The organism is Nioella nitratireducens, from assembly GCF_001879715.1.
Classification (GTDB): Bacteria; Pseudomonadota; Alphaproteobacteria; order Rhodobacterales; family Rhodobacteraceae; genus Nioella; species Nioella nitratireducens.
Genome location: NZ_MNBW01000007.1, coordinates 111,985 through 168,988, shown reverse-complemented (window position 1 = coordinate 168,988; position 57,004 = coordinate 111,985). Strand labels below are relative to the sequence as shown.

Annotated in this window: 51 protein-coding genes and 1 tRNA gene (2 of these 52 running past the window's edge); 27 read left to right on the top strand and 25 right to left on the bottom strand. The window is 64.8% G+C overall.

Annotated features, from left to right (window positions below; genetic code table 11):
• Positions 1-117: the beginning of a hypothetical protein gene (locus BKY27_RS08825; protein WP_071674099.1), read on the bottom strand. 231 nt of this gene lie to the left of the window's left edge; only the first 117 of its 348 coding nucleotides appear in the window; the start codon lies at positions 115-117; its stop codon lies beyond the left edge, outside the window.
• Positions 118-254: 137 nt separating this feature from the next.
• Here BKY27_RS08825 and ppsA point away from each other — a divergent pair, with 137 nt between their 5' ends.
• Together ppsA and BKY27_RS08815 are read left to right on the top strand one after the other, a co-directional pair.
• The gene (ppsA, locus tag BKY27_RS08820) at positions 255-2,654 is read left to right on the top strand and encodes a phosphoenolpyruvate synthase (RefSeq protein ID WP_071674098.1); all 2,400 of its coding nucleotides are present in this window, start codon (positions 255-257) and stop codon (positions 2,652-2,654) included.
• An 86-nt stretch (positions 2,655-2,740) separates the two neighbouring features.
• Positions 2,741-3,670, top strand: a complete 930-nt coding sequence (locus tag BKY27_RS08815; RefSeq protein ID WP_071674097.1) for a hypothetical protein — start codon at positions 2,741-2,743, stop codon at positions 3,668-3,670.
• 9 nt (positions 3,671-3,679) lie between these two features.
• Here the strand turns inward: BKY27_RS08815 and BKY27_RS08810 are convergent, their stop codons facing one another.
• The gene (locus BKY27_RS08810; protein ID WP_071674096.1) at positions 3,680-4,282 is read right to left on the bottom strand and encodes a response regulator transcription factor; all 603 of its coding nucleotides are present in this window, start codon (positions 4,280-4,282) and stop codon (positions 3,680-3,682) included.
• Positions 4,283-4,543: 261 nt separating this feature from the next.
• On the opposite strand from BKY27_RS08810, the gene BKY27_RS08805 reads away from it, so the two are divergent.
• From BKY27_RS08805 to BKY27_RS08795, 3 genes are all read left to right on the top strand, one after another.
• Positions 4,544-5,026 (top strand): hypothetical protein, encoded by a 483-nt coding sequence (locus BKY27_RS08805; protein ID WP_071674095.1) that lies wholly within the window; start codon positions 4,544-4,546, stop codon positions 5,024-5,026.
• Entirely contained in the window at positions 5,023-7,617 is a 2,595-nt protein-coding gene (locus BKY27_RS08800) for a hybrid sensor histidine kinase/response regulator (RefSeq protein WP_071674094.1), read from the top strand. The genes BKY27_RS08805 and BKY27_RS08800 overlap by 4 nt, the downstream gene beginning before the upstream one ends.
• Before the next feature lie 109 nt (positions 7,618-7,726).
• On the top strand, positions 7,727-9,349 hold the full coding sequence (locus BKY27_RS08795; protein WP_071674093.1) for a long-chain-fatty-acid--CoA ligase: 1,623 nt from the start codon (positions 7,727-7,729) through the stop codon (positions 9,347-9,349).
• A 113-nt stretch (positions 9,350-9,462) separates the two neighbouring features.
• Here BKY27_RS08795 and BKY27_RS08790 read toward each other — a convergent pair whose 3' ends face one another.
• The 9 genes from BKY27_RS08790 to BKY27_RS08750 form a co-directional block, all read right to left on the bottom strand.
• Positions 9,463-9,708, bottom strand: a complete 246-nt coding sequence (locus BKY27_RS08790; RefSeq protein ID WP_071674092.1) for an acyl carrier protein — start codon at positions 9,706-9,708, stop codon at positions 9,463-9,465.
• Positions 9,705-10,910: a dihydrolipoamide acetyltransferase family protein gene (locus tag BKY27_RS08785; RefSeq protein ID WP_071674091.1), complete on the bottom strand. Its 1,206-nt coding sequence runs from the start codon at positions 10,908-10,910 to the stop codon at positions 9,705-9,707. Before BKY27_RS08785 ends, BKY27_RS08790 begins: the two co-directional genes overlap by 4 nt.
• Positions 10,910-12,907, bottom strand: coding sequence for a pyruvate dehydrogenase (acetyl-transferring) E1 component subunit alpha (pdhA, locus tag BKY27_RS08780; protein ID WP_071674090.1), 1,998 nt, complete (start codon positions 12,905-12,907; stop codon positions 10,910-10,912). Before pdhA ends, BKY27_RS08785 begins: the two co-directional genes overlap by 1 nt.
• Positions 12,904-14,589: an acetate--CoA ligase gene (acsA, locus tag BKY27_RS08775; RefSeq protein WP_233491803.1), complete on the bottom strand. Its 1,686-nt coding sequence runs from the start codon at positions 14,587-14,589 to the stop codon at positions 12,904-12,906. The genes pdhA and acsA overlap by 4 nt, the downstream gene beginning before the upstream one ends.
• Positions 14,590-14,837: 248 nt before the next feature.
• Positions 14,838-14,912 (bottom strand) — tRNA-Glu (locus BKY27_RS08770).
• A gap of 117 nt (positions 14,913-15,029) precedes the next feature.
• Positions 15,030-16,775: a single-stranded-DNA-specific exonuclease RecJ gene (gene recJ, locus BKY27_RS08765; protein WP_071674088.1), complete on the bottom strand. Its 1,746-nt coding sequence runs from the start codon at positions 16,773-16,775 to the stop codon at positions 15,030-15,032.
• 3 nt (positions 16,776-16,778) lie between these two features.
• Entirely contained in the window at positions 16,779-17,744 is a 966-nt protein-coding gene (gene glpX / locus BKY27_RS08760; RefSeq protein ID WP_071674087.1) for a class II fructose-bisphosphatase, read from the bottom strand.
• Positions 17,745-17,897: 153 nt separating this feature from the next.
• Entirely contained in the window at positions 17,898-19,184 is a 1,287-nt protein-coding gene (locus BKY27_RS08755; protein WP_071674086.1) for a homoserine dehydrogenase, read from the bottom strand.
• Between the two features lie 82 nt (positions 19,185-19,266).
• Positions 19,267-19,521, bottom strand: coding sequence for a hypothetical protein (locus BKY27_RS08750; protein ID WP_071674085.1), 255 nt, complete (start codon positions 19,519-19,521; stop codon positions 19,267-19,269).
• 113 nt (positions 19,522-19,634) lie between these two features.
• Here BKY27_RS08750 and BKY27_RS08745 point away from each other — a divergent pair, with 113 nt between their 5' ends.
• The 3 genes from BKY27_RS08745 (at position 19,635) to BKY27_RS08735 (ending at position 22,277) form a co-directional block, all read left to right on the top strand.
• Positions 19,635-20,216 carry a TetR/AcrR family transcriptional regulator gene (locus BKY27_RS08745; protein WP_071674084.1) on the top strand — a complete coding sequence of 194 codons (582 nt, stop codon included), beginning with the start codon at positions 19,635-19,637 and terminating at the stop codon, positions 20,214-20,216.
• A gap of 124 nt (positions 20,217-20,340) precedes the next feature.
• On the top strand, positions 20,341-21,501 hold the full coding sequence (locus BKY27_RS08740) for a M24 family metallopeptidase (RefSeq protein WP_071674184.1): 1,161 nt from the start codon (positions 20,341-20,343) through the stop codon (positions 21,499-21,501).
• A complete protein-coding gene (locus BKY27_RS08735) occupies positions 21,498-22,277 on the top strand; it encodes a carbon-nitrogen hydrolase family protein (RefSeq protein ID WP_071674083.1) in 780 nt (259 codons plus the stop codon). Before BKY27_RS08740 ends, BKY27_RS08735 begins: the two co-directional genes overlap by 4 nt.
• A 73-nt stretch (positions 22,278-22,350) precedes the next feature.
• Here BKY27_RS08735 and glyA read toward each other — a convergent pair whose 3' ends face one another.
• The gene (glyA, locus tag BKY27_RS08730; RefSeq protein ID WP_071674082.1) at positions 22,351-23,646 is read right to left on the bottom strand and encodes a serine hydroxymethyltransferase; all 1,296 of its coding nucleotides are present in this window, start codon (positions 23,644-23,646) and stop codon (positions 22,351-22,353) included.
• Positions 23,647-23,849: 203 nt separating this feature from the next.
• Here glyA and BKY27_RS08725 point away from each other — a divergent pair, with 203 nt between their 5' ends.
• The 10 genes from BKY27_RS08725 to BKY27_RS08680 all read left to right on the top strand — a co-directional run bounded on the left by BKY27_RS08725 (position 23,850) and on the right by BKY27_RS08680 (position 36,631).
• Positions 23,850-24,617 (top strand): NAD kinase, encoded by a 768-nt coding sequence (locus BKY27_RS08725; RefSeq protein WP_071674081.1) that lies wholly within the window; start codon positions 23,850-23,852, stop codon positions 24,615-24,617.
• A gap of 133 nt (positions 24,618-24,750) precedes the next feature.
• On the top strand, positions 24,751-27,030 hold the full coding sequence (locus BKY27_RS08720; RefSeq protein ID WP_071674080.1) for an NADP-dependent malic enzyme: 2,280 nt from the start codon (positions 24,751-24,753) through the stop codon (positions 27,028-27,030).
• A 148-nt stretch (positions 27,031-27,178) separates the two neighbouring features.
• Positions 27,179-29,068 (top strand): propionyl-CoA synthetase, encoded by a 1,890-nt coding sequence (locus tag BKY27_RS08715; protein ID WP_071674079.1) that lies wholly within the window; start codon positions 27,179-27,181, stop codon positions 29,066-29,068.
• A gap of 223 nt (positions 29,069-29,291) precedes the next feature.
• Positions 29,292-30,764 (top strand): response regulator, encoded by a 1,473-nt coding sequence (locus BKY27_RS08710; RefSeq protein ID WP_071674078.1) that lies wholly within the window; start codon positions 29,292-29,294, stop codon positions 30,762-30,764.
• 75 nt (positions 30,765-30,839) lie between these two features.
• On the top strand, positions 30,840-31,232 hold the full coding sequence (locus tag BKY27_RS08705; RefSeq protein ID WP_071674077.1) for a cytidine deaminase: 393 nt from the start codon (positions 30,840-30,842) through the stop codon (positions 31,230-31,232).
• Between the two features lie 3 nt (positions 31,233-31,235).
• A complete protein-coding gene (locus tag BKY27_RS08700) occupies positions 31,236-32,543 on the top strand; it encodes a thymidine phosphorylase (RefSeq protein ID WP_071674076.1) in 1,308 nt (435 codons plus the stop codon).
• Positions 32,543-33,751, top strand: a complete 1,209-nt coding sequence (locus BKY27_RS08695) for a phosphopentomutase (RefSeq protein ID WP_071674075.1) — start codon at positions 32,543-32,545, stop codon at positions 33,749-33,751. The genes BKY27_RS08700 and BKY27_RS08695 overlap by 1 nt, the downstream gene beginning before the upstream one ends.
• Positions 33,748-34,725: an adenosine deaminase gene (locus BKY27_RS08690; protein WP_071674074.1), complete on the top strand. Its 978-nt coding sequence runs from the start codon at positions 33,748-33,750 to the stop codon at positions 34,723-34,725. The genes BKY27_RS08695 and BKY27_RS08690 overlap by 4 nt, the downstream gene beginning before the upstream one ends.
• Entirely contained in the window at positions 34,722-35,354 is a 633-nt protein-coding gene (gene upp / locus BKY27_RS08685; RefSeq protein ID WP_071674073.1) for a uracil phosphoribosyltransferase, read from the top strand. Before BKY27_RS08690 ends, upp begins: the two co-directional genes overlap by 4 nt.
• 65 nt (positions 35,355-35,419) lie before the next feature.
• Positions 35,420-36,631, top strand: coding sequence for an SPOR domain-containing protein (locus BKY27_RS08680; protein ID WP_071674072.1), 1,212 nt, complete (start codon positions 35,420-35,422; stop codon positions 36,629-36,631).
• Positions 36,632-36,644: 13 nt separating this feature from the next.
• On the opposite strand, the gene BKY27_RS08675 is transcribed toward BKY27_RS08680, so the two are convergent.
• Positions 36,645-37,664 carry a hypothetical protein gene (locus BKY27_RS08675; RefSeq protein ID WP_071674071.1) on the bottom strand — a complete coding sequence of 340 codons (1,020 nt, stop codon included), beginning with the start codon at positions 37,662-37,664 and terminating at the stop codon, positions 36,645-36,647.
• Positions 37,665-37,873: 209 nt separating this feature from the next.
• Positions 37,874-39,505: an AMP-binding protein gene (locus tag BKY27_RS08670; protein WP_071674070.1), complete on the bottom strand. Its 1,632-nt coding sequence runs from the start codon at positions 39,503-39,505 to the stop codon at positions 37,874-37,876.
• Between the two features lie 221 nt (positions 39,506-39,726).
• Here BKY27_RS08670 and BKY27_RS08665 point away from each other — a divergent pair, with 221 nt between their 5' ends.
• On the top strand, positions 39,727-40,317 hold the full coding sequence (locus BKY27_RS08665; RefSeq protein WP_071674069.1) for a Hint domain-containing protein: 591 nt from the start codon (positions 39,727-39,729) through the stop codon (positions 40,315-40,317).
• Between the two features lie 193 nt (positions 40,318-40,510).
• Positions 40,511-41,257, top strand: a complete 747-nt coding sequence (locus tag BKY27_RS08660) for a Hint domain-containing protein (protein WP_146636214.1) — start codon at positions 40,511-40,513, stop codon at positions 41,255-41,257.
• On the opposite strand, the gene BKY27_RS08655 is transcribed toward BKY27_RS08660, so the two are convergent.
• The 8 genes from BKY27_RS08655 to BKY27_RS08620 form a co-directional block, all read right to left on the bottom strand.
• Complete coding sequence (locus BKY27_RS08655) at positions 41,218-43,425, bottom strand: 3-hydroxyacyl-CoA dehydrogenase NAD-binding domain-containing protein (RefSeq protein ID WP_071674067.1); 2,208 nt, start codon at positions 43,423-43,425, stop codon at positions 41,218-41,220. The two genes, BKY27_RS08660 and BKY27_RS08655, sit on opposite strands and share 40 nt — an antisense overlap.
• The gene (locus tag BKY27_RS08650; protein ID WP_071674066.1) at positions 43,422-43,895 is read right to left on the bottom strand and encodes a cupin domain-containing protein; all 474 of its coding nucleotides are present in this window, start codon (positions 43,893-43,895) and stop codon (positions 43,422-43,424) included. The genes BKY27_RS08655 and BKY27_RS08650 overlap by 4 nt, the downstream gene beginning before the upstream one ends.
• A complete protein-coding gene (locus tag BKY27_RS08645; protein WP_071674065.1) occupies positions 43,895-45,106 on the bottom strand; it encodes an acetyl-CoA C-acetyltransferase in 1,212 nt (403 codons plus the stop codon). Before BKY27_RS08645 ends, BKY27_RS08650 begins: the two co-directional genes overlap by 1 nt.
• Positions 45,107-45,122: 16 nt before the next feature.
• Positions 45,123-45,758 carry a glutathione S-transferase family protein gene (locus BKY27_RS08640; protein ID WP_071674064.1) on the bottom strand — a complete coding sequence of 212 codons (636 nt, stop codon included), beginning with the start codon at positions 45,756-45,758 and terminating at the stop codon, positions 45,123-45,125.
• A gap of 309 nt (positions 45,759-46,067) precedes the next feature.
• Positions 46,068-46,280 (bottom strand): hypothetical protein, encoded by a 213-nt coding sequence (locus BKY27_RS08635; protein ID WP_071674063.1) that lies wholly within the window; start codon positions 46,278-46,280, stop codon positions 46,068-46,070.
• 9 nt (positions 46,281-46,289) lie between these two features.
• A complete protein-coding gene (locus BKY27_RS08630; protein ID WP_071674062.1) occupies positions 46,290-48,062 on the bottom strand; it encodes an acyl-CoA dehydrogenase C-terminal domain-containing protein in 1,773 nt (590 codons plus the stop codon).
• Positions 48,063-48,094: 32 nt separating this feature from the next.
• Positions 48,095-48,493 (bottom strand): MerR family transcriptional regulator, encoded by a 399-nt coding sequence (locus BKY27_RS08625; RefSeq protein ID WP_199559090.1) that lies wholly within the window; start codon positions 48,491-48,493, stop codon positions 48,095-48,097.
• A 186-nt stretch (positions 48,494-48,679) separates the two neighbouring features.
• Positions 48,680-49,066 (bottom strand): MerR family transcriptional regulator, encoded by a 387-nt coding sequence (locus tag BKY27_RS08620; RefSeq protein WP_071674061.1) that lies wholly within the window; start codon positions 49,064-49,066, stop codon positions 48,680-48,682.
• 126 nt (positions 49,067-49,192) lie between these two features.
• Between BKY27_RS08620 and BKY27_RS08615 the strand changes: the two genes are divergently transcribed.
• Genes BKY27_RS08615 through BKY27_RS08605 form a run of 3 tightly spaced genes read left to right on the top strand, consistent with a single transcriptional unit; the run spans position 49,193 to position 51,475 of the window.
• Positions 49,193-49,639 (top strand): PaaI family thioesterase, encoded by a 447-nt coding sequence (locus BKY27_RS08615; protein WP_071674060.1) that lies wholly within the window; start codon positions 49,193-49,195, stop codon positions 49,637-49,639.
• Positions 49,636-50,157 (top strand): PaaI family thioesterase, encoded by a 522-nt coding sequence (locus BKY27_RS08610; protein WP_071674059.1) that lies wholly within the window; start codon positions 49,636-49,638, stop codon positions 50,155-50,157. The genes BKY27_RS08615 and BKY27_RS08610 overlap by 4 nt, the downstream gene beginning before the upstream one ends.
• The gene (locus BKY27_RS08605) at positions 50,150-51,475 is read left to right on the top strand and encodes an MATE family efflux transporter (protein ID WP_071674058.1); all 1,326 of its coding nucleotides are present in this window, start codon (positions 50,150-50,152) and stop codon (positions 51,473-51,475) included. The genes BKY27_RS08610 and BKY27_RS08605 overlap by 8 nt, the downstream gene beginning before the upstream one ends.
• Before the next feature lie 30 nt (positions 51,476-51,505).
• On the opposite strand, the gene BKY27_RS08600 is transcribed toward BKY27_RS08605, so the two are convergent.
• Entirely contained in the window at positions 51,506-52,558 is a 1,053-nt protein-coding gene (locus BKY27_RS08600) for a quinone-dependent dihydroorotate dehydrogenase (RefSeq protein ID WP_071674057.1), read from the bottom strand.
• 3 nt (positions 52,559-52,561) lie between these two features.
• Entirely contained in the window at positions 52,562-52,900 is a 339-nt protein-coding gene (locus tag BKY27_RS08595; RefSeq protein WP_071674056.1) for a DUF952 domain-containing protein, read from the bottom strand.
• A 121-nt stretch (positions 52,901-53,021) separates the two neighbouring features.
• On the opposite strand from BKY27_RS08595, the gene BKY27_RS08590 reads away from it, so the two are divergent.
• The 4 genes from BKY27_RS08590 (at position 53,022) to yddG (ending at position 56,674) form a co-directional block, all read left to right on the top strand.
• Positions 53,022-54,620, top strand: coding sequence for a bifunctional metallophosphatase/5'-nucleotidase (locus tag BKY27_RS08590; RefSeq protein ID WP_071674055.1), 1,599 nt, complete (start codon positions 53,022-53,024; stop codon positions 54,618-54,620).
• Between the two features lie 225 nt (positions 54,621-54,845).
• Positions 54,846-55,001 carry a hypothetical protein gene (locus tag BKY27_RS20235; protein WP_199559089.1) on the top strand — a complete coding sequence of 52 codons (156 nt, stop codon included), beginning with the start codon at positions 54,846-54,848 and terminating at the stop codon, positions 54,999-55,001.
• Positions 55,002-55,043: 42 nt separating this feature from the next.
• Positions 55,044-55,703, top strand: a complete 660-nt coding sequence (locus BKY27_RS08585) for an SOS response-associated peptidase (protein ID WP_071674054.1) — start codon at positions 55,044-55,046, stop codon at positions 55,701-55,703.
• Positions 55,704-55,765: 62 nt separating this feature from the next.
• Positions 55,766-56,674: an aromatic amino acid exporter YddG gene (yddG, locus tag BKY27_RS08580; RefSeq protein WP_071674053.1), complete on the top strand. Its 909-nt coding sequence runs from the start codon at positions 55,766-55,768 to the stop codon at positions 56,672-56,674.
• Here the strand turns inward: yddG and galE are convergent.
• A protein-coding gene (gene galE, locus BKY27_RS08575; protein WP_071674052.1) for a UDP-glucose 4-epimerase GalE crosses the window boundary here: on the bottom strand, positions 56,650-57,004 show its 3' end. The gene runs 632 nt beyond the window's last position; only the last 355 of its 987 coding nucleotides appear in the window; the start codon falls outside the window, past its right edge; its stop codon occupies positions 56,650-56,652. The genes yddG and galE overlap by 25 nt on opposite strands.

The window sequence follows — 57,004 nt, the reverse complement described above, 5'->3', positions numbered from 1 at the left end:
GGCATGGGCTGGCGCGTCGGGAAACACCTTGGCGGCGGAGACGCAGATATCTGCCAGCAGGGCCCTGTCGAGCTGTTGGGCCGTGCGGATGCGGGACGCGAGGTCGTTGGAAGACATGGGGCACCTGTGCTTGCTGATGTGCTTACCGGGTGTGACGGGTTCCGCGCACCGCTGCCATGACTTGAGTCAATGACCGACCGGGGCGTCCGGGCTAGCGTGGTTCGGGGACAAGGAGCACCCCGAGGGAGGATTTCATGACAACGACCGATCCGAACGTTATCGGGTTCGAGGCGCTGCGGCGCGCGGATGTGGCGCTGGTAGGGGGCAAGAACAGCTCGCTTGGCGAAATGGTGCAGGAATTGGCAGGGCAGGGGATCGCTGTTCCCGGTGGCTTTGCCACAACCGCAGGGGCCTACCGGGCGTTCCTGACGGCCAATGGCCTGACCGACCGGATCACCGAGACCATCGCCAAATGGCAGGCGCGCAAAATCCCGCTGGCCAAGGCTGGTGCGTCCATCCGCGCCGAGATCATCGCGGGCGATTGGCCAGAGGATATCCGCCAGGACATCCTGACATCTTACGCGGCGCTCAGCACAGCGGCGGGGCAGGCGGATCTGCCCGTGGCTGTCCGCTCGTCCGCCACGGCAGAGGATCTGCCGGATGCCAGTTTCGCGGGCCAGCAGGAAACCTTCCTCAATATTACCGGTGCCGAGGCGCTGCTTGATGCTTGCCGCCGCTGCTTTGCCTCGCTCTTTACCGACCGGGCAATCAGCTATCGCGAGGTCAAGGGCTTTGACCATATGTCGGTGGCCCTGTCGGTCGGTGTGCAACGCATGGTGCGCTCCGACACGGGCGGGTCGGGTGTGATGTTCTCGATCGACACGGAATCGGGGTTCGACAAGGTGGTACTGATCAACGCCGCCTGGGGTCTGGGGGAAAACGTGGTGCAGGGGGCCGTGGACCCGGATGAGTACCAGGTGTTCAAGCCGTTTCTGGACGACGAGAGCCTGAACCCCGTGGTGGGCAAACGGCGTGGTGCCAAGGAAATCAAGATGATCCTTGGCAGCGACGGCCCGGCCCCGGTGCGCAATGTGCCGACCTCGAAGGCTGAGCGCGCGGCCTGGGTGCTGAGCGACGCGGAAATCCTGTCGCTGGCGCGGATGGCGGCAACGATCGAGGGGCATTACGGCTGTGCGATGGACATGGAATGGGCACGCGATGGCGACACCGGTGAGTTGTTCATCGTTCAGGCCCGGCCTGAAACGGTCGAGTCGCGCCTGTCGGGGGCGGCGTTGCGCAGTTACTCGGTGAGTGGCGCGGGCGCGGTGCTGACCACGGGCCTGTCGGTCGGCAATGCCGCCGCCGTTGGGCAGGTCTGCCTGATCGAGAACGTGGCCGATATCGACAGGTTCGTCGACGGGGCGATCCTGGTGACCTCGAACACCGATCCCGACTGGGTGCCGGTCATGAAACGCGCGGCGGCGATCATCACCGACCACGGCGGGCGCACGTCGCACGCGGCCATCGTCAGCCGGGAATTGGGCGTGCCGGCCATCGTCGGCACAGGCAACGCCACCCATGTGCTGCATGACCAGCAAGAGGTAACCGTCAACTGCGCCACGGGCGAGGATGGGCTGGTCCATGCGGGCTTGGCCAAGGTCTCGGTCGAGGATCTGGACCTGTCGAGCCTGCCGGAAACCCGCACGCGGATCATGGTCAACATGGCCAACCCCGCCGCCGCCTTTCGCTGGTGGCGATTGCCGAGCGAGGGCGTGGGGCTGGCACGGATGGAGTTTGTCGTCAGCAACTCGGTCCGCGTGCATCCGATGGCGTTGCTGGAGTTCGACAAGGTGACGGACGCAGGCGAACGTGCGGAAATCGAGACGCTGACCACAGGTTACGAGGACAAGGCTGAATATTTCGTGGATCAGCTTGCGCTCGGGTTGGCGCGGATCGCGGCGGTGTCTTACCCGCATCCGGTGATCGTGCGGATGAGCGATTTCAAGACCAACGAATATGCCGACCTGTTGGGTGGGCGGGCGTTCGAGCCAAAGGAAGAGAACCCGATGATCGGCTTTCGGGGGGCCTCGCGCTATACCGATCCGGCCTATCAGCCGGGCTTCGAACTGGAATGCCGGGCGATAAAGCGTCTGCGCGAAGAGATGGGGTTCGACAATGTGGCGGTGATGATCCCGTTCTGCCGGACGCCCGCCGAGGCGGACGGCGTTCTGGCAGTCATGGCGGGGGCCGGACTGGAGCGCGGCAAGGCCGGTTTGCAGGTCTATGTCATGTGCGAGATTCCGGCCAACGTGATCCGGGCCGAGGAATTCGCCGAGCGCTTCGACGGCTTTTCGATCGGCTCGAACGACCTGACTCAACTGACGCTCGGCGTGGACCGGGACAGCGACCGCTTGGCCGACCTTTTCGACGAAAGCGACCCGGCGGTCATCTGGATGATCCGCACCGTGATCGCCAAGGCCCGCGCGGCGGGGCGCAAGATCGGGCTGTGCGGTCAGGCCCCGTCGAACAACCCGGAATTTGCGCGGGTTCTGGTCGAGGCGGGGATCGACTCGATCTCGGTCACGCCCGACAGTTTCGCGGCGGTCAAGGCGCAGGTGGCCAAGGCAGAGGCTATGCAGAAAGGCCCGGATTGAGTAGCCTTGGAAAGCATATTCGCCCGCGAGCATCGACCCTGCGGGCGAAGCCATCAGGTGTTTCGAAAGGGGAGGTCAGCATTGCCATGACCCGCACTATTTTTCGCACGTCCATTGCCATTCCTTTGACTTTGCTGGCGACGACCGCGCTGGCTGGCCCGCCACCTGCAAGCGGGTCCGATGCCGGGGCGGGGGGGCTGTCGATCGATTGCACGATCAATGGCCGGGTCGAACATTTCGACCTTGCGCCAGGCGCGCTCGATCAGGGGCTTTTCTCGCTGACGCGCGGTGGCGTGACCTACGTCATCGAAGACCGGACGGTGCAGGTCAGCGGCGGGCCGGATGCCGGAAAATGGGATTGCGTGACGGTGGCCCCGGGTCGCGTCCCCACTGCCGCGAGCCCCGAAACCATGGCACGGATTGTCGAACTGGAGGGCGCGCTGGCCAATGCCGAGGCGGCCCTGCACGCTGCACAGGGCGACCGTGACGCCGCCGATCTGGGGCGTCTGGCCGCCGAACAGGCCCGGACTGCGGCCCTGTCCGAAATTGAGACGCTGCGGGCGCGAATGGCTGAACTGACGGCGGAAAACGAGACCCTGCAATTGAGCGCACAGGAAGGTGCCGCCGCGCAGGAACGCGTTGCGGCGCTCGGTGAGCGATTGAACACGGCCTTGGCGAGCAATGCGGCCCTGAACCTGCAAGTCGAGGATCTGCAGGCGCAGGTCGCCGGGTTGCAGGCCGATCTGGCCGCCGCGCGGGCAGAGCCTGACGAGATGTCGGACTCGGCGGCCACGGAAGACGAGGCACCAGCCGAGAACGACGTGCCCGCCCTGGTCACGGACGGAGCCTTTACGGTTGACGGGTTCGATCCCGAGGTCGCGCAGGCGGCCTTGGACGCCTCGGGTCTGTCGACAATTGCCCATGACTCGCTGTCGGCGGCGGTGGCCGAGGCCGCGGCCGATCCCGCGCGCATTCCCGAGGTGGTGGATCGGCTGAACGCCGCGCTCGGGCGCTGAGGCCCCGGATCAAAGCAGGTTGCGATCCCTTGCGATCATCGCAGCCTGCGTCCGGTTCTTGGCGTCCAGCTTGCGGCACAGCGTCTTGACATGCAGCTTGATCGTGACCTCTTGCAAGCCAAGGTCGCGACCGATTTCCTTGTTTGACTTGCCTTCGTAGAGGCCGTGCAGAACGTCGGTTTCGCGCGGGGTCAGATTGGCGACCGCCTTGGGATCGTCTGCCGTCATGAACTCGACCGGCAGGAAGGTTCCGCCATCGGCCATGTAGCGGATCGCGGTCACCATGTCCTTGGCGGCAAGGGTTTTCGGAACGAAGCCTGCCGCCCCCGCTGCAATCGCGTCGCGTGCCACGGTGCGCGTGGCGTTGCCGGACAAGAGCGCGATCGGCTTGTTATTGTTGACCTCTTTCAACCGGGCGAGCCCGGCAAGACCGTTCATGCCGGGCATCTGGTAGTCCAAAAGGGTCAGATCGAAATTCCCTGTATCGCGAGTCTTGGCAATCGCCTCGTCCAGACTGCGCGCGGTGCACACGTCTTCGACCCCTTCGGATTGAAGGTAAAGGGCGATGGTCTCTCGCACCAGATCGTGGTCATCCGCCACAAGAACGCGCATTGTCTTGCCTGTTTTTTGATACCGTCTGTGCAAATTAGGGCATTGGGCCGGATATGAAAACCTTTCCCGCGGCCTGCGCGGCAATGCCGTCGGGCGCGCGCGACCCGTCCGGGTGGCTGAACCGGATCGCAGCGGCCCTTTTCGCGTTGCGATTCAAGCAGCCCGCCACGGCGATAAATTTGATTGCCCCCCCGAATTGGCCTATCTGGTGACATGGGTTCAAGGAACCGGGGCGGGCGACACCGGGGTGAAGGGAAGCGAATGACGGTATTTCAACAACTGGGCCGGGGGGTCGGGCTCTGTCTTTGGGCTGTCATCGCGCAAGCGGCTCATGCCTCTGAACCGATCCTGTTGACGGTGTCGGTCGATGGCGAAGACACCGGCTTTACCCGCAGTGCGCTTGAGGCGCTCGGCACCGCAGAAATCGAGACGACAACGATCTGGACCGACGGGGTTCAGCATTTCAGCGGTGTCCCGCTGAGGGCGCTGGCCGAGATGTTTGACGTCGGAGACAGCGGATTCCGGGCTTATGCCATCAATGACTACGTCATCGACATTCCGCTGGAGGATGCCCGCGACGGCGGTGCCCTGCTGGCGCTTGACCGCGATGGCGAACCGATGAGCCTGCGGGATATGGGCCCCATCTGGCTGATTTACCCTTATGACAGCGATCGGGATTTTCAGACCGAGGTGATCTATGCCCGCAGCGTTTGGCAATTGATCCGGCTGGAGGTGATGGATTGAGGCGACCCCGAGGGCTCGGGGCGTCGCGGCTGCTGCCGCGCCTTGCGGTGCTGGGGCGCGAGCAGATGTCCTATCTGGCTGCTGTCCTGACGCTCTTTGCCTTCGCGGTGCTGATCTGGGTGCTTAGCGCCGACGCCCGACGCGAGATCGACGCGCTGGCAACGGCGAATTCGGACAGTATCCAATGGACGCTTGCGCAGGCCGAAGTCGAGCATCTGACCCTTTGGAACGCGGTTCAGTCGGCCACGCCCGGCGATGCGGCTTCACTGCAAGAGCTGAGGGTGCGGTTCGACGTGTTCTATTCGCGCGTGGCGACCCTGCAAGGCGCGCCTGCGTTCCGCGAAATGCGTGCCTTGCCCGAGGTGACCGAGGCCCTCGATCATGTGAACCGGTTTCTGGCGGACACGATCCCGCTGGTGGACGGCAGGGATGCCGAACTCGGGGCGGCGCTGGACGAACTGGAGCCTGCGGTGGCTGACTTGCGGCACGATCTGCGCCTTGTATCGCTCGGTGGGGTCAGGGTCTTTACGGCGGACTCCGACCGCCAACGACAGCGCGTGGCAAACGCGCTAGGGGATTTGGCGTATCTCACGGTCGCCCTGGTGGTGGGCCTTTTCGCGATGGTTCTGGCCCTGATGCGGCTTTTGGCCATGCGCCGTCGCCAGACCGAGGAAATTCGCCAGACCCAGTCCCGCCTTAGCGCGGTGGTAACCTCGTCCATCGACGCGGTTCTGGTGTTGGACCGCGACGGGCGGATTGCCGAAATGAACGACTCGGCCGAGACGCTTTTCGGCTACTCCCGTGCCGAGGCTCTAGGACAACAGGTGGCCGACCTGATCGTGCCGCCCAATTTGCGTATGCCGGGCACCGAAGGCTGGAGGCAGATCCCCCTCGACCGCGACGATTTTGTCGACCAGGGCCTTGTGCAATTCCAAGCGGTCGACAAGGCCGGTCGCGTCTTTCCCGTTGAATTCTCGGTGTCCAGCGCCGAAAGCGAGGATGGCCGGATCTACGTGACCTTCTTGCGCGACATCTCGGACCGGGTGGCGGCGCGCGAAGAACTGATCCAGGCGCGTGACACCGCCTTGGCCGGGGAAAAGGCCAAATCCGACATGCTTGCGGTGATGAGCCACGAGGTGCGCACGCCCCTCAATGGTATTCTGGGCAGTCTGCAACTGTTGGCTGACAGCGACCTCGACCCGCGCCAGCGGCGCTTCGTCGAGGTGATGGAGCGCTCGGGGCGGATGCTGCTGGACCAGGTCAACACGGTGCTCGACATCTCGCGCACCGATGCGGGCAGCACGGTTCTGACGCAGCAGGTGTTTTCCATCGACCGCGTGTTGGCCGATGTGGCCGACAGCCTGCGTGTGCAGGCCGATGCGCGGGGAAATACCATCCGGATCAGGGCCGAACCGGCCCTTGGGTTCGCCGTGGGTGATGCGGTGCGGTTGCAGCAGGTTCTGGTCAACCTCGTGGCCAATGCGGTCAAGTTCACCAAGGACGGAACCATCACCCTCGACGCCCGGCGGAAAGACGGCGGGGGTGCAGTGGCCTTCGCCGTTCGGGATACCGGGATCGGCATCCCAAAGCGAGAGCATGAGCGGATTTTCGATGACTTCGTGACGCTCGACAGTTCCTATGGTCGAGAGGTTGAAGGCACCGGGCTGGGTCTGGGGATTGCCAGGCGTATCGCCCGCACCATGGGCGGCGATATCGCTGTTCAGAGCCGTCCGGGCCACGGAGCGACCTTCACCGCGACGATCTGGCTGCCGCAAGCCGACCGGTCCGAGGACGAGGCCTCGGCCAGCGCCGAAGGTTCAGCGGTGCCGCATCAGATTGGCCTTGATGTCCTGTTGGTCGAAGACAACGAGACCAACCGCCTTGTCGCCCGAGAGATGCTGACCGCGCTTGGGTGCCATGTCACCGAGGCCGCCGACGGGCAGGTGGGGGTGGAGATGGCCGCGCAAAGACCGTTCGACCTGATCCTGATGGACATCAGTATGCCCCATCTCGACGGGGTGCAGGCCACCGCGTTGATCCGGTCGCACGCAGGGCCGAATGCCGACACGCCCATCGTGGCGCTGACCGCCCATGCGCAGCCTGATGACATCGAGCGGTTCCACGCGGCGGGGATGGCCGATGTTCTGGTCAAGCCGCTGTCGCTTGCACGGCTTGCGGCCCTGTTGTCGAACGATGAGGCGGCAGAGCCGATTGCGCTGTACGGCGGTGATCCGCTGCACGAGGTGCTGGCCTCGCTGATGGCGGCCCTTGGCCCTGACGGCACCCGTGACACGATGAACAACGGCCTGAGAGAGGTTGAGGACGGGCTTGCCGACCTCGCTTTGCACCATGGGTCGGCAGGGGGTGCGGGCGCGTTGGCGCACAAGTTGGCGGGCACGGCGGCGGTGCTTGGCCTGCGTGGGGTGCACAATGCCTTGCTCGACATCGAGGCGGCGGCGAACCGAGGAGAGGTCGGGGCTTTGTCGCAACAGGTTGCAGTCGCCCGCAATGCCTTGGTCACCGACCGCAGCCGGGCGGAAGCGGCCCTGTGGGGCGTTCTGGAGGCCGCTGGTCACAACCCACTGTCCTGATCGCACCGGCCTGATCGCACCGGCCGGTCTTTGCCACGCTGGAAATCATCTGTTGGCACACACGAATAAAATGTCATGCTCCCAAAAATATCTTTGGGAGGAGATTGCCATGTTCGGACAGATGATGGAGCAGCCGCTTCTGATTTCTAGCCTCATTACCCACGCCGCGCGCTATCACGGGCAGGGCGAGGTCGTGTCGGTCGAAACGACGGGAGGGGTTGAGCGCAGCACCTGGGCCACGGTCGAGCGAAACGCACGCCGGTTGGCCTCGGCTCTCGGCAAACTGGGCATCGCCGAGAATGACCGCTGCGGCACCATCGCCTGGAACAATCGCCGCCACCTGGAAATCTATTTCGGTGTTTCTGGCGGCGGCATGGTCTGTCACACGATCAACCCGCGCCTGTCGCCGGAAAACCTGATCTACGTGATCACCCATGCCGAGGATCGGGTGCTGTTCATCGACCGCACCTTTGTCGGGCCGGTGTCCAAATTACTGCCCAGGCTGACCACCCTGCGCCATGTGGTGGTGATGGGGCCGCGCGACGAAGAGGCTGCGGGGCTGATCGACGGGGTGCTGTTCTATGACGAGTTGCTGGAAACCGGCGACGACAGCTATGAATGGCCGCAGTTCGAGGAGACCCGCGCCTCGTCGCTTTGCTACACCTCCGGCACCACGGGGCACCCCAAGGGCGTGCTGTATTCGCATCGTTCGACGGTCTTGCATTCGATTGGCGGGAACACCGTGGACGGGCTGGCCATCGCGGCGCGCGATACGGTTCTGCCGGTTGTGCCGATGTTCCATGTCAACGCCTGGGGTGTTCCCTACGTGGTGGCCGCCCAGGGCTCGCGGCTGGTGCTGCCGGGGCCGCACCTGGATGGGGCAAGCCTTGTGAACCTGATCCAATCGGAAAAGGTGACGCTGGCCCTCGGGGTGCCAACGATCTGGATGGGCCTTTTGGCGGCGTTGAAAGAACAGGGTGTGACCGATCTCTGCCTTGAACGGACAGTGGTCGGCGGGTCGGCCCTGCCGCCGTCGATGATCGACGCGTTCCGCGATGGCTATGGTGTCGAGTTGATCCACGCATGGGGCATGACCGAGACCAGCCCGTTGGGAACCATGAACCAGCTTCTGGCCAAACACGAGGCGCTGTCGGACGAGGAAAAACGCAAAGTGCGTCTGGGGCAGGGCCGCCCGCCCTATGGCGTTGACCTGCGGATTTTGGGCGACGAGGGCGAGGCGCTGCCGTGGGACGGGCAAACGCAGGGCAAGTTGCAGATCCGGGGCCACTGGATCGTCGATCGCTATTTCGGGGCGGACGATACTGCGCTGACGCGGGATGGGTGGTTCGACACCGGCGATGTCGCCACCATCGACAGCGACGGCTATCTCGTGATCCGCGACCGGTCCAAGGACATCATCAAATCGGGCGGCGAGTGGATTTCCTCGGTGGATCTGGAAGGCATTGCCATCGCCCATCCCGCCATCGCCAACGCCGCAGCTATCGCCGCGCGCCATCCGAAATGGGATGAGCGTCCGGTCATCGTGGCGGTGAAAGCGCCGGGCCAAGAGGTAGAGGAAGCTGAACTATTGGCTTTTTACGATGGGAAAGTGCCCCATTGGCAGGTGCCCGACCGGGTGGTCTTCGTGGAGGAACTGCCCCTTGGCGGCACTGGGAAAGTCCTGAAAACCCACCTGCGCGAAGCGCATGGCGATATCTTGCTGAAGGACTGAGCGCCGCGCCTGGAGCATGTCGTGCAAAAGCGGGAACCGGTTTTGTGTTCCTCGGACATGCGACATCAACAGGTTAGAGCGGGGGGCGTGATTGCGAAAGACCGCACCACGCTCTAACCCAACCGCTTGGCAAGATAGGCCACCGCCTGCGCAGGCGTGGCGATCTGGGGGTAGTCGGCCTCGGGTATGTCCACGCCGAGGATTTCGTGCAAGGCCGTCACGAGGTTGAGAACGTCCATCGAGTCGAGTCCGAGGTCATCCTGAATATGCTCGTCGTCCTCGACGGTCGCGGGGTCGATGTCGGGGGCGACATTGCACAGGGTGTCCAGAAAAGCGGCGCGTAGGTCTGCGTGGGTCATAGGGCCTCCGGGGCTGAGAGCTGGGATTCGAACGCGGCGATGAAGCGGGCTGCCTGACGCCCGTCATTGGCGCGATGATCGGCCGAGAGCGTGATGGTCACCACATGGCGCGGCTGAATGCTGTCGCCAATGACCCATGGCCTCACTTGTGGCGCTCCGATCCCGACAAGCGCCGCCTGCGGCGGGAAGATCACGCCGGTCATGCTTTCGGGGCCGCTCTCGCCGACACTGGACAGGGTGATCGTTCCTTCGGTCATTTCACGGTTCCGCAGCCGCCCGGCGCGCGCGCGCGTCACCAGATCGCGCATCGCGGCCATGGTGGCATCAAGATCCAGCGTTTCGGCGTCAAGGATTGCCGGTGCCACCAGCCCGCCGCCGCGCAGGGCGACGGCCAGCCCGGCATGGACCGGCCCCGAGGCGATGAACCCGTCTTCGTTGACCTGACCGTTGAGGCTGGGCACCTTGACTGCCGCGCGCACCATCGCCCGGACAAAGAGCGCCCCGAGCAGGATGCGTTCTGCTGGCGGGCGGCCCTCGTTTCGGGTGGCCAGCCATGTCATGGCCGGATGCAGGTCCATCGTTTGGGACATGTAGAAATGCGGAATGGTCTGCTTGGAGCGGGTCATCGCGGCCGCAATGGCCCGGCGCATTTCCTCTTGCGGCGACCGCGCGGGCGGCGCCCCGGCCAAACGTTCCACGTCCACCAACCGCACCGCGCCGCCCGGGCCACTGCCGGTGACGGTCGCCAGATCGACCTTTAGCTCGCGGGCGCGCAAACGGGCGGCGGGGGAACTGGGCGGCGTGCCGTCAGGGGCGGGGGGCGACGCGGCCACGGCGGGGACCGGGGCGTTTGTGGCAGACGCTGTGACGGGGGCGCTCGGGGCGGGGGGTGGCGTCACCTCGGCAGGGGGCGCTGGCGGGGAGGGGGCGGTCGCTTTGGCGGGGCTGTCTGCGGGCGGGGCCTCTCCTTCTGCCAGGATCATGGCCAAGGGCGCTCCGACGGGCAATTCGGTACCAAGCTCGGCCAGAAGGTTCTGCACCACTCCGGCCTCGAAACATTCGATCTCGATTGCGCCTTTCTGGGTTTCGACCACTGCCACGATATCCCCGCGCGCGACCGTGTCGCCCGGTTCCACCAGCCATTCGACCAGTTTGCCTGCATCCATGTCAGCCCCGAGGGACGGCATTGAAAAGAGTCCCATCAGCCTTGCCCCATGGCCGATTTCGCCATCGCCACGATGACGGGCACCTGCGGAATGGCGGCGTCTTCCAAGTGTTTGGCATAGGGGATCGGCACCTCGGCAGAGCACACCCGCCCCACCGGCGCATCGAGGGTCCAGAAGGATTGCTCCATGATCCGGGCGGAAATTTCCGCCGCAAGCGATCCGCTGCGCCAGCCTTCGTCCACGATCACGGCGCGACGGGTATGGGCGAGCGAGGCCATGATCGTATGATCGTCCAGCGGCCGCAGGCTGCGCAGGTCGATCACCTCGGCGTCGATCCCGTCGGCGGCCAAGACCTCGGCGGCTTCCAATGTCTTGAACAGCGATCCGCCGTAGGTGATCAGGGTCAGATCACGCCCCTCGCGGCGCACGGCGGCCCGCGCGATATCGACCGGGCCAGCCTTGGCGTCGATCCGCTCGGCCCGGTTGTACAGCATGACGTTTTCAAAGATCAGCACCGGGTCGGGATCTTGCAGCGCGGTCCACAACATGCCGCGGGCGTCCGCCACGGTGGCCGGAGCCAAAACCTTGAGGCCGGGAATATGCGCATACCAGCCCTCAAGGCTGTGGGAATGCTGCGCCGCCAACTGTTTGCCAGCCCCGGTCGCCATGCGGATGACCACCGGCACACCGAACTGCCCGCCAGACATGTGCCGGATCGTGGCGGCGGTGTTCATGATCGCGTCGAGCGCCAGCAGAGAGAAATTCACCGTCATCAACTCGACAATCGGACGCATTCCGGCGGCGGCGGCCCCGATGCCCGCACCGGTAAAGCCCGATTCCGACAGGGGTGTGTCCCGAATGCGCGCCTCGCCGAACTCATCCATCAATCCCTTGGAAACCGCGTAGCAGCCGCCATAGGCCCCTACATCCTCGCCCATCAGGAAAACGCGGTCGTCGCGGATCATCGCGTCGCGGATCGCTTGTTTCATCGCCTCGCGATAGGTCATCTCGACCGTCTTGCCCGATGGAGATATCGCGGCGGGCGGTTCAGGCTGCGGGCCGAGCACGTGCTGGTCGAGCATCTCCAGCGGCTCCAGTCGGCCCGCCTCGGCAAAGGCCACGGCTTGCGCGATCTCCGAGTCCGCCTCGGCTTCGATCCGGGCGACGTCTTCGGGGTGGATCAGCTTATTGTCCAGCAGCCATGTCTGGAACTGCACGATCGGTCCGCGTTTGCGCCAGTCCGCAACCTCGTCCTTTGGGCGGTAAAGCTGGGCATCGAACATGGAATGGGCTCGGAACCGATAGGTGCGGCATTCCAGAAAGACCGGCCGCCCCGTCTCGCGGATGGTGGCGATGGCCTTGCGCGCCGCGGCCTCGACCGCGACCACGTCCATGCCGTCAACCTCAACGGATTCGATGCCATAGCATCCGGCCTTCTTGCTGATGTCGGGTTCCGCCTCGGTTCGGGTTAATGCCGATCCCATCGCGTAGCCGTTGTTCTCGCACACAAAAAGTACCGGAAGATCCCACAGGGCGGCGAGGTTCAGGGTTTCGTGAAATTCTCCCTCCGCCACGGCGCCTTCACCGAAGAAACAGGCGGTCACATTGGCCTCGTCAACCATCCGGTCGCGCAGGGCAAGACCGCCCGCCAATGGCAGGCCGCCGCCGACGATGGCATTGCCGCCGTAGAAATTGCGCCCTGCGTTGAACAGGTGCATCGAGCCGCCACGCCCGCGCGAGCAACCTTCGATCTTGCCATACATCTCGGCCATGATCTCCGACATCGGCAGCCCGCGCAGCAGGGCGTGCCCGTGTTCGCGATAGGTCGCCACGACCCGGTCATCCTCGGTCAACAGCGGGATGATCCCGGCAGCGATGGCTTCTTCCCCGTCATAGAGGTGCAGGAAACCGCGAATCTTTTCCTGAGTGTACATCTCGGCGCATTTGTCCTCGAACTTGCGCACACGGATCATGTCGGACAGCAGCGACAAGACATGGTCGCGGTTCAGGCGGGGCTTGGTTGCGCTACTCATGATTCATCGGTCTCCAGAGTCGAGATGTCGCCTTCGGGCAAGCCAAGTTCGCGTGCCTTCAAAAGTCGTCGCATGATCTTTCCCGAGCGTGTCTTTGGCAGAGTGGTGCGGAAGATGACCTCGCGCGGGGCGACGGCGGGGCCCAGTTTCTTGCGGGCGTGGCCGCGCAATTCCTTTTCCAGCGTCGCATCGGGCTGATAGCCGGGGTTGAGCGTGACATAGGCTTTCACGACTTCCCCGGCGGTTTCGTCGGGAATGCCGATGACACCCGCTTCGGCCACCGCCGGATGTTCGATCAGGGCACTTTCCACCTCGAACGGGCCGATCAGGTGGCCCGACGTCTTGATCAGGTCATCGGCCCGCCCCACGAACCAGAAATAGCCATCGGCGTCGCGCATGGCGAGGTCGCCGGACAGGTACCACCCATCGGCAAAGCACTTGTCGTAGCGCGCCTGTTCATGAAGGTAGGCCCGCATCATCGAGGGCCATCCGGGCCGCAGCGCCAGTTCCCCCACCTTGCCGGTGCCAAGCGGCTCAAGGCCCGCATCGGTGTGCTCGACGATCCCGGCCTCGATCCCCGGCATGGGTTTGCCCATGGACCCCGGACGCACCGCCATGCCCGGCCTGTTGGCGATCATGACGCCGCCTGTCTCGGTTTGCCACCAATTGTCATGGAAGGGCTGCCCGAAGACTTTTTCACTCCAGATCACGGCCTCGGGGTTCAGCGGTTCGCCGACGCTGGCCAGAAACCGCAGCGACGAAAAATCATAGGGCGCGGCAGCCTCGGCCCCCGATCGCATCATCATCCGGATGGCAGTGGGCGCGGAATACCAGACCTCGACCTTTTCGTTCTGAACCGTGGCATACCAGCGGTCGAGGTCGAATTCCGCCTCGTCCACGATCATCGTGACCCGGTTCACCAGCGGCGCAATGATGCCGTAGGACGTTCCCGTGACCCAGCCGGGATCAGCCGTGCACCAATAGATGGTGCCGGGCGTCAGATCGAGCGCGTGGCGTCCTGAAAAGGCGTGATAGACGACCGCGTTGTGGACATGCACCGCGCCTTTGGGCTTGCCCGTGGTGCCAGAGGTGAAGTGGATCAGCGCCGGGTCTTCCGGCTCTGTGTGCACGGTTTCAAAGCTGGGCGATGCGGCGGCCATCGCCGGGTCAAGCGCGACACAGCCTTCGGGGGCCTCGTCGCCAAGGATCAGCACCAGTTTGAGGGACGGTATCTGGTCGCGCCACGCCGCTATCTTGCGCCTGTAGAGTTGCGCTGTCGTGACCAGAACGTTGGCGCTGCCGATTTCCATCCGGGTCTGGATCGGCTCCGGTCCGAAGGCGGAAAAGAGGGGGGTGAAAACCATGCCGGCCTTTAGCGTGCCAAGGGCTGTGATGTAGAGATCCGGCACCCGCCCCATCAGGGCGAACACGCTGTCGCCCTTGGTCAGACCATGCGCGGTCAGCACATTGGCCATCCGGGCAGAGGCGTCGGACAGGGCGCCGTAGCTCAACGGGCGCCTGCTGCCATCCTTGCCAAGCCAGAGCATCGCCACCGTGGCGCCGTGGCCCTGCGCGACATGGCGGTCCACGGCCTCGTGCGCGATGTTGACACTGCCGCCCGGCGCATCAATCAGGGCGCGGGCCTCTTTCCATGGGTCGGGGCTGTTTGAATCCACTGTCATCGTCATCCTCCCTCTGCCCAGCATGGGCTGGATGCACAGGCAGGGGAATGACGTGGGTCAATGCAGGGGTGCGAACCCTGGGATGGCGGCAAAGCGGCTGCGATGCCGGTAGACCTGCCAGAGATCTGTGGATCGCGCAGGGGGCTTCAGGCACGCGGCCATGTGCGCGCCGCCAGCCGCATGCGGCACGTTGGAACGGGGCATTCCAGTCGATAAGGTCCGGAACAAGAGAGATTTTTGTAGAGAAGTGGCAGCCCGTAGGGGAATCGAACCCCTCTTTCCAGGTTGAAAACCTGGCGTCCTAACCGATAGACGAACGGGCCACTCAGATGCGCCGATGGGGATGGTTCAACCGCATCCCGTTGGCGTGAGGCGGTGTTTATGAAAAGGCCGGGGGGCGTGCAAGGGGTAAAATCAACCTGCCGACAACTTTTTTCGGCTCAGGCGGGGGCGGCATCTTCGAGGCGCAATTGCACTGTCTGGCGGCCGTTCCAGTGGTTCACTTCGATGCGGCCGACAAGGTTGAACGGGCGGCCATTATGGGCCTCCAGCGCGTCGGCCAGACCCGTGGCGCGGGCGTTGAAGGCGATGGCGTCCAGCACCACCGGGCCACCGTCCGAGACACTCAGTTTCAGGTGCCCGTCGCCCACCGGCTTGGTGAAACGAATGGTCTGCGCCGGAAAGGCGAAGCGGGGGGCAGATGCCCCGGCACCAAAGGGACCAGCGGCGTCGAGGTGTTCGATCAACGCGACCGTGGCGCCGCCGGGCATCAGCAGGCCGTCAATGCGCAGATCGGCAGGGCCCGCATCGCCCGCGCCCTGCTTGCCGAGCAATTCGCTCAGCCGGGCCATGGCTGGGTCCAGTTGCGCGCGCGTCAGGCTGAGCCCTGCCGCCATCCGGTGGCCGCCGCCCTTGGTGATCAATCCTTCGGCTGCGAGCTTCTGGATCGAGGCGCCAAGATCGACGCCGGTGATCGACCGGCCCGACCCCTTGCCCTCGTCGCCGTCGAAGCCGATGACGACGGCGGGGCGATTGGTGGCTTCTTTCAGGCGGCTGGCGACGATGCCGACCACGCCGGGATGCCAGCCGTCTTCGGCGGCCCAGACCAGCGGCGCATCCAGCCCACGGGCCTCGGCCTGCGCCAGCGCCGCTTCGCGCACGCGGGTCTCGATTTCCCGCCGGTCGGTGTTGAGGTCGTCCAGCAGCTTCGCCAGCTTGGTCGCCTCTGCCATGTTGTCCGTCGACAAGAGCCGCGCCCCAAGGTCTGCCTTGCCGATCCGCCCGCCCGCGTTCACACGCGGCCCCAGCAGGAAGCCGAGGTGATAGGCGGCGGGGGCCCGGTCGAGTCGGGACACATCGGCCAGCGCCACAAGGCCGGGGCGCTGACGGCGGGCCATCACGGTCAGACCTTGCCGGACAAAGGCGCGGTTTACGCCGGTCAGTTGCGCCACGTCTGCCACGGTTGCCAGCGCCACGAGGTCGAGCATCGCCATCAGGTCGGGGCCTGTCACGCCCTCGGTGCGCAGCCGCCTGTTGGCTTCGACCAGCATCAGGAAGACCACGCCTGCCGCACACAAGTGGCCAAGCGCGCCGTCTTCGTCCAGCCGGTTGGGGTTCACCACGGCCACACAGTCGGGCAACTCGGCCCCGCCAAGATGATGGTCCAGCACGATCACATCGGCCCCCTTGGCCGCCGCGATCGGCCCGAGGGACAGGGTTCCACAATCGACGCAGATGATCAGGTCGTGGTTGCGTGCCAGCGCCTCCATCGCCGGTTCGTTGGGGCCATAGCCCTCGTCGATCCGGTCGGGAATGTAGAGCGTCGCAGGGCGGCCCATCTGGCGGAGCCAGTCAATCAGCAGTGCAGCCGAACTGCCGCCATCCACGTCATAGTCGGCGAAGATGGCAATCCGCTGGCCTGCGGTCACCGCGTTCAGGAACCGCGCGGCGGCTGCCCCCATGTCTTTCAGGGTCAACGGATCGGGTAGCAGGTCGCGCAGGGCCGGGGCGAGGAAGCTTTGCGCAGCCCCTGGCATAACCCCGCGCCGCGCCAGAACGCGGGCCACGGGGGGCGGCAGGTCGGCCTGTTGTGCCAAGGCTTCGGAAAGACGCTCCTGCTCCGGCGACAGGCCGACCCATTTGCGGCCCGTGACCGAGTGCTCGACCCCTAGAAACGCATCAGCCATGCCTTAGCGGCGCGGGTTGCGGTAGGCCATGCGCCGCACAGATCCGGTCTTGGAGCGCATCAGCAGGGTCTCGGTGGTCAGCCAGCCGACTTCGCGCTTGATGCCGCTCAGGATCGAGCCGTTGGTGACGCCGGTGGCCGAGAAGATCACGTCCTGGGTCACCATCTCGTCGCGGGAATAAATGCGATCCAGATCGGTGATGCCGGTCTTGGCGGCGCGGGCGCGTTCATCATCGGTGCGGAAAACGAGCTGGCCATACATCTGCCCGCCCATGCATTTCAGCGCGGCGGCAGCGAGCACCCCTTCGGGTGCGCCACCCCGGCCCATATACATGTCGATGCCAGTGATATCGGGTTCGGCGCAATGCATGACACCCGCCACGTCGCCATCGGTGATCAGGCGGATCGCGGCGCCGGTGGAGCGGACGTCTTCGATCATCTGCTCGTGCCGGGGGCGTTCGAGGATGCAGACGGTGATGTCAGAGGGCTGGCAGCCCCTCGCGCTGGCCAGCGCCGAGACGCGCGTGGCGGGGTCCATGTCAAGGGTCACGATGCCTTCGGGATAGCCCGGCCCGATGGCCAGCTTTTCCATGTAGGTATCGGGCGCGTGCAGCATCGAACCGCGCGGGCCCATGGCAATCACGGTCAGCGCATTCGGCATGTCCTTGGCGGTCAGGGTGGTGCCTTCCAGCGGGTCGAGCGCGATGTCTACCGCAGGGCCTTCGCCGGTGCCGACCTCTTCGCCGATGAACAGCATCGGCGCTTCGTCCCGCTCGCCTTCGCCGATCACGACCACACCGGCGATGTCCAGCATGTTCAACTGGTCACGCATCGCATTCACGGCGGCCTGGTCCGCTGCCTTTTCGTCGCCGCGTCCGATCAGGGTGGCGGATGCGATGGCCGCCGCTTCGGAAACGCGGGCCAAGCCGAGCGAAAGCATGCGGTCGTTGAAATCGGTGGGATGCGACATGAGCGGATTTCCAATTTATTCTTGTGCCGGTTGAAATCTATCTAGCCCGCGCAGACCCCGGCACACAAGCCGCCCGCACGGGTCGATCGGCCTTTACGCTTGCGGCGTTTCAGCCATGTAACAACGATGATTGCTCTTGTTTCGGGCGATTGCTCAGACGTCTTCGATCCGCAAGGCGACGGGTTGGCCCACGACAACATCGGTCTTGGGCAGTTCGACAAGCGCATCCTGTAGCGACGGTGCGGCGACCTTGTGGGTCACGATCAGCACCGGGGCATCGGTGCCGCCATGGCTGCGCTGGCGCATCCGGTCGATGGAAATCCCGCAGTCGCCAAGAACAGCAGCGACCTTGGCCATCGCGCCGGGTTTGTCGCGCAGCATCAGGCGCAAGTAGTAGGGCGCTGCGGTCGCCACGGCGGCGCGGTTGGCCTTGGTCAGTCCGGTTGCGGGTTGGCCGAAAGTGGACAGGCGAATGCCGCGCGCGATGTCGAGCACATCTGACAGAACAGCGCTGGCGGTGGGGCCTTCGCCGGCGCCGGCGCCGCGCAAGACGATCTGGCCCACGGCGTCCCCCTCAAGAACCACCATGTTGGTGCCGCCTTCAAGTTGGCCGATGGGGCTGTTGGCGGGCACGAGGCAGGGCGTCATGCGCTGTTCCAGCCCGCGTCCGGTCATCCGCGCGACGCCCAGAAGCTTGATCCGAAAGCCAAGCTCAGCCGCTTGGTTGATATCCTCGATCGTGACCTGACCGATGCCTTCCAGCGCCACGCCGTCGAAATCGACCTGCGTGCCGTAGGCGATGGAGGACAGCAGCGCCAGCTTGTGCCCGGCGTCGATGCCGCCCACGTCGAGATTTGGGTCGGCCTCCAGATAGCCAAGCTGGTTGGCCTCTTCGAACACCTCGTCATAGGACAGGCCCGCTGACTGCATCCGCGTCAGGATGTAGTTGCAGGTGCCGTTCATGACGCCCATCACGCGGGTGATGTCGTTGCCCGCCAGCCCCTCGGTCAGGGCCTTGACCACCGGGATTCCGCCTGCAACGGCAGCCTCGAACCGGATCACGCGACCTGCGGCCTCGGCGGCTTCGGCCATGGCCTGACCGTGCAGCGCCAGCATTGCCTTGTTGGCGGTCACCACGTCCTTGCCCGCGGCAATCGCGGCTTCGGTCGCGGCCTTGGCCGGGCCGTCGGAGCCGCCCATCAGTTCGACGAAGACATCGACATCGTTCCGGGTGGCGAGCACGACGGGGTCGTCCTCCCAGCCGTAGCCGGAAATATCGACGCCGCGATCCTTGTCGCGGACGCGTGCCGAGACCGCAGAGATGGTGACCGGACGGCCGGTGCGCATCGCCAACAGGTTGGCTTTCTGCTGCACGATCTTCACGACACCGACACCCACGGTGCCAAGCCCGGCAATGCCCAGGCGAAGCGGCTCAGTCATGAAAGATCCTCCGGCTGTGTCTTGTCTGTCTTGATCGCCCTGTTAGCGGCAATGCCCCAAGGGTGCAACGCGCCACGCGCCATCAATCGACGGGAATCGCCCGCAAAAGCGCAGCGCGGCGGCGCAGGTCGGCGGCGCGCCATTGCAGTGTGCGTCCTTCGGCCTCGGCGGTGCGGGGCGTCAACGCCTCTGCCTGCGCCAGCAGGGGGACGAGTGGCACCAGTTGTGGCCAGTCCGCCTGACGGCTGGTTTCGGTGATCGAGGCATCCAGTTCCGGCGCGCGGATCGAGCAGGCGGTCAACGCCAGCAAGACAGACAGGATCAGTATGACGCGCATCGCGGCCCCCGGTTGGATCACGCCCCCTGATAGCGCGGGCAGGGCGCGCAGGTCCAGCGGGAAGGCGAATTGAACACCTGTTCAAATAGCGGCAGGGGCGCTAACCTGCCCCCATGGCACGCAAGCAAGGCTCTCATGCCGAAACCACTGGCCCCAAGGTCCGCGAGGCGGCGCTGCACCTGTTCGCGCGGCACGGCTTTGCCGCTGTCTCGATGCGCCAGATTGCGAAAGAGGTCGGGGTGCAGGCCGGGGCGCTTTACCTCTACACCCCCGACAAGCAGACACTGCTCTTTGACCTGATGCAGGGACATATGGAGCATCTCTTGGCGTCGTGGCAGGTGCCGGAGGGGACGCCCGCCGCGCAGTTGGAGGGGTTTTGCCGCCACCACATCCGTTACCACCTCGACCGGCCCGAACTGGTCTTTATCGCCTACATGGAACTGCGCAATCTGGAGTCCGAGAATTTCGCGGTGATCGAGGGGTTGCGCAAACGCTACGAAGACCAGTTGGAGGGTATCCTGAGGGCCGGGCAGGCGAGCGGTGCCTTTGCCGTGGCAGATACCAAGATCGCCACGCTGGCCATAATCGCCATGCTGACCGGGGTAAACACGTGGTATCGTGAAGGCGGGCGTCTGGCGCGCAGCGACGTGGAAGGCATCTATTGGGACATGGTCCGGAAATCCGTCTCTGCCTGATACGCGCTTGTCTGGTGTTGGCGCGCCCGAAATGGTTCGGCAGCGACCGTTGAATGACGCGGAAGGGCAAGCCCCCATGGTGAAACCCCACACCATGGGGGCGAATGACAAAAAGGGGATACCGATGCTCGACGAAGCCCGTTCCAGACATGCCGCTTTCCAGAATCGCCTTTCCGCCGCGGGTGTCGACGTTGCGCTGCTGACCGACGAGTCCTCCATCGCCTACCTGGCCGGGTTCTGGGGATATTTGTCTGTCGAGTTCGGGCGCCCCACCGCGCTGATCGTGCGCCCCGACGCCGATCCCATCATCGTCACGCCGCTCATGGAAAGCGAGATGGTGGCAGCGATGACATGGGTCGAGACCGTGGTGACGTGGGAGGATATGGGCAACAACCACTGGGTGAATGTGCTGCCCAGGGCTCTCGGCGATTCCCCACGCGTGGCGGTCGAAAAGGGCACCTTGCCTGCCGTCTTGCGAAACTGGTTTGACGATCAGCGCCCCGAGACGGAGCTGACCGATGTCTCTCCGGTCCTTGGGACCATGCGGATGATCAAATCGCCCGCCGAGATCGAGGTGATGCGGCAAGCGGGCCAGATCGCAGGCGCGATGATGGGGGCGGCGCATGGGGCGTTGTCGGCGGGGGGGCCGGAATACGAAGCCGCGCTCGCGGTGATCGACGCAGGCACGCGCAAGGCGGCGGGGTTTCTGACGGATCGAGGCTGGGAGGCGTTCGTCTCGCCGATGATTCAGGGCTTGCAAGTGATGCAATCGGGCAGCGACACCTCGATGGTTCATCGCCGCGCCAGCGTAAAGCGTCTGGCCCCCGGCGACCCGGTCTATTTCTGTTTCTGCAACATGGCGCAATTCAAGCTCTACAAGCTCGGCTTTGACCGGATGTTTTTCATCGAGCATGCCAGCGATGTCGCCATCGAGGTCCAACAAGCCGCCATCGACGCACAGCAGGCGGCGATTGCGGCAATCCGGCCTGGCGTGACGGCGGAAAGCGTGGCGGAAGCCGCGAACCAAGTCTACCGCGCGCGGGGCTTTGAGACTGGGTATCGCACCGGGCGCTCCATCGGGATGAGCTATCTGGAAGCGCCGGAGTTGAAAGCTGGCGACAGGACCGTGTTGCAACCCGGTATGACCTTTGCCGTGGATGGGGGCATTTCACTGGACCGACAATGCGGCGGGCGGATCGGGGATTCCATTGTGGTGACGGAAACGGGGGCAGAGTATCTGACCGACTACCCGCGTGAGATCCTCTATTCGGGCCAGCGCCCATGAAAGCGGGGGTCTGGCAGAGCGACGGAGCGGACCTGACGCCAAAGGCCCGGTTGGCAGCGCTGGAAGCGGCCATCGCGGGGCAGGGGCTGGACGTCGTCCTGTGCCCCGAGCTTTTTGCCGCTGGCTATCACATAGGGGACGCGCTGGAGGCAGCGGCAGAGCGCGCCGCAGGGCCATTCGCCCAAGCGGTGCAGGCCTTGGCCAAGCGGACGGGAACGGCGGTGCTTTATGGTTACGCCGAGCGGGACGGGGCACAGGTCTTCAATTCTGCGCAATTGATCGGGCCGGATGGGCCCGTGGCCCACCACCGCAAGCTGGTGATCCCGCCGGGGCCGGAAACGGGGCGATTTGCACAAGGTAAGGGCTGCGAGGTCTTCGAGTTCTGCGGCCTGCGCTGCGCGATTCTCATCTGCTACGACGCCGAGTTCCCCGAAGGCCCCCGCGCTGCAGCACTGGCGGGGGCAGACGTGCTGTTCGTGCCGACCGCCCTGTCGGATCAATGGGGCAATGTGTCAACGCAGGTGATGCCCGCGCGGGCGTTCGAAAACGGGCTTTGGCTGCTCTATGCCAACCACGCGGGCGAAGAGGCCGGGTTGCGCTATTTCGGCGGCAGCCGGATCGTCGGGCCGGTGGGACAGAGCGTGGCAGAGGCCGGGACGGCCCCGGACCTGATCATGGCCGATCTCGATGCGGCGTCCGTGCGTGCCGCGCGCAAGCGGTTGCCCTACCTCGCCGATCGGGCGGGGTTGCTGAGGCGGCTTGGGGCAGGAAGGTAACGGGTGGCGCAGAAGCCAAAAGAAAGCCCCCCGGCGCCTATGGCCGGGGGGCTTTTGGGATCAGGCTGTCGGATCAGAGATCGTCGTAGAGCGGGAAGCGAGCGCAGAGCGCTTCGACTTCGGCTTTGACCTTCTCTTCCACCGCGGCGTTGCCTTCTTCACCGTTGGCGGCCAGCCCGTCGACCACTTCGACGATCCAGTCGGCGATCTGGCGGAACTCGTCCTCACCAAAGCCACGCGTGGTGCCGGCGGGGGTGCCAAGACGCACGCCCGAGGTGACCGTCGGCTTTTCCGGGTCGAACGGGATGCCGTTCTTGTTGCAGGTGATGTGGGCCCGTCCGAGCGCCTTCTCGGTGGCGTTGCCCTTCACGCCCTTGGGACGCAGGTCAACCAGCATCACGTGGGTGTCGGTGCCGCCTGTCACGATGTCGAGACCGCCCTTCATCAGCTGATCGGCCAGGGCCACGGCATTGGCGCGCACCTGCTTTTGATAGGTCTTGAAACCGGGGCGGAGCGCCTCGCCGAAGGCGACGGCCTTGGCCGCGATGACGTGCATCAGCGGGCCGCCCTGAATGCCGGGGAAGATCGCCGAGTTCACTTTCTTGGCGATGGCTTCGTCATTGGTCAGGATCATGCCGCCGCGCGGGCCGCGCAGGGTTTTATGGGTGGTCGTGGTGGCCACGTCGGCATAGGGAAAGGGAGAAGGGTGCTCGCCTGCCGCAACCAGACCTGCGAAATGGGCCATGTCCACCATCAGGTAGGCGCCGACGCTGTCTGCGATCTCGCGGAACTTGGCAAAGTCAACCTGCCGCGGAATGGCCGAGCCACCGGCGATGATCAGCTTGGGCTGATGTTCGGTGGCAAGCTGCTGGATCTGGTCGTAGTCGATCAGGCTGTCCTGCTTGCGCACACCATACTGGATGGCGTTGAACCACTTGCCCGACTGGTTCGGCTTGGCGCCGTGGGTCAGGTGGCCGCCCGCGTCGAGGCTCATTCCGAGAATTGTGTCGCCGGGTTGCAGCAAGGCGGTAAACACGCCTTGGTTCGCCTGCGAGCCCGAGTTGGGCTGAACGTTGGCGAAATCACAGCCGAACAGCTCTTTGGCGCGGTCAATGGCCAGGTTTTCGGCGACGTCCACGAACTGGCAGCCACCATAGTAGCGGCGACCGGGATACCCTTCAGCGTATTTGTTGGTCATCACCGAGCCCTGCGCCTGCATCACGGCTTTGGACACGATGTTTTCCGAGGCGATCAACTCGATCTCGTTGCGCTGGCGGCCAAGTTCCTTGCCGATAGCGTCGAAGATTTCCGGATCGCGGTCTGCAAGGGTTTCGGTGAAGAAACCAGCGTCGCGGTGGGGCGCGTTCATGGCCTGTCTCCCTATGTGAAGGCAATGAGATATTCCGGCTGCATCTAGCCAAAGGCGCGCGTGGGTGGAAGCCCGGAAAGCGCCGCATTTCGTCTCATCAGCGTCCCCGATAGGAAACTTCGGCGGGTTTTCGCAAGATTCCGGGATTGAGTTTCCGACCGTCACGCGCGAACACTGATCCTGTCAGAAGCCCCGGAGTTGCCATGCCCGCCGCCAGAAATCTCTGTTTCCTCGCTTCCGACGCCCCGATTGCGCAGGACGCGCAGGCCCGTCTCGCGGCGCAATATGGGCAACACCCCCCCGAAGAGGCGGATGTGATCGTGGCCTTGGGGGGCGACGGCTTCATGCTCTCCACCCTGCACGGGACACAGGCGCTTGAGGCGCCGGTCTACGGGATGAACCGGGGCACGGTCGGGTTCCTGATGAACGAATATGCCGAAGACAAACTGATCGAGCGACTGGAGTCGGCGGAAGAAGCGGTGATCCACCCATTGTACATGACGGCTGTGGATACGGACGGCAAGGTCAGCGAGGCCTTGGCGATCAACGAGGTCAGCCTGCTGCGGGCAGGGCCGCAGGCGGCGCGGCTGCGGATCTGGGTCGATGACCGGATGCGGATGGAGGAACTGGTTTGCGACGGCGCACTCGTCTGCACCCCGGCGGGTTCGACGGCCTACAACTATTCCGCGCACGGACCGATCCTGCCCATCGGCTCGGATGTTCTGGCGTTGACGGCGATGGCGGCGTTCCGGCCCCGGCGCTGGCGCGGGGCGCTGTTGCCCACCAGCGCGGTGGTCCGGTTCGAGGTGCTCGACCCGCGAAAGCGCCCGGTGATGGCGGATGCGGACAGCCGGTCGGTCGAAAATGTCACCTCGGTTGAAATCCGTTCCGAACCGGATGTGCGCCACCGTATCCTGTTCGATCCCGGTCACGGGCTGGAAGAGCGGCTGATCCGCGAGCAATTCGCCTGACGGCACCGGCGGGTTCTGGGGCCTGTGCGGCCGTTCTGGCCATCGGGGCGAACGGGGACAGTCCCGCCCTATGGATTGCTTTTTGCGACCAAGTATAGTTCAACGTTAAACAAGTTTCCTGGAGGCCCATCAGATGAGCGAAGACAAGACCGACGCGTTCCGGCAGGGCGCACTGGATTACCATGAATTCCCAAAGCCGGGGAAACTCGAAATCCGCGCCACCAAGCCGCTCGCGAACGGTCGCGACCTTGCCCGCGCCTATAGCCCCGGCGTGGCCGAGGCCTGCACCGAGATCGCCGCCACGCCGTCCGAGGCCGTGCGCTACACCGCGCGCGGCAACCTTGTGGCGGTCGTCACCAACGGCACGGCGGTGTTGGGGCTTGGCAATATCGGTGCGCTTGCCTCCAAGCCGGTGATGGAAGGCAAGGCCGTGCTCTTCAAGAAATTCGCCAATGTCGATTGCTTCGACATCGAGGTGAACGAACCCGATCCCTACAAGCTGGCCGAAATCGTCTGCGCGCTGGAACCCACCTTCGGTGCCATCAACCTTGAAGACATCAAGGCCCCCGATTGCTTCATCGTCGAAAAGATCTGCCGCGAGCGGATGGGCATCCCGGTTTTCCATGACGATCAGCACGGCACAGCCATTGTCGTCGGCGCGGCCGCCACCAATGCTTTGCATCTGGCGGAAAAGAAATTCGAGGACATCAAGGTCGTGTCCACCGGCGGTGGGGCCGCGGGGATAGCCTGCCTCAACATGCTGCTCAAGCTTGGCGTGAAGCGCGAGAATGTCTGGCTGTGCGATATTCACGGGCTGGTCTATCAGGGCCGGGAAGAGGACATGAACCCGCAAAAGGCCGACTACGCGCAGGCCAGCGCGTTGCGGACGCTTGACGATGTGATCAAGGGGGCCGACCTGTTCCTCGGCCTCTCTGGCCCCGGCGTTCTGACGACCGGGATGGTCGCCAAGATGGCCAAGCGCCCCATCGTGTTCGCATTGGCCAACCCGACGCCGGAAATCCTGCCCGATCAGGTGCGCGAAGCCGCGCCCGACGCGATCATCGCCACTGGGCGCAGCGATTTTCCCAATCAGGTCAACAATGTCCTGTGTTTCCCATTCATTTTCCGTGGGGCGCTGGATGTCGGGGCGACCGAGATCAACGACGCGATGCAGATCGGCTGTGTCGAGGGTATCGCGGCCCTTGCCCGTGCCACCACCAGCGCCGAGGCCGCCGCCGCCTACAAGGGCGAGCAACTGACTTTCGGCGCGGATTACCTGATTCCCAAACCCTTCGATCCCCGTCTGATCGGCGTGGTCGCGGCCTCGGTGGCCAAGGCGGCGATGGACAGCGGCGTGGCGGCGCGGCCGCTGGACGATCTGGTGGCCTACAAGGAAAAGCTGAATCAGTCTGTGTTCCGTTCGGCCCTTGTGATGCGGCCCGTGTTCGAGGCGGCATCCACCGCCACCCGCAAGATCGTCTTCTCGGAAGGCGAGGATGAGCGGGTGCTGCGCGCGGCGCAGGCGATGCTGGAGGATACGACCGACACGCCCACCCTGATCGGTCGCCCCGAGGTGGTGCAGATGCGGATTGAACGGGCGGGCCTGACGATCCGGCCCGACCGCGATTTCGACCTGATCAACCCGGAAAGCGACAGCCGCTACCGGGACTACTGGCAAACCTATCTCGACAAGATGCAGCGCAAGGGCGTGACGCCCGATCTGGCCCGCGCGATCCTGCGCACCAACAGCACGGCCATCGGTGCCGTGGCAGTACATCGAGGCGAGGCGGATTCGCTGATCTGCGGCACCTTCGGCCAGTATCTGTGGCACCTGAACTATGTCACCCAACTGCTGGCCCATGACGGGCTGCATCCGGTGGGCGCGCTCAGCCTTGTCATTCTGGAAGACGGGCCGCTTTTCATTGCTGACACCCATATCCACGCGGTCCCGACGCCCGAGCAGATCGCCGAGACAGTGATCGGCGCGGCGCGTCACGTGGGCCGTTTCGGCATAGCACCGCGGATCGCGCTCTGTTCCAGCTCGCAATTCGGCAACCTCGATAACGACAGCGGTCGCCGGATGCGGGCCGCGCTGGAAATTCTCGACGGGATGGATCTGGATTTCTGCTACGAGGGCGAAATGCATGCCGATGCCGCGTTGGACCCGGACCTGCGTGACCGCAACTTCCCCGGTTCGCGTCTGGACGGGGCAGCAAATGCCCTGGTGTTTTCCAGCACCGATGCCGCCAGTGCCACGCGCAACATCCTCAAGATGAAGGCGAACGGGCTGGAAGTGGGACCGATCCTGATGGGAATGGGCAACAAGGCCCATATCGTGACCCCGTCGATCACCGCGCGCGGATTGCTCAACATCTCTGCCCTCGCGGGCACGCCGGTGCATCACTACGGCTGACCCCGCATCGCGTTGGCTCAAACCGGCCCTTCCGCCTGCGGAGGGGCCTCTTTTTATGCGGCTGCGGCAATCAAACCCTTTGTATGGTGCGGCATACAATTGTAGGGGAGGACACAGGGGAATGCAGGAGATTTGTGGAGGAGACCACATGGGATATTCGGAGATTGCGGCCGAAGCCAAAGCTGACCCTGAAGGCTACTGGATGAAGGCAGCCGAGGGCATCGACTGGGTCACCCCGCCGTCGAAAGCGCTGTTTGACGAGAATGCGCCGCTCTATGAATGGTATGCTGATGGCACGTTGAACGCCTGCTGGAACGCCGTCGACCGCCATGTCGAGGCTGGCCATGGCGAGCGGGTGGCGATCATCCACGACAGCCCCATTACCCATTCCAAGCGCGAAATCAGCTTCGTCGAGCTGCGCAACCGCGTCGCCAACCTGGCCGGGGCGCTCAAGGCGAAGGGCGTCGAAAAGGGCGACCGCGTCATCATCTACATGCCGATGATCCCCGAAGCGCTGGAGGCGATGCTGGCCTGTGCCCGCATCGGCGCGGTGCATTCGGTGGTGTTTGGCGGGTTTGCCGCGCATGAACTGGCCGTGCGGATCGACGATTGCACCCCGAAATGCATCATTGCCGCGTCCTGCGGGTTGGAGCCGGGCCGTGTTGTGCACTACAAGCCGCTGCTGGACGGCGCGATTGAGCAGGCCACGCACAAGCCGGATTTCTGCGTCATCTTCCAGCGTGAACAAGAAGTCGCAAAGCTGACCGAAGGCCGCGACGTGAACTGGCATGGTTTTCAATACGGCGTGGAAGCGGCGGAATGCGTGCTGGTCGAGGGCAACCACCCGCTCTATATTCTCTATACCTCGGGGACCACGGGGCAGCCCAAGGGCGTTGTGCGCCATACGGGCGGCCATTCGGTTGCACTCAACTGGACGATGCGCAACCTTTACGACATGAACCCCGGCGAGGTCTTCTGGGCCGCGTCCGACGTCGGCTGGGTCGTGGGGCACAGCTATATCTGCTATGGGCCGCTGACCTATGGCTGCACCACCATCGTGTTCGAGGGCAAGCCCGTCGGCACCCCGGATGCCGGCACGTTCTGGCGCGTCATTCAGGACCACAAGGTCAAGTGCCTCTTCACCGCCCCGACCGCCTTTCGCGCGATCAAGCGCGAGGACTCGAATGGTGACCTGATCGGCAAATACGACATGTCGAGCCTCGAAAGCCTGTTCCTTGCCGGCGAACGTGCCGACCCCGACACCATTGTCTGGGCGCAGGACAAACTGGGTGTTCCGGTGATCGACCACTGGTGGCAGACGGAAACCGGTTGGGCCATCGCTGGCAACCCCCTCGGGATCGAGGCGTTGCCGGTCAAGGTCGGCTCTCCGTCGGTTGCGATGCCGGGCTGGGACGTTCAAATCCTCGACGAGGGTGGCCATCCCCTTCCTGCCGGCGAGCTTGGCGCGATTGCTGCGAAGCTTCCACTGCCACCGGGGACGTTGCCGACGCTCTGGAATGCCGAAGACCGGTTCCTCAAGTCCTATCTGGAACACTTCCCCGGGTACTATGAGACCGGTGATGCGGGCTACAAGGACGAGGACGGATACCTCTACATCATGGCGCGCACCGATGACGTCATCAATGTTGCGGGCCACCGCCTGTCCACCGGCGCTATGGAAGAGGTTCTGGCCAGCCACCCGGACGTGGCGGAATGCGCCGTGATCGGTGTGGCCGACGCCCTGAAGGGGCAGATGCCGATGGGCTTCCTGTGTCTCAATTCGGGTACCCAAAAGGCCGCTGAAGACGTGGTTGCGGATTGCGTGAAGCTGGTGCGTGACCAGATCGGTCCCGTGGCGGCCTTCAAGCTTGCCACCGTGGTGCAGCGCCTGCCCAAGACACGCTCGGGCAAGATCTTGCGGGCCACCATGGTCAAGATCGCAAATGGCGAAGAATTCAAGATGCCCGCCACGATCGACGATCCGGCGATCCTGGACGAAATCGCCGAGGCGCTGAAAGAGATTGGCTATCCCCGGTAGGGATGGCGTGCAGATGCGACGTCGAGAGGCCGGGCCACAGTGCCCGGCCTTTTCGTGAAACGGCGCAGCCCGCCTTGGCCCTCGCGGGTCAGTCGGGGTTCTCTTGGCGCCCTCTCGCACGGTGTTAACCGAATATTAACCTTGTCACGGCGTCATGAGACGGGGCGGTTCAGGCGGGGACATGACGCAAGACCATCGTTCAAGGGCAGGGGACAGCCCGGCCATGGCCGAAATCGACGCGGTGCGCGATGCGCTGCGGCTATACGGTCATGACATCCGCGCGGCGGTCTCGGACGTGGTCGGCGGCCTGCGTTTGATCGACCCCGCGCGGGTGCCGCCCGACCTGCAATGCCAGCTCGACCGGGTGCGGGTGGCGGGCGAAACGCTGGCCGACCTGATCGACGGGGCCACGATGCTGAGCACCGGCAGGCCCGCGCAGGCTGCTCCGTCGCGGGGGTTCGACTTTCGAAGTTTTCTGGCCGGGATCGAAATGCGCTGGTCGGGCCGCGCGCGCGAACAAGGGTTGACCTTCCGGCTGGATGTCGATCGCCATGTGCCCGAACGGATACGGGCGGCACGGATCAAGCTCGACCGGATCCTCGGCAACCTGATCGCCAATGCGTTGAAATTCAGCGACCGAGGGCGGGTGACCTTGTCGGTGCGCCTTGAAGCCGACGCGTTGATCTTTCAGGTCCGCGATCAGGGGCGCGGGTTCTCCAAACCAGCCCTTGACCGGCTGTTCACACCTGACGGACGGCCGACCAATGAAAACCGTCCCGGCACCGGGCTGGGGCTGCATATCTCCAAGGAACTGGCCGATGGGCTGGGCGGGGCGTTGGTGGTTGAAAACCGGGCCGGGGCCGGGGCCGACGTGACCCTCAGCTTGCCGCGCGAGTCGTGGGAATGCCGTCAGGGGGATGGCGACCGCCCGGACCTGTCGGATCTGACGGTTCTGGTGGCGGAAGACAATGAAACCAACCAGATCCTCGTGCGGCAGATGCTGGAAGGGATGGGAGCCCGGATGCTGCTGGCCCGCGACGGGCAAGAGGCGCTCGACCTGCTGGCACACCACCCGGTGAACATCGCGCTGGTGGATATCGAGATGCCGCGCGTGTCAGGGATCGAGGTGATGCGCCGGATGCGCCAGCGACCGGGGTTCGACACGCCGATGGTGGCGCTGACCGCCTATGTCATGCGCGAGAACCGCGAAGCGATTTACGCCGCCGGGGCCGACGGGGTGATTGCCAAGCCGATCCGCTCGGTCAGCGCCTTTGGGCAGGCCATCCGCCGCCATGTGGGCCGCAGCATGGACGACGCGCCACCGCCGCAGCCACGGCCAGACGCCGAGGCGACGATGGCGGCCTTCGACAGAAACCGGTTCGAGTCGATCCTGCAAGCCGCCGGGCCGGACGGACGGCAGGAATTCCTCCTGCATTTGTTGCAGGACTTACGCTCGGTCCGGGGAGAGTTGAAACAGGCTACGGCGGGAAATGACACCGTTCAGACCCGCGCGCAAAGCCATATCCTGATTTCACTCGCGGGCGCGGTTGGGGCCGACCGGTTGCAGCAGATCGCGGAATCGCTGAACGCGGCGGCGCATAAGGGGCGGTTGCAAGAGGCGGGGACGCTGGTCTCGACCTGTGACCATGCCCTTGGTGCCCTGATTGCACAGGTCGAACATCGCGCCGCATCCTAGCCTGTCCGCCGGGGAAGGCTTGCACGCGGGGCGGTGCGGGACCAGACTGGGCAAAATTGCCCGGAGGTTTCCCCCATGTCCCTTGTCGACCACGCCGCGCGCGTGCGCCTGAACGCCTATGTTCCCTATTCCCGCTTCAAGGTGGGCGCCGCCATCCGCAGCACCGAGGGCAACTTGCATCTTGGCTGCAATGTCGAGAACGTGGCCTATCCCGAGGGCACCTGCGCCGAAGCGGGGGCCATTGCGGTCATGATCGCCGCGGGCGACAGCCGCATCGCCGAGGTCGCCGTCATTGCCGACAGCCCCAGCCCGGTGCCGCCCTGCGGCGGTTGCCGACAGAAACTGGCGGAATTCGCCAAGGGCGACGTGGTTGTGACGCTGGCCACCACCGACGGCAAGATGCTGCGCACCACCGTGGCCGACCTGCTGCCCGGCGCGTTCGATGCAAGCCACATGGAAGGCGCTTGACCCATGGATGCGCGTGCAATTCTGGCACAGCTTCGCAGGGGCGAGGCACTGAGCCCCGAGGCCTATGACTGGTTCGCGCGTGGTCTGGCCGACGGCGGGGTCAGCGATGCGCAGGCCGGGGCCTTTGCCATGGGCATCTGTAAATCGCCCATCGGGTCCAAAGGGCGGGTGCTGTTGACCCATGCGATGCGCGCCACCGGGCAGGTTCTGGCATGGAATGTCCCGGGTCCGGTGCTCGACAAGCATTCCACCGGCGGGGTGGGGGACACGGTGTCGTTGCCGCTGGCCCCGGCGCTTGCCGCCTGCGGGGCCTTTGTTCCGATGCTGTCGGGGCGGGGGTTGGGCCATACCGGCGGCACGCTCGACAAGATGGAGGCGATTCCGGGCTATCGGGCCATCGTCTCGAACGAGGACTTGTCGCGTGTTGTGCGAGAGGTGGGCTGCGCCATCGTCGGCGCGTCTGGCGAAATCGCCCCGGCGGACAAGCGGCTTTACGCGGTGCGCGATGTCACCGCGACGGTGGAAAGCATCGACCTGATCACCGCCTCGATCCTGTCCAAGAAGTTGTCCGAAGGGCTCGATGGGCTGGTGCTGGACGTCAAGACCGGCTCTGGCGCCTTCATGGAAGACCCCGCCGACGCACTGGCACTGGCGCAATCGCTGGTGGATACGGCGCAGGGCGCGGGTTGCAACTGCACCGCGTTGCTGACGGATATGAGCCAGCCACTGGCGCGCAGCGCGGGCAACGCGCTGGAGGTGATCGAAGCGATGGAACTCCTCACCGGCACCGGGGGCGCCCCCCGGTTGCGAGAGGTCACGGTGTCACTCGGGGGCGAGTTGCTGGCGCTTGGCGGTCTGGCAACGGACGCGGCGGATGGCGAGGCAAAGATCAATGGCGCGATCAATTCGGGCCGGGCGGCAGACGTGTTTGGCCGCATGGTCGCGGCGCTTGGTGGCCCGTCTGATTTCGTGGCCCGTTGGCGCGACCGGCTGCCGGCTGCCCCCGTGGTGGTAGAAATCCACCCCGGTCAGCCCGGCTACGTGGCCAGCATCGACACCCGTGCGATTGGCGAGGCGGTTGTGCATCTGGGCGGCGGGCGATTGGTGCAAAGCGACGCGGTTGATCCCGCCGTGGGCCTGTCCGATATCGCCGGGATCGGCGACAGGGTAGAGGCTGACCGCCCGCTTGCGCGCATCCATGCCCGCAGCGAAGAGGACGCGCATCGCGCCGCCGAGGGGGTCGTGGCGGCCTATCGGCTGTCGGATGCGCGTGTGCCGCCCCCGGCCCTGGTTCAGGAAAGGATTGCCTGATGGCGCGTGCGTTTCTGGTGGTGATGGATTCCGTGGGGTGCGGCGGCGCACCGGATGCAGGATCGTTCTATAATGGCGATACGCCCGACACCGGGGCCAATACGCTGGCCCATATCGCCGCCGAATGCGCTGCCGGGCGGGCGGATAAGGGGCGCAGCGGTCCGTTGCGCCTGCCCACGCTCGATGCGCTCGGGCTTGGCGCGGTGGTGCGTCTTGCCTCGGGGCAGGACGCGCCGGGGCTTGGGGCAGACCCGGCGGGCCTCTGGGGGGCGGCAAGCGAAGTTTCCGCGGGCAAGGACACGCCGTCGGGCCATTGGGAACTGGCCGGGCTGCCGGTGCCGTGGGATTGGACCTATTTTCCCGACACCGATCCGGCCTTTCCGCCGGACCTCGTGGACAAGGTCAAGGCGATTGCGGGGACCGACGGCATTCTCGGCAACCGACATGCCTCGGGCACCGTCATAATCGCGGACGAGGGCGAGCGGCATCAACAGACGGGATGGCCCATCTGTTACACCTCTGCCGACAGCGTCTTTCAGATCGCCGCACATGAAGAAAGCTTCGGCCTCGACCGGCTCTACGACCTTTGCGCGCGGCTGGCCCCGGTGCTGCACGCGATGAAGGTTGGACGGGTCATTGCGCGGCCGTTCGTGGGCAGCCCCGGCCACTACACCCGTACCGGCAACCGCCACGATTACGCGATCGAACCGCCGGCGCCGACGCTGTGCGATTGGGTCCAGGGGGCAGGGCGCAAGGTCCATGCCGTCGGCAAGATCGGCGACATCTTCTCGATGCGCGGCATCGACGATGTGGCGAAGGGGCCGGATGCGGACCTGATGGGCCATCTCTCGAACCTCGTGGATAATGCCGAAGACGGCAGCCTGACCTTCGCCAATTTCGTGGAGTTCGACAGCCTCTACGGCCACCGTCGCGACGTGTCGGGCTATGCCCGGCATCTGGAATGGTTCGACACGGCCATCAGCCCGATCCTTGCGCGTTTGCGCCCGGACGACCTGATGATCTTCACCGCCGATCATGGCAACGATCCAACTTGGGTCGGCACCGACCACACCCGCGAACGGGTGCCGGTGCTTGGCAAGGGCGCACAATCCGGGCAGATAGGGCTGTGCGCCTTCACCGATGTCGCGGCCACCATTGCCGCGCATCTGGGGGTGCCAGCACAGGGACCGGGGCGGAGCTTTCCATGACACCCAAGATCGAACTTCACCTGCATCTCGAAGGCGGTGCCCCGCCCGCGTTCATCAAGGGCATCGCCAAGGAAAAGCATGTCGATCTGTCCGGCATCTTCCGCGAGGATGGCAGCTATTCCTACAAGGATTTCTGGCACTTCCTGAAGGTCTACGAGGCAGCGACCAGCGTGCTGACCACGCCCGAGGATTACGCCCGCCTGACCCGCGCGGTGCTGGAAGAAAGCGCCGAAAACGGGGTGGTCTACTCCGAGACCTTCCTGTCCCCCGATTTTTGCGGCGGCGGCGACGTGGGCGCGTGGCGGGAATATCTGCACGCGATAGAGGAGACGGCGGCAACCGCCGAGGCCGAGCTTGGCATCACCCTGCGCGGCATCATCACCTGTATCCGCCATTTCGGGCCCGAGAAATCCAAGCCGATCGCGCGTTGCGCCGCCGAGACCAAGGGCGATTTCATCACCGGTTTCGGCATTGCCGGCGATGAACTGATCGGTAGGCCCAAGGACTATCTGTGGGCCTTTGACTGCGCGCGCGAGGCGGGGCTGCGCCTGACCGCTCATGCCGGTGAATGGGGCGGGGCGGAAAGCGTCCGCGATGCGATCCGCGATCTTCGGGTGGAACGGATCGGCCACGGGGTGCAGGCGATTGACGATCTGGCCCTTGTCGACGAGATCGCCGAGGCCGGGATCACGCTGGAATGCTGCCCCGGCTCGAACGTGTTTCTCGGTGTATTCCCCACGTGGCGCGACCACCCCATCGAGACCCTGCGCCAACGCGGCGTGAAGGTCACGGTGTCCACCGACGACCCGCCCTTCTTCCACACCACGATGGCCACGGAATACGATCGCCTCGCCGATACCTTCGGCTGGGATGACGGGATTTTCGCCGAAATCAACGCGAATGCACTGGACGCGGCCTTCTGCGACGCGGCGACCCGTGCCAAGATTGCCAAGACACTCGAGAAAGGGACATGATGCAGCACCTTACCGTCGTTGATCACCCGCTGGTCCAGCACAAGCTGACGATCATGCGTGAAAAGCACACGTCGACTGCCGTGTTCCGGCAGCTCTTGCGGGAAATCAGCCAGCTTCTGGCCTACGAGGTCACGCGTGAATTGCCGATGACGACCAAGCGGATCGAGACGCCCTTGCAGGAAATGGACGCACCGGTTTTGGCGGGGCGCAAGCTGGCGCTGATTTCGATCCTGCGGGCGGGCAACGGGCTGTTGGACGGGATGCTGGAACTGATCCCCTCGGCGCGGGTCGGCTTCGTCGGTCTCTACCGGGACGAGGAAACGCTGAAGCCCGTGCAATACTACTTCAAGGTGCCGGACGAGTTGGGCGACCGCATGGTGATCGCGGTCGATCCGATGCTGGCCACCGGCAACAGCTCGGTCGCGGCCATCGACCTGCTCAAGCAGGCCGGAGCGACCAATATCCGCTTCCTCTGCCTGCTCGCCGCGCCCGAGGGCGTGGCCCGTATGCAAGAGGCCCATCCCGACGTTCCGATCGTCACGGCGTCACTGGACAGCCACTTGAACGAAAAGGGTTATATCGTTCCCGGACTAGGGGATGCGGGCGACCGCATGTTCGGCACGAAATAGGCTATCCCCCTTTACGCCCGCCCGATCCTCTGTCACTGTTTCGGGGACACCAAAGGGGGGTTGTCATGCGTCTGCTTCGGACGATCTCGGGGCTGGCCCTTGTGGCTGTGCTCAGCGCGCCTGCTAGCGCGCAATCCACTGCATCCATGTCCGGACCGGCGGAATTTCCGCCGTCTTCGTTTTCGGGCGCGCAATATGTCGACAGCAATGGATGCGTGTTCATCCGCGTGGGCTATGGGGGCGAGACCAACTGGGTGCCGCGCGTGACGCGCGACCGTCAGCCGATTTGCGGCCAGCAGCCGACCTTTGGCGCGGCGGCCCCGGTCAGCGTCGCCACCGGTCCCGCGCCGACCGAGGCACCGGATTTGCCGGACGCGCCCGCCGCGCCGCAAGTGACCGTTGCCACCGCGCCCGAGGCGCGCCCCGTGCAGCCTCAAACGGCACAACCTCAACCGGTGCAGCCGCAACCGACCATCGCCGCCGCTGCCCCCGCTCCGACGCAGCCGGTGCAGACCGCGACCGCGCGGCCAGTGCCAGCGCCCGCCGCCGCGCGGCCAGTGCGCACGCCAGCCGCCCCGGCCATGGTCAGTTGTCAGGGTCTGCCCGCCGGCGCAGCGCATTACATGCGTGGTGCCGATGTGCGTTGTGGCCCGCAGGCCATCCATCCTGCCGACGGACAACCGGTGATCCGAACCGCCGCCATCCGCGCCGGTATCACCACCTCGGCCCCGTCAGCAACCGGGGCGGCCGCCAGTGCCGGGGCCCCGCCCCTGACGCCGCTGATCGTGCCCGAGGGCTATCGCCCGGCTTGGGATGACGGGCGCCTTAACGCTTATCGCGGGCTGGCCATGGCGACGCCGCAGGGCAATGCAGAGATGGCGCAGGTCTGGAGCAACACGCTGCCCCGCGTGGCCATCCAACCCGACCCGGCAGCCGATGGGGTGCCGGTGCCGCGGACCGCAATGGTGACGCGCGCCTCCTCCACGCCCACGCTTGCGGTGTCCGATAGCGACAGCGCGCCCGAGACCCCGGTCGTGCGAGTCTCGTCCACCGATCGGTTCGTCGAGGTCGCCCGTTTCACGGACCGCGACAGCGCCGACGCGGCGCGCCGCGCCTTGCAGCAACGCGGACTGGCGACCCATCTCGGCGGTTTGCGACACGGGGGGCAGGTCAGGGGCTATCTGGTCTTGGCCGGTCCCTTCGAGGATCCGCAACTGCTTGGGCGCATCTTGGTTCAGGCCCGCCGCTTTGGCTATCCCGGCGCCACCACGCGATAATTCCGGGCAGCCGTCACCCGTCGCAGAGTTCCTGAAGCGCGATCCATTGCTGATCGGACAGGAGCGGCGCGCGCAAACGCCCCCGCATCGGGTCTGCCTCGATCATCTCCAATACAGATTCCCCCGATACATCAATGGCATAGGCATAAGGCTCGGAGCTGAGCCCGGCCTGCTCAAATCGCGCCAGCAGACGGGTGGTGTCGACCGGGGCAGGCGGTGTGGTCAGCAGGGCGGCCGCGTGATCGCGCAGATGGGCTTCGTCGATCTCGCCGGTGGTGAGCAGCCGGATCGTTGGCATCACCCCGGCCGCATGCAAGAGCGTCAGGATCGGGTCTTCGGCCCGGCGGCGCAGATCCTCGGCCAGCAGGAAGCCCGCCAGCACTTCAGGCCCTTCGTAGTCCTCGACCAACGACCGGTTCACGACCAGGATATTGCCGGGCAAATGCGCCGTTGTTTGCGCGGTCGATGGCAGCACGATGACCTGCGGGGGAGCGGTCGCCCCGAACAGGCCGGTGGCCAATTCGCGCATCGAGGTCAGGCCGGCGGGGGCGGTGCAGGGGCGGCCGGTCAGGGTGGCCATTTCGGTCAAAAGGCGTTGGCCGATGGCGGCGCGGCTGGCCGTGGGCAAGACAACCGCCGTCTGGCGCATCAGCACCGAGGGCAGCCACACCACGCAGATCAGGATCACCGCAAGGCTCAGCGCCCCCCCGAGCCAGAGCCGCAGACGCCCCGGATGCGGGCGGCGGCGCTCGATCACAGTGCGCACCCGCTCTATCGCTTCGATCATGTCGGGATCGGTCAGTTCCAGCAGTTCGTCGGCATCTGCATCCGGCGCGTAAAACGCTGGAAGTTTCCCCGGATTCAACCGCTTAACGGCTGGAAGCGACCAATGCGACAGGGCCGTTTCCGAGGTCGAATAGATCACAAGGGTGGCGTCCCCGAGGGAAACGACAACCTCTCGGCGCTGGCTGTCGGGCGTGTCGCGCCACAGGCCCGTGGTCTCGAGCCGCTCGTATTCTGAAAGCGCCGTCATTGCCTGTGGTTGCCCTGTTTTGACAGCCAGACTAGCGGATACGGGCGGTTTGCTCAACTGATCACGAGGCGCCTGGGCCGCCAAAACGGCCTGTCGCCCCCCGTGCACCGGGCGTACACCCCCCGTACACCCCCTGTACACCGGAAACGGCGTTTTTGGCGGGTGCGGCATCCGGGGCGCGGACGGCGGCGCGCGCCGCCGCCCGCGTCCTACAGATCGGCCGCCACTTTGCGCAGTTCGAATTTCTGGATCTTGCCGGTCGAGGTCTTGGGCAATTCCTGAAACACCACGCGCTTGGGCGTCTTGAAGCCGGCCAGACGCTGGCGGGCGAAGGCGATCAGGTCTTCCTCGCTGGCGTCGGCGCCGTCCTTGAGCTCGACGAAGGCGCAGGGCACTTCGCCCCATTTCTCATCCGGCTTGGCCACGACGGCGCAGAGCAGCACGGCGGGGTGGTGCATGAGGGCGCCCTCGACCTCGACGGAACTGACATTCTCGCCGCCGGAAATGATGATGTCCTTGGCGCGGTCGGTGATCTGGACGTAGGTGTCGGGGTGCTGCACGGCGATATCGCCGGAATGGAAATAGCCGCCCTTGAAAGACTCGGCGGTGGCGCGGGGGTTCTTGTAATAGCCCTTCATCACCGAATTGCCGCGGATCATGATCTGGCCCACGGTCTGGCCGTCCATCGGCACCGGGCACAGGTCGTCATCCATCACCACGATGGGTTCCATGGTGGGCAGGGCGACGCCCTGACGGGCCTTGATGGCGGCGCGCGGCTCTTGCTCCAGATCGCCCCAATCCTCGTCCTTCCAGACGCATTCGGTGGCATGGCCGTAGGTTTCGGTCAGGCCATAGACCTGCGTGACGTTGAAGCCCATCGGCTCGATCGCGGCGAGCGTCGCCGGGGCGGGGGGCGCGCCTGCGGTAAAGACCTCGACGGTGTGATCGAAGGCGCGGCGGTCGGCGTCGGGGGCGTTGACGATGGCATTGAGCACGATGGGCGCGCCGCCGAAATGGGTCACGCCCTCGTCCGCGATGGCATCATAGATCGCCTTGGCGGTCACGTCGCGGCAGCACACGACAGTGCCGCCGAGGGCGGGCATCATCCACGTGTGGCACCAGTTGTTGCAGTGGAAGAAGGGCACGATCGTCAACAGGCGCGGGTTCAGCGTCATGCGCCACGCGATGGGTGTGCCGAGCGTGATCAGGTAGGCGCCACGATGGTGGTAGACCACGCCTTTGGGCCGCCCGGTGGTGCCAGAGGTGTAGTTGAGCGCGATGCTTTCCCATTCGTCGGCGGGCATGATCCATTCAAAATCGGCGTCGCCCTCGGCCAGCAGGTCTTCGTATGTCAGGTGACGGCCCGACGCGTGGTAGCCCGCCTGTTCATCGGGCACCTCGACGATGAGCGGCAGGGCTTCGGCCTCCATCTCTTTCAGGGCCTCTTCGACGGCGCCGAGGAACTGGGTATCGACCAGCACCACCGTGGCCTCGCCATGGTCGAGGATGTAGCTGATGGTGCCGATGTCGAGCCGGGTGTTGATGGTGTTCAGCACTGCCCCGCAGGCGGGCACGCCAAAAAGCGCCTCGGCCTGTGCGGGCACGTTGGGCATGACGGTGGCCACGACGTCGCCGGGGGCAATGCCGCGCGCGGCGAGGGCGGAGGCCAGTTGCGAGACACGGGCGTGATAGTCGGCATAGGTCTTGCGGAAGGTGCCGTAGACCAGCGCTTCGTGCTTGGGAAAGACCAGCGCCGCGCGTTGCAGATGGGTCAGCGGTGTCAGCGGCACAAAGTTGGCTGCCCGCTTTTCCAACCCGGTTTCGTCTTTCATCCAGCCCATGACCGCTCCTCTCGATGATTGTCGCGCGGGGAACTATGGAACATGGCGGCGTAGGTGCAAGAAAAACATCACCGGGATGCAATGTCCGGTGTCACGCTGTCTTTACTTGACAACCCAAGGATGAAACCTATCCTTTTGGACAGGTGGACCGGGCAACAGTGCCAGGTGTCGGACGCCGGAAACCGGGCGGCAGGACTGGTAAGCATCCAGGAGGATGAACGGTGTTTGGTCGCGCCCGATTTTCAGAATCGAAACGTCATCTTTGCGAAGCGGGGGGCCACCCCGATGGCTGCGCTGTCTGTTCCGCCTTTGGCCTGCTGGACGAGACCGAGGTGATGACGCCAACCGGCTGGGTGTCGGCGGGCCAGGTGATGCCGGGTGAAGAGGTGATGACCTATTCCGACGGGTTCCTGCCGGTGTTGCGCGTGACGCGGCGCCCATCCTTCAGCAGCCGGGTGACATGCCCCGGCCATTTCTGGCCGCTGATGGTCGCGCCGGGCCTGCTGGGCAACGACCGGACCTTCCGGTTGCTGCCCGACGACGCGGTGCTGTTCGACACCGACGACGCCGAGGATGTGCCGGTGATGATCCCGGCGCGCGCGATGATCGGATGCGCTGGCGTGGTGCCGTGCGACCCGGCGCAGCGCCAGCCTGTGACAGAGCTGTGGTTCGCGCGGCCGCACCTGGTGGCGGTGGCAGGCGGGGCCTATGTGCTGTGTTCGCAGGGGACGGGGCAGACCTCGGCCGTTGTGGACGTGCCGACGCTTGGATTGGCCGAGGCCCGCAAAAGGCTGCACGCGGCCCGGCAGTGACTGTGCCAGGGACCGTGCCAAGCGTGAAGCGCTGGTCTTTTTATTGAATTGGACCAAGGTGTTCGGGCGAATGCAGTGCTTTGGGGCCAGGGAATGCAACGATTATTAATTCCGCTCGCAGAATTTCACAATTTCACCATTTTGACTCGAAATAACAGGCCTGAAAAAAACGTGGACCAACGTGGACTCGAGCGTGACAAAGCAGTTCTTGCACCAGGATATCGTCACCCCGATCGGGGCGGGGGCCGTGGCCATGAGTGGCCTTGGCGGCGCGTCCTTGCCGCTTGGCTTGCAGGGACATACGCAGGTGCGCACCCCTTATGGTGACGTGCCCGCCAGCGACCTGACCGCCGGGGCCTTGGTGGAGACGTTCGAAGACGGGGTGAAGGAAATCCGCGCCGTCATCCAGCGCCGGGCGTGGACCAACCGCGCCGAGCGGTGCCTGGAGCATTGGCCGTTTGAAATTCCGCCCGGTGTTCTGGGCAATCTCGACGTGTTGCACCTGATGCAGCATCAGGCGGTGATCTTCGAATGCGATCTGGTCGAGAAGATGACCGGCGATCCGTTCGTCTTGCTGCCGGTCAAGGCCCTGGACGGCTATCGCGGGATCAAGCCGGTGGAACCGGCGGCAGAGTCCCTGGTCTATGAACTGGCCTTCGACCAGCCCCAGGCGATTTGCACCGGCAGCGGCACCTATGTTCTGGCGCATGATGCGCTGAGCCTGGAAGTGGCCTGCGGGCGCCGCAGCATCGTGGACAATTGCAAGGCGCTAAGCTGGGAAAAGGCGCGCAGGCTGATGATTCATCTTGAGACCATCGACCGGGCGGATCGTGCTTGCGCGGCCCCGACCGGGCGTAAGGGCGGGGCGCCGACCGTTGTTGCCAGCGCCCCCAAGCGGCCTCAGGCCGCGGTCTTGGCTTCCGGGCCGAAGCGGCCGTAGAAGCTCTGGGTCTTGGTGGCCATTTCGCGCAGCAGGTCGGGGCAGGTGAAGCGTGCGCCGAACTCTTCGGTCAACTGGTCGCAGCGCTCGGCGGCGTAGGGCGTGCCGAGCATGTCGAGCCAGCTAAAGGGACCACCCGACCAAGGCGCGAAGCCCCAGCCGAGGATCGCGCCGACATCGCCTTCGCGGATGTCTTCCAGCACGCCCTCTTCCAGTGCGCGGACCGCTTCCAGCACCTGCGCGAAGAGCAGGCGGTGTTGGACTGTGGTCAGGTCGGGCTGGTCGTCTGCCACGGCGTAGCGTTCGCCCAGACCGTGCCACAGGCCCTGACGCTTGCCCTTGTCGTCATAGGCGTAGAAGCCGGAATTGGACTTGCGGCCCAAGCGGCCCTCATCCGCCATCCAGAACAGCACCTCGTCCACAGCCTCGTCGGGGTAGGCGTCGCCCATGGCGGCCTTGGTGGCCTTGGCAATCTTGACGCCGAGGTCGATCGAGGTTTCATCCACCAGTTGCAGCGGGCCAAGCGGCATTCCGACCAGTTTCGCCGCGTTCTCGATCAGCGCCGGGGCCACGCCCTCCTTCACCATGCGAATGCCTTCGTTGATGTAGGGGATGATGCAGCGGTTGGCGTAAAAGAAGCGGGCGTCGTTGACAACGATGGGCGTCTTGCGGATCTGGCGCACATAGTCCAGCGCCTTGGCCACGGCGCGGCTGCCGGTCTGTTTGCCCTTGATGATTTCAACCAGCATCATCTTGTCGACAGGGCTGAAGAAGTGGATGCCGATGAACTGCTCGGGCCGCTTGCTGGCGTGGGCCAGATCGGTGATCGGCAGGGTCGAGGTGTTGGTGGCGAAGATCGCGTCGTCGCCGACCACGGCCTCGGCCTTGGCGGTCACGTCGGCCTTGACGGCTGGGTCTTCGAACACCGCTTCGACGATCAGGTCGCACCCGGCGAGTGCGGCGTAGTCGGTGGTCGCGGTGATGCGGGCCAGCACCTGCTCTTTCTTGTCGGGCGTCACCTTCTTGCGGGAAATGCCCTTGTCGAGGATTGCTTCGGAATAGGATTTGCCCTTGTCGGCGGCCTCCTGCCTGGCGTCGATCAGCACCACCTCGATCCCGGCATTGGCCGAGACATAGGCGATGCCCGCGCCCATCATGCCCGCGCCGAGCACGCCGACCTTTTTCACGGTCTCATCGGCCACGTCGGGACGGTTGGCCCCTTTTTCCAGCGCTTCCTTGTTGACGAAAAGGCTGCGGATCATGGCCGAGGACGAGGGGTTCATCAGCACGTTGGTGAACCAGCGCGCCTCGATCTTGAGCGCGGTGTCAAAGGGCACCAGCGCGCCTTCGTAGACGGCCGAGAGCAGCGCCTTGGCCGCCGGGTAGACGCCCTTGGTCTTGCCATGCACCATGGCGCTGGCGCCGACGAAGGTCATGAAGCCCGCCGGGTGATAGGGGGCACCGCCGGGCATCTTGTAGCCCTTTTGGTCCCACGGTTTGACGATATCGGCGTCCTTGGCGTTCAGAACCCAGTCTTTCGCGGCAGACAGCAGCCCGTCCGCCGGGACGACCTCATCCACGATGCCCGCGGCCTTGGCTTTTTTCGGGTCGCTCAGCTTGCCTTCCAGCAGGAAGGGGCTGGCCGCCATCGCGCCCATCTTGCGCGTCAGGCGGGTGGTGCCGCCCGCGCCGGGGAAGATGCCGACCATGATTTCCGGCAGGCCGATCTTGGCCTTGGGGTTGTCAGCCACGAAGATGCGGTGGCACGACAGCGGAATTTCCAGCCCGATCCCCAGCCCGGTGCCGGGCATGGCGCAGGCAATCGGCTTGCCGCCTTTGTTGGTCTTGGGGTCCATGCCCGCACGCTCGATCTTTCGCAGCACCTCGTGCATGTGCATGATGCCCTCAAAGAGGCCCATGGCGGGGTTGTCGCCCGCCATGTCCTTCATCCGGGAGATGATGTTGAGGTCCATTCCCCCCGCAAAGCTGCCCTCCTTGCCGGAGGTGATGACGATGCCCTTCACGGCGTCGTCCGCCAGCGCGCTGTCGATGCAGGCGTCAAGCTCCTCCAGCGCGTCGAGGTTGAGCACGTTCATGCTCTTGCCTTGGGTATCCCAAGTGATGATGGCGACGCCGTCGGCGTCCGTGGTCATGGTGAAATCGGTCATGTGTCGTCTCCCTTGAGCGGGCTTCCGTCTTTGCGGGTGAAGGTGAAACCGGTCGTATCGACGCTGATCTTCAGGTCGAGATCGCTGTAATACGCGGTTTCCGTTTCTGTGCGGGTGCCGATGACGAGGAAGCGGGCCTCGTCATCCGTGTTGTTCACGAAGCAGTGGCCATTGGCGTCCCCTGCCTTGAAGGTGGCGCAGTCGCCCACGGCCATGGGCGTTTCGCCCAAGTCATCGACCAGCGTGCAGGTGCCCTGCGTGACCATCACGAATTCGTCCTGTTCCACATGCCAGTGGCGCAGGCTGGATTTCGCGCCGGGGGCGAGGATGACGATATTCGCGCCGAATTGCGTCAGCCCGCCTGCGTCGCCCACGCGAAGCGAGGACCGCCCCGCCACCTGTGCGTCATATGGCGCGGGATAGATGGAGCCGGTGCGGGGCGCGAGCTTGGACAAGTCGATCTTGGGCATCAGACGCGCTCGATGATCGTGGCGGCGCCCATGCCCGAGCCGATGCAGAGCGTGGCAAGACCGGTTTCCTTGTCAGAGCGTTCAAGCTCATCCAGCAGCGTGCCAAGGATCATCGCGCCGGTCGCGCCAAGCGGGTGGCCCATGGCGATGGAGCCGCCATTGACGTTGACCACGGAGGGATCGACGTTGAAGGCCTGCATGAAGCGCATGACGACGGCGGCGAAGGCCTCGTTCACCTCGAACAGGTCGATGTCCGAGATGCTCATGCCGGTTTCGGACAGGATCTTTTGCGTCACCGGAACGGGGCCGGTCAGCATGATGGTGGGATCGGTGCCGATCTTGGCGGTGGCCCGGATGCGGGCGCGGGGTTTCAGGCCCATGGCCTCGCCGAATTCCTTGTTGCCGACCAGAATGGCCGCCGCGCCATCGACGATGCCCGAAGAGTTGCCCGCGTGGTGGATGTGGTTGATCCGTTCCAGATGCGGGTATTTCATCAGCGCCACGGCATCGAAGCCGGGCATGGCCTCGCCCATTTCCTTGAAGCTGGGTTTGAGCCCGCCAAGCGACTGCATGTCGGTGCCCGGCCGCATGTATTCGTCATGGCCAAGGATCGGCAGGCCGTTCTGATCGACGATCGGCACGATGGATTTGGCAAAGCGCTTGTCGTCCCACGCGGCCTTGGCGCGTTTCTGGGACTCGACGGCCAGCGCGTCGGCCTCATCCCGGGAAAACCCGTATTCGGTGGCGATGATGTCGGCGGAAATGCCCTGCGGAACGAAGTAATTGTCCATGGCAATCGAGGGATCGACGGCAATCGCGCCGCCATCCATGCCCATGGGGGTACGCGACATGCTTTCCACGCCACCGGCGATATAGGCATTGCCCGCGCCACCGCGCACCTGGTTGGCGGCGAGGTTCACGGCCTCAAGGCCCGAGGCACAAAAGCGGTTGATGGCGAGGCCCGGGATCGATTCATCCAGCTCCGAGGCCAGCACGGCGGTGCGCGCCAGGCAAGCACCCTGTTCGGCCACTTGCGTGACGTTGCCCCAGATCACATCCTCGACGGCGTGACCCTCAAGGTTATTGCGGTCCTTCAGCGCGTTCAGGGCAATCGCGGACAGCCGCGCGGCGCTGACTTCGTGAAGGCTGCCGTCCTTGCGGCCCTTGCCGCGCGGGGTGCGGATGGCGTCGTAGATATAAGCGTCGGTCATGATCGTCCTCTTCGCTTCAGGCGCGGTCAGCGGGGCTGCCGGGCATCAGGTCGTAGGGGTGTTGCCACCCCGGTGTTTGGGAAAGGCGGGTCAGCCAGGCGTCGATATGGGGCCAGTCGGCCCGGTCGAAGCCGAAGGGCTCGGGGTAATAGAGATAGCCGCAACAGGAGAGATCGGCATTGGTGATTCCGTCGCCCACGATCCAGTCACGCCCCGCAAGATGGGCGTTCAGCGTCGCATAAGCGGATTTCAGGCGGCCCTGCATGAAGGCGATGACATTCGGGTCACGGTGTTTCTCGGGCAGGAAGTTCATCAGGAAGCGGGTCATCCCCGCCTGCGAAGACAGTTTATGGTTGTCCCACAGCACCCAGCGAAGCACTTCGTACTTGTCCGTCGCGCTGCCGCCGAATTTGCCTGTCTTGTCGGCGATATAGGCTTGTATGGCGCCGGATTGGGTCAGGGTCACGTCCCCGTCCACCATCACCGGCGCCTCGCCCATTTCGTTGACAGTGGCGCGGTAGTCTGGCGTGCGTGTTTCGCCGCCGAAGAAATCGACAAAGACCGGCTCCCAGTCCAGCCCCGAAAGCTGCAGCGCCAGCGCGGCCTTGTAGGCATTTCCGCTTTCGCCGAAACAGTAGAGCTTGATCGTCATATGGCATCCTCCTTGGCCAATGTCGCGCAGGCGGGGGATTTCACACCCCCCGCACCCCCCGTGGAGTATTTCAACCAAGAAGAAGGCTCATAACGGATTGTTAAGGTTAACCGCCTAGCTTCCGATGTGCGGTACAGGCTGGAGAGCCGATGACCGCCCAAGGAGAAGGCACTCTGCGTATCCGATCCTCTGCGTGCAGGGCCGGTTCGGCCTCCGATGCGGGGCTGTGCGGACTGGCAGAGTGTCACTCTCCTTCTTCTTGGTTCAAATACTCAAAACACTCCTCCGCGTTCCGCCTGCGCCAGGCGTTTACCGTTTTCGCCCTTCCAGTTCGGAATTGAACAGGCGGATGCGGTGGGTGAAATTGTCGTCATCCACCACGCTTTTCCAGTTCTCGAACAGGAAGGACAGGAATTCGCCCTCGTCGAGCCCCGCCTCGCGGGCCAGTCCCCGCAGCTTGCGGTAGCCGTCTTCGGACATCGCAAGCGTGGGGCGGCGGGTGAGGCGGAGTCGTTTGGGCATCTGGTCCTCTCAGAACTGCTCGGCGGCGATCCCCATGACCGAGTCCGCGCCGGACTGGATGCGGGCAAGATGCATCGCCGTCGCCGGCAGTTGGCGGGTCATGTAGTAGCGCGCCGTGGTGAGCTTGGTCTTGTGGAAATCGGGATCCTCGGTGCCATCCGCAAGGGCCGCGAGCGAGGCCTTGGCCATCCGGGCCCACATCAGCGCCAGGCAGACATGGCCCATCAAGTGCATGAAATCCGTCGATCCCGCGAGGGCGGCGTTGGGGTTTTTCATGCCTTCCTGCATGAAGAACATGCCGGCGGCCTGAAGATCCTTGGACGCCTGTTTGAGCGGGCCGACATAGGGGGACATGTCGTCGCCCTCGTTTTCCTTGCAGAAGGTCTTGACCATCTCGAAGAAGGCCATGACGTGCTTGCCGCCGTCTTGCGCCAGTTTGCGACCGACGAGGTCCAGCGCCTGCACGCCATTCGCGCCTTCGTAGATCATCGCGATGCGGGCATCGCGGACGAACTGCGACATGCCCCATTCCTCGATATAGCCGTGGCCGCCATAGACCTGCTGCGCCTGTACCGCCATGTCAAAGCCCTGATCCGTCAGGAAGCCCTTGAGGACCGGCGTCATCAGCGAAATCAGCCCGTCGGCGTCGGCATCGCCGTTGCGATGGGCCTGGTCGATCAGCAGCGCGCCCCAGAGCAGGAAGGCGCGCGCGCCCTCGGTAAAGCTTTTCTGGTCCATCAGGCTGCGGCGGATGTCGGGGTGGACGATCAGCGGATCGGCGGGGCCATCGGGGTTTTCGGTTCCGGTTACGGCACGGCCCTGGAGCCGGTCCTTGGCATAGGCCAGCGCGTTCTGGTAGGCGGCATCGGCCTGCGCCAGACCCTGCATCCCGACGCCGAGTCGGGCCTCGTTCATCATGGTGAACATGGCGCGCATGCCCTTGTGCTCGGTGCCGAGCAGCCAGCCCTTGGCGCCGTCGTAATTCATGACGCAGGTGGCGTTGCCGTGAATACCCATCTTCTCTTCGATCTTGCCGCAGGCAAGGGAGTTGCGCGCGCCAAGGCTGCCATCCTCGTTGACAAGGAATTTCGGCACGATGAACAGGGACACGCCCTTGATGCCCTCGGGGCCGCCGGGGATCTTGGCCAGCACGAGGTGCACGATGTTGTCGGCCAGATCATGTTCGCCCGCCGAGATGAAGATCTTTTCCCCGGTGATGGCATAGCTGCCGTCGTCCTGCGGGTCTGCCTTGGTGCGCATCAGGCCCAGGTCGGTGCCGCAATGCGCCTCGGTCAGGTTCATGGTGCCGGTCCATTCGCAGCTGACCATCTTGGGCAGGTAGGTCGCCTTTTGCGCGTCCGAGCCATGCGCAAGGATCGCCGAGGCGGCGCCGTGGGTCAGGCCCTGATACATCGCGAAGGCCTGGTTGGAGGCGGCGAACATTTCCAGCGTGGCGGTGCCCATCACGAAGGGCATGTTCTGGCCGCCGAATTCTTCGGGCATGTCCAGCCCCGGCCAGCCACCGTCGCGGACCTGGTCGAAGGCGTCCTTGAACCCCTTGGGCGTGCGCACGACCCCGTTTTCCAGAACGCAGCCCTCGATGTCGCCCACGGTGTTGAGCGGGGCGAGCACTTCGGCGTTCAGCTTGCCGCATTCTTCCAGAATGGCGGCAGTGAAGTCGCGCTCCAACTCGTCATAGCCGGGGATCGGCTGGTCGGTCACCTTCAGCACGTCGTGCAGGATGAATTGCATATCTTTGGTAGGGGCGGTGTAGCTCGGCATCTGGTCCTCCCGAAGAGCAGAATGGCGTGTGTCTAGGCGGATTGCTGGCCGCTTGCGATGTCGGTCAGCATATCCTCGACCATGCCCATCTGAGATTTCATCTCGTCTATGGCATCGTCCAGTTCAGCGCGCCGGCGTTCGAGGTCGTCCAGCCGGGCGCGCGCAACTTCGAGCGTGCGGCTAAGCTGTGTTTCCTGCTGATCGCCAACGTAATACAGTTCAAGGAGCTGCCGGATTTCTTCGAGCGAGAAGCCGAAGCGCTTGCCGCGCAGGATCAGTTTCAGACGGGCCCGGTCGCGGCGTGTGAACAGCCGCTTCTGGCCCTCGCGCATCGGAAAGAGCAGTTCCTTGGCTTCGTAGAATCGCAGAGTCCGCGGTGTGACATCGAAGGCGTCGCACATTTCGCGGATGGTCATGGTTTCGGGGTCCATGAGATCACCTGTTGTCATAAAAGTCATGCTTGGTCCCGATTTGCGATTCACGGGACCACTCTACAAGATACGTTTACGTTAACGTAAAAGGAACGTCGCGTCACCTGAAAAATTGACCAAGCGTCAGCGGCATCTCGCCGGGGTCAGAGGCTGGCGAAACGGGGCCGCGCGGCCATGCGGGCCGGATCAGGTGGGGCTGTCCTGCTCTGCCGACGCGTCCCAGACATCGCGCAGGCGTTCAAGCTCGTCGATGATTTCATCCAGTTCCACCCGGCGCGATTTCAGCTCGTCCAGTTGCTTGTCGGCCATCTGCATCCAGACCTTGCGTTGCAGGCGCTGGGTGGGGTCGGCGTCGTAGAGTTCCAGCCACTGGCGCAGTTCTTCCAGTTTGAACCCGAACCGGCGCCCCCGCATGATCAGCGTCATGCGGGCGATTTCGCGGGCACCATAGAACCGCTGGCGCCCGTCACGTTCGGGCATGAGCAGTTCGATATATTCATAATGGCGCAGGGTTCGGGGCGTGACCTCGAATTTCGCGCACATCTCCTTGAACGTGATCCTGTCGTCTTGCATTTGCTGCTGGTGTCCCTTGGTCCCCGTCTGCCGCAACGGGATTTTGCAACAGGCTTGCGGGGAATGCAAAACCGTGTTCCCACTTGGGGCCTGTTGAGACCGGAAAAATGATCGGAGGCGCGGCGGATGAGTCTGGAAGCCGGGGAAAAGGCCCGTATTGCCAAGCAGTTCATCGAGGCCATTCCGTTTTCCAAGGCGCTTGGCATGTCGCTGGACGATATCGGCGACGGCTATGCCGTTATCTCGATGCCATGGTCGGAAGAGTTGGTGGGCGACCCCAGCACGGGGGTGATTCACGGTGGCGCGGTTTCGGCGCTGATGGATACCTGCGGCGGCGCGGCGGTGATGAGCCATCCGGGCGCCCCGGCGGGCACCGCCACCATCGACCTGCGCATCGATTATATGCGACCCGCAACGCCGGGCCAGCGGATCGTGGCACGGGCGGAATGCTACAACATCACCCGCTCGGTCGGCTTCGTGCGCGCCAGCGCCTTTGACGAGGACGAGGGCCGCCCCGTCGCCACCGCCAGCGGTGCCTTTACCGTGGAACGCCCCAAGGAGGCCAAGGCATGAGCCGCACCCGCCCCGAACCCGTTCAGGTGGTCAAGGAACGGCGCGACCGGGCGCTGGACCTGCTGGTGGGGGGCGTGCCGTATGCCCGGTTTCTGGGGGTCACTTTCGACCGGCGCGGGGACGAATTGACGGCGCTGCTGCACTACGACGAAAAGCTGATCGGAAACCCGTTCCTGCCCGCGATTCATGGTGGGGTGATCGCGTCCTTTCTGGAAATGACGGCCATCATCGGCCTGAGCTGGCAGATCCTGTGGGACGAGATCGAGACCGGGACGATTGCTGCCGAAAACCTGACGCCGGAAACCTTGCCCCGCCTGCCCAAGACAATCGACTTCACCGTGGATTACCTGCGCTCGGGCCTGCCGCGCGATGCCTATGCGCGGGCACGGGTCAACCGCTCGGGGCGGCGCTATGCCAGCGTCCATGTCGAGGCATGGCAGGACAACCGCGAAAAGCTGTTTGCGCAGGCCACCGGACATTTCCTGATGCCGCGACGCGATGTGGCCACCAATGGCTGAAACGCCGGCGGCCCCGGTCGCGCTGACGCATCGGCGCGTGCTGTGGATCGCGCTGCCCATTCTGTTGTCCAATATCACCGTGCCGCTTCTGGGCGCGGTCGATACCGCCGTGGTGGGGCAGATGGGGTTGGCCGCGCCGCTTGGGGCGGTGGCCGTCGGGGCCTCGGTGCTGTCGATGGTCTATTGGATCTTCGGCTTTCTGCGGATGGGCACCACCGGGTTGACGGCACAGGCGATGGGGGCGGGCAATCGGGCCGAGGTTGCGGCGCTGCTGACACGGGTGCTGATGATCGGGCTGGCCGCCGGGGCCATTCTGATCGCGCTGCAAACGGTGATATTCGGGGTCGCGTTTCGCATCGCCCCCGCCTCGGACGAGGTCGAGGGGCTGGCGCGCGGCTACATGGCCATTCGCATCTGGTCGGCACCCGCCGCCATCGCGATCTTCGGCATCAATGGCTGGCTGATCGCGCGCGAACGCACCGCGTCCCTGCTGGCGCTTCAGGTCTGGATGAACGGGCTGAACATCCTGCTCGACCTGATCTTCGTGCTCCGGCTCGACTGGGGCGTTGCCGGGGTGGCCACGGCGACGGTCTGTGCGGAATGGTCGGGGCTGGCCTTTGGCCTGTGGCTTTGTCGTGGCGCGTTCCGGGTGCCGGACTGGCGCGATTGGGCGCGGGTGTTCGACCGTGAAAAGCTGCTGCGCATGGCCTCGGTCAATACCGACATCATGATCCGCTCGGTCCTGCTGACGACCGGCTTCACCACCTTCATGCTGTTGGGGTCGGGGCTGGGGGATGTGACGCTGGCGTCGAACCAGATCCTGATGCAGTTCCTTCAGATCAGCGCCTTTGCCCTCGACGGGTTCGCCTTGGCGGCGGAAACGCTGGTGGGCCAAGCCATCGGCGCCCGGTCGCGGGGCGGGCTGCGGCAGGGGGCGGTCATGGCCAGTTGGTGGGCCGCTGGCATTGCCCTTGCGCTGTCGGCGGCCTTTGCGCTGGCGGGCGGGCGGATCATAGACCTGATGACCACGGCCGAGGGCGTGCGGGAGACGGCGCGCGCGTTCCTGCCATGGGCGGTGGCAGCGCCGCTGTTTGGCGCGCCGTCCTTCATGCTGGATGGCGTTTTCATCGGCGCGACCCGGACACGGGACATGCGCAACATGATGGCCCTTGCCTTCGCGGGCTATGTCGCGGCGCTGGCGCTGTTCCTGCCTGCCTTCGGCAATCACGGGCTATGGGCGGCGCTGATGGTGTTCTTCACCCTGCGCGCGATCACGCTGGCTGTCCGCTATCCAGCGCTGGAGCGGGCGACGGGGTAGCACGCTCTTTGGTCGACAGGGCGCTGCGGATCAAAGCCAGTCGCCGCGCCCGGTGCCGACGGCCTCGGCCACGCTGGCAAAGCCGTCGCGGGCCAGCAGGGCGTCCATCCCGCGCGCGATGTCGCCCGCCAGCGACAGCCCGCCATAGACCAGCGCCGTGTAAAGCTGCACCGCCGACGCACCTGCACGGATCTTGGCGTAGGCTTGTTCCGCCGAACCGACGCCGCCCACACCGATCAGCGGCACATGCCCCTCGGTCAATTGGGACAGTTGCGCCAGAACACGCGTGCTCATCTCGAAGAGCGGCGCGCCGGACAGGCCGCCCATTTCGTCCCGTTGAGCGCTGCGCAGCCCCTCGCGGGATTTCGTGGTGTTGGTGGCGATGATGCCAGAAATGCCAGAGGAAAGTGCCACTTCGGCAATGTCGTCGATCTCGGCGCGGTCAAGGTCGGGCGCGATTTTCAGGAAGACCGGGATCGCGCGCGGCAGACCTGCCCGCGCGGCCATCACGCCCGCCAACAGTGCCTCCAACGCCGCCTTGCCCTGCAGGTCGCGCAGGTTCTCGGTGTTGGGCGACGAGACGTTGACGGTTGCGAAATCCACATGCGGGCCGCAGCAGGTCAGGACACGGGCGAAATCCGCCGCGCGGTCCTCGCTGTCCTTGTTGGCACCGAGGTTGAGGCCGACGATGGCCCCGGCGGGGCGCTTGGCCAACCGCGCGGCAATCGCCTGCATCCCGTCATTGTTGAAGCCGAAGCGGTTGATCGCCGCGCGGTCCTCGGTCAGGCGAAAGAGGCGCGGCTTGGGGTTGCCGGGTTGCGGGCGGGGGGTGGCGGCGCCGACCTCGACGAACCCGAAACCCGCGCGGGCCAGCGGGGCCAGCGCGGTCGCGTTCTTGTCGAACCCGGCGGCAAGGCCCACCGGGTTGGGCAGGTCGAGACCGGCCAGCGTGGTGCGCAGCCGGTCCGAGGTGATCTGCCCCGGCAGCGGCGCAAGCCCGGCGGTCAGCGCCTTCAGCGCCAGCCCATGGGCGGTTTCCGGGTCGATCCGGCGCATCACCGCAAGGCCCATCCGTTCCAGCATCGCTCAGTCCTCCAGGTCAGGGAACCGGTGGCGGCCATCGACCAGCGGCAGCGGTTTGAACCAAAGCACATCGGACAGCCGGAGTGGCGCATAGAGATGCGGGAAGAGCGCGCCGCCGCGCGAGACCTCCCATTTCAGCGCAGGTCCAAGCGTGTCTGCGTCCAGCGCCAGCAGCACCAGCCCCTCGGCGCCCGCGAAATGCTTGGCCGCGGTTTCCACCGCCTGATCGGCGGTCGAAAAATGCACGAACCCGTCGGCCAGATCTATGGGCGCGCCGTGCGTCTGGCCTTGGTCCTGCAACTGTGCCCATTCTTCGGGCCGGAATATCTTGAATATCAGCATGGGCGTGGAGTGGCCCGCCCGCGACCCGGCGTCAAGTGTCACATGGCAGTCACCGAAACGCTTTACTTGCGCGGATGGCCCCGCCAATCTGGCGGGATAAACACCAACAGGGAGTTTTCACATGTTTGCGCGAATCCTGTGTTCGACGGCAATTCTTGCCGGTCTTGGATCGGCCGCTGCCGCCGACACGACCTTCCACATCCTGCATTTCAACGACTTTCACAGCCGTATCCAGCCGATCAACCGCTACGACAGCACCTGTCCGGCAGAAGATGACGCGGCGGGCGAATGCTTTGGCGGCATCGCGCGGATCCAGACGGCGATCCAGCAGATGGAAGCCGAATATGGCCCTGACAACGTTGCCGTGATGGTCGCGGGCGATATCTTCCAGGGCTCGCAGATGTACACGACATTCCACGGCGACGTGGAAGCCGAGATGATGCAGGCCATCGGCCTCGACGTCATGGCGCTTGGCAATCACGAATTCGACGATGGTCCCGAGAATCTCGGGCGGGTTCTGGAGCAGGTCGATTTCCCGGTGATTTCGGGCAATCTCGACCTCTCCATGTCCGACGCCCTGCGCGACCGCGTGAGCGATAGTGTCGTGCTGGATATCGCGGGTATCCAGGTCGGCGTGGTTTCGGCCCTGACGACCGACACGATGGAAATTTCATCGCCCGGTCCGAACGTGCTTTTCCAGAACGAAATCGAGGCTCTGCAACAGGACGTGGATGACCTGACTGCGCAGGGTGTCGACGTGATCATCGCGTTGACCCATGTGGGAGAGGGCGAGGACGAAATGATCGCCTCGCAGGTCACCGGGATCGACGCCGTGGTCGGCGGCCATTCGAACACCTACTTCTCGGCCAGCGACGAAGATCGCGATTATGCCTATCCGCTGATGGTGTCGAACCCCGAGGGCACCATGGTGCCGGTGGTCTCTGCCTATGCCTATGGCAAGTATCTGGGCCATCTGGAACTGACCGTGGATGATGCGGGCAACCTGATCTACGCGGGCGGGGATACGATCCTGCTGGATGCATCCTTCCAACCCGATGCCACCCTGACCGCGCGTGTGGAAGAACTGGCGGCACCGATCGAGGAAGCCATGTCGGTGGTGGTGTCGTCCTCGACCGCATCGATTGACGGCAATCGCGATAGCTGCCGTGCCCGCGAATGCGAAATGGGTGTGCTGGTGACAACCGCAATGCTCGACCGCACCCGCGCCCAGGGCATGGATGTGGCCATCACGAATGGCGGCGGTCTGCGCGCCTCGATCGACGCGGGCGACATTACGATGGGGGAAGTCCTGACCGTGCTGCCCTTCCAGAACACCTTGTCCACCTTCCAGCTGACTGGCGCGGGCGTGATTGAAGCGCTGGAAAACGGTGTGAGCCAGGTCGAGGAAGGTGCGGGCCGCTTCCCGCAGGTTGCCGGTATGCGCTACACGTGGGATCCCGAAGCCGAGCCGGGCAGCCGTATCGTTTCGGTCGAGATCGAGACCGCCGATGGCTTCGTTCCGATTGACCCCGAGGTCACCTACGGTGTGGTGAGCAACAACTTCATGCGCGCAGGCGGTGATGGCTACTCGGTCTTCGCCAATGATGGCATGAACGCCTATGACTACGGTCCGGGGTTGGAGCAGGTGGTTGCCGATTACCTGACCGAGAATGGCCCCTACGAGCCGCATCTCGAAGGCCGGGTCATGCAGGCGCAGTGAACCGCGTTTCCATTTGATCGGAAGGGCCGGGCGTGAAAGCGTCCGGCCCTTTCCTTTGGTGATCCGGCGGCCCCGATGTGGCCGTTTCCCCGGTGGGGCATCCCCGATGCTGCCATGCAGCAATTGCAGGGCGGGCTTATCGCTTCGGCAATTGTGAATTTTGTTGGCGCTAACATATTGGGGTCAGAAACAACGTATCCCTCAGACGAAGGAAAGGGGACTGACATGACCAACCGACTGATCGCAGAAGCCCGTAAATACGCCGCCTACCGCCGCACCCTGCGCGAGCTTGGCGCGCTGCCGCTCGACACCCGGCTCGATCTCGACATCGATTCCGGCAACATGCGCCGGATCGCGCAGCGCGCCGTTTACGGGGCCTGATCGCGCTTTTCCCGCACGCCGGGGCCGGGTAGGCTTGGCCCCATGTGCGGACGCATGACCATGACCCATCCGGCCGAGGCCATGGCGCGGCTCTTCGGGGCCGCCCCGGCCAATGACCTGCCGGTGACCCCCCGGTTCAATATCTGCCCGACGCAAGACGTTGGCGTGGTGACGTTCGATGACGCGACGCGCCATTACCGGACCATGCGATGGGGCTTTGTGCCCAAGTGGTACAAGAGCCCCACGGATGGCCCGCTGCTCATCAACGCCCGGGCCGAGACCATCGCCGAAAAACCCTCTTTCCGAGAGGCCTGCCGCACCCGGCGCTGCCTGATCCCGGCGACGGGGTTCTACGAATGGACCAAGGACGCGGCGGGCAACCGCCTGCCGTGGTACATCCACCCCGCCGATGACAGCCCGCTGGTTCTGGCCGGGATCTGGCAAGACTGGAGGCAGGGCGAGGATCGGCTGACCACCTTCGCCATCGTCACCTGTCCTGCCGGGGCGGGGCTGTCCCATATCCACCACCGCGAACCCGTCAGCCTTGCGCCCGAGGACTGGGGAAAGTGGCTGGGCGAGGACGGCAAGGGCGCGGCCCTGTTGATGACCGCCGCGCCCAAGGCCCGGTTCAAGGCGTTCCGAGTCGACCCGCAGGTCAATTCCAACCGCGCCCAAGGCCAGCAGTTGATCGCGCCGATCTGAGCGTGCTTGCCCGCACGGGGCGGCCTTGCTAGGGCAGGGCAGGCAATCGCAAGGGGCAGCCCATGTCACGCAATATGGCCACCGCCGTGGGCTTTGTCGCCGTCCTTCTCTGGGCGCTTCTTGCCTATTTCACGGCGGCCAGCGGACAGGTGCCGCCGTTTCAACTGACCGCCATGAGCTTCGGCATCGGCGGATTGTCGGGTATTCTGACATGGATCGTTCGCCCGCAAGGCCCGCGCGCGCTGCGTCAGCCGCTGAAGGTCTGGGCGCTCGGGGTGGGCGGTCTGTTCGGCTATCACCTGCTGTATTTCACCGCGCTGCGTAACGCGCCCACCGTGGATGCCAGCCTGATCGCCTTTCTCTGGCCGCTGCTGATCGTGCTGTTTTCTGCACTGGCACCGGGCGAAAGGTTGCGGTTGCATCACGTCGCGGGCGCGGTGATGGGCTTTGCGGGGGCGGCGCTGATCGTGACGCGCGGGCAGGGGTTGACGCTCAACCCAGACTACGCGTTTGGCTACAGTCTCGCGCTGCTCGCCGCGCTGTTCTGGTCGTCCTATTCGGTTCTGTCCCGCCGCTTTGCAGAGGTGCCGACGGATGTCGTCACGGGCTTTTGCCTCGTGACCGCCCTGCTGGCAACGGGCGCGCATCTGATGCTTGAAGACACCGTCTGGCCCGCCACCACCGGCGAATGGCTGGCGGTTATCGGCCTTGGGGTTGGTCCCGTTGGGCTGGCATTTTTCGTCTGGGATATCGGCGTAAAGCGGGGCGACATACAGGTGCTTGGCGCGGCGAGCTATTCTGCGCCGCTCCTGTCCACCCTGCTGTTGATCGCGCTTGGGGAAAGCCCGGCCACCTGGGCCGTGGCGGGGGCCTGCCTGCTGATCACCCTTGGGGCCACGGTGGCGGCCAAGGACATGCTGTTTCGTCGCCGCGCCCGGGCCGCGGTTCAGCGGGTAAAGCCCGGCCCCTGATGCCAGCGCCACGCATCGGCGATCATCTCGGACAAGGTGGATCGTTTCGGACTCCAGCCCAGATCCTCCGCCGCGCGGGCGCTGCCCGAGACCAGCTTGGTGCAATCGCCGGGGCGACGCGCGCCCTCGGTCATTGGCACCTCGCGGTTGGTTACAGAGCGGCTCGCCTCGACCACCTCGCGCACCGAAAAGCCCGATCCTGTGCCAAGGTTGAAGACCTGACCGCCCTTGCCTTGGCGCAGCCATGTCAGCCCCAGAACATGCGCATCGACAAGGTCCATGACGTGCACGTAATCGCGGATGCAGGTGCCGTCCGGCGTGGCGTAGTCG

Bases quoted from the DNA above. Each gene is read 5' to 3' on its own strand.
- BKY27_RS08755 (WP_071674086.1), bottom strand. From the start codon at position 19,184: ATGACTGAGCCGCTTCGCCTGGGCATTGCCGGGCTTGGCACCGTGGGT.
- BKY27_RS08615 (WP_071674060.1), top strand. From the start codon at position 49,193: ATGAGTCTGGAAGCCGGGGAAAAGGCCCGTATTGCCAAGCAGTTCATC.
- BKY27_RS08695 (WP_071674075.1), top strand. From the start codon at position 32,543: ATGGCGCGTGCGTTTCTGGTGGTGATGGATTCCGTGGGGTGCGGCGGC.
- BKY27_RS08710 (WP_071674078.1), top strand. From the start codon at position 29,292: ATGGCCGAAATCGACGCGGTGCGCGATGCGCTGCGGCTATACGGTCAT.
- BKY27_RS08650 (WP_071674066.1), bottom strand. From the start codon at position 43,895: ATGCCCAAGATCGACTTGTCCAAGCTCGCGCCCCGCACCGGCTCCATC.
- BKY27_RS08795 (WP_071674093.1), top strand. From the start codon at position 7,727: ATGTTCGGACAGATGATGGAGCAGCCGCTTCTGATTTCTAGCCTCATT.
- glyA (WP_071674082.1), bottom strand. From the start codon at position 23,646: ATGAACGCGCCCCACCGCGACGCTGGTTTCTTCACCGAAACCCTTGCA.
- BKY27_RS08680 (WP_071674072.1), top strand. From the start codon at position 35,420: ATGCGTCTGCTTCGGACGATCTCGGGGCTGGCCCTTGTGGCTGTGCTC.
- glpX (WP_071674087.1), bottom strand. From the start codon at position 17,744: ATGTCGCATCCCACCGATTTCAACGACCGCATGCTTTCGCTCGGCTTG.
- BKY27_RS08720 (WP_071674080.1), top strand. From the start codon at position 24,751: ATGAGCGAAGACAAGACCGACGCGTTCCGGCAGGGCGCACTGGATTAC.
- BKY27_RS08815 (WP_071674097.1), top strand. From the start codon at position 2,741: ATGACCCGCACTATTTTTCGCACGTCCATTGCCATTCCTTTGACTTTG.
- BKY27_RS08790 (WP_071674092.1), bottom strand. From the start codon at position 9,708: ATGACCCACGCAGACCTACGCGCCGCTTTTCTGGACACCCTGTGCAAT.
- BKY27_RS20235 (WP_199559089.1), top strand. From the start codon at position 54,846: ATGACCAACCGACTGATCGCAGAAGCCCGTAAATACGCCGCCTACCGC.
- BKY27_RS08740 (WP_071674184.1), top strand. From the start codon at position 20,341: ATGCTCGACGAAGCCCGTTCCAGACATGCCGCTTTCCAGAATCGCCTT.
- BKY27_RS08610 (WP_071674059.1), top strand. From the start codon at position 49,636: ATGAGCCGCACCCGCCCCGAACCCGTTCAGGTGGTCAAGGAACGGCGC.
- BKY27_RS08785 (WP_071674091.1), bottom strand. From the start codon at position 10,910: ATGGGACTCTTTTCAATGCCGTCCCTCGGGGCTGACATGGATGCAGGC.
- yddG (WP_071674053.1), top strand. From the start codon at position 55,766: ATGTCACGCAATATGGCCACCGCCGTGGGCTTTGTCGCCGTCCTTCTC.
- BKY27_RS08585 (WP_071674054.1), top strand. From the start codon at position 55,044: ATGTGCGGACGCATGACCATGACCCATCCGGCCGAGGCCATGGCGCGG.
- BKY27_RS08675 (WP_071674071.1), bottom strand. From the start codon at position 37,664: ATGACGGCGCTTTCAGAATACGAGCGGCTCGAGACCACGGGCCTGTGG.
- BKY27_RS08620 (WP_071674061.1), bottom strand. From the start codon at position 49,066: ATGCAAGACGACAGGATCACGTTCAAGGAGATGTGCGCGAAATTCGAG.
- BKY27_RS08605 (WP_071674058.1), top strand. From the start codon at position 50,150: ATGGCTGAAACGCCGGCGGCCCCGGTCGCGCTGACGCATCGGCGCGTG.
- BKY27_RS08725 (WP_071674081.1), top strand. From the start codon at position 23,850: ATGCCCGCCGCCAGAAATCTCTGTTTCCTCGCTTCCGACGCCCCGATT.
- BKY27_RS08670 (WP_071674070.1), bottom strand. From the start codon at position 39,505: ATGGGCTGGATGAAAGACGAAACCGGGTTGGAAAAGCGGGCAGCCAAC.
- BKY27_RS08635 (WP_071674063.1), bottom strand. From the start codon at position 46,280: ATGCCCAAACGACTCCGCCTCACCCGCCGCCCCACGCTTGCGATGTCC.
- BKY27_RS08805 (WP_071674095.1), top strand. From the start codon at position 4,544: ATGACGGTATTTCAACAACTGGGCCGGGGGGTCGGGCTCTGTCTTTGG.
- upp (WP_071674073.1), top strand. From the start codon at position 34,722: ATGATGCAGCACCTTACCGTCGTTGATCACCCGCTGGTCCAGCACAAG.
- BKY27_RS08595 (WP_071674056.1), bottom strand. From the start codon at position 52,900: ATGCTGATATTCAAGATATTCCGGCCCGAAGAATGGGCACAGTTGCAG.
- recJ (WP_071674088.1), bottom strand. From the start codon at position 16,775: ATGGCTGATGCGTTTCTAGGGGTCGAGCACTCGGTCACGGGCCGCAAA.
- BKY27_RS08745 (WP_071674084.1), top strand. From the start codon at position 19,635: ATGGCACGCAAGCAAGGCTCTCATGCCGAAACCACTGGCCCCAAGGTC.
- BKY27_RS08715 (WP_071674079.1), top strand. From the start codon at position 27,179: ATGGGATATTCGGAGATTGCGGCCGAAGCCAAAGCTGACCCTGAAGGC.
- BKY27_RS08630 (WP_071674062.1), bottom strand. From the start codon at position 48,062: ATGCCGAGCTACACCGCCCCTACCAAAGATATGCAATTCATCCTGCAC.
- pdhA (WP_071674090.1), bottom strand. From the start codon at position 12,907: ATGAGTAGCGCAACCAAGCCCCGCCTGAACCGCGACCATGTCTTGTCG.
- BKY27_RS08750 (WP_071674085.1), bottom strand. From the start codon at position 19,521: ATGCGCGTCATACTGATCCTGTCTGTCTTGCTGGCGTTGACCGCCTGC.
- BKY27_RS08625 (WP_199559090.1), bottom strand. From the start codon at position 48,493: ATGGACCCCGAAACCATGACCATCCGCGAAATGTGCGACGCCTTCGAT.
- BKY27_RS08640 (WP_071674064.1), bottom strand. From the start codon at position 45,758: ATGACGATCAAGCTCTACTGTTTCGGCGAAAGCGGAAATGCCTACAAG.
- BKY27_RS08690 (WP_071674074.1), top strand. From the start codon at position 33,748: ATGACACCCAAGATCGAACTTCACCTGCATCTCGAAGGCGGTGCCCCG.
- BKY27_RS08600 (WP_071674057.1), bottom strand. From the start codon at position 52,558: ATGCTGGAACGGATGGGCCTTGCGGTGATGCGCCGGATCGACCCGGAA.
- BKY27_RS08735 (WP_071674083.1), top strand. From the start codon at position 21,498: ATGAAAGCGGGGGTCTGGCAGAGCGACGGAGCGGACCTGACGCCAAAG.
- ppsA (WP_071674098.1), top strand. From the start codon at position 255: ATGACAACGACCGATCCGAACGTTATCGGGTTCGAGGCGCTGCGGCGC.
- BKY27_RS08655 (WP_071674067.1), bottom strand. From the start codon at position 43,425: ATGACCGATTTCACCATGACCACGGACGCCGACGGCGTCGCCATCATC.
- BKY27_RS08810 (WP_071674096.1), bottom strand. From the start codon at position 4,282: ATGCGCGTTCTTGTGGCGGATGACCACGATCTGGTGCGAGAGACCATC.
- BKY27_RS08705 (WP_071674077.1), top strand. From the start codon at position 30,840: ATGTCCCTTGTCGACCACGCCGCGCGCGTGCGCCTGAACGCCTATGTT.
- BKY27_RS08700 (WP_071674076.1), top strand. From the start codon at position 31,236: ATGGATGCGCGTGCAATTCTGGCACAGCTTCGCAGGGGCGAGGCACTG.
- acsA (WP_233491803.1), bottom strand. From the start codon at position 14,589: ATGACAGTGGATTCAAACAGCCCCGACCCATGGAAAGAGGCCCGCGCC.
- BKY27_RS08590 (WP_071674055.1), top strand. From the start codon at position 53,022: ATGTTTGCGCGAATCCTGTGTTCGACGGCAATTCTTGCCGGTCTTGGA.
- BKY27_RS08645 (WP_071674065.1), bottom strand. From the start codon at position 45,106: ATGACCGACGCTTATATCTACGACGCCATCCGCACCCCGCGCGGCAAG.